General features: G+C 59.8%; 54 protein-coding genes (2 of these 54 cut by a window edge). 19 read left to right on the plus strand and 35 right to left on the minus strand.

What is annotated here, in order from left to right; genetic code table 11:
• Together ACOI8A_RS11250 and ACOI8A_RS11255 are read right to left on the minus strand one after the other, a co-directional pair.
• Positions 1-556, minus strand: partial view of an AmpG family muropeptide MFS transporter gene (locus ACOI8A_RS11250; RefSeq protein WP_420648242.1) — the start only. 1,004 nt of this gene lie to the left of the window's left edge; only the first 556 of its 1,560 coding nucleotides appear in the window; the start codon lies at positions 554-556; its stop codon lies off the left edge, out of view.
• Between the two features lie 43 nt (positions 557-599).
• Positions 600-953 carry an MGMT family protein gene (locus ACOI8A_RS11255; RefSeq protein ID WP_420648241.1) on the minus strand — a complete coding sequence of 118 codons (354 nt, stop codon included), beginning with the start codon at positions 951-953 and terminating at the stop codon, positions 600-602.
• 165 nt (positions 954-1,118) lie between these two features.
• Here ACOI8A_RS11255 and ACOI8A_RS11260 point away from each other — a divergent pair, with 165 nt between their 5' ends.
• On the plus strand, positions 1,119-2,126 hold the full coding sequence (locus ACOI8A_RS11260; protein ID WP_420648240.1) for a DUF481 domain-containing protein: 1,008 nt from the start codon (positions 1,119-1,121) through the stop codon (positions 2,124-2,126).
• A gap of 118 nt (positions 2,127-2,244) precedes the next feature.
• On the opposite strand, the gene ACOI8A_RS11265 is transcribed toward ACOI8A_RS11260, so the two are convergent.
• On the minus strand, positions 2,245-2,454 hold the full coding sequence (locus ACOI8A_RS11265) for a cold-shock protein (protein WP_002554837.1): 210 nt from the start codon (positions 2,452-2,454) through the stop codon (positions 2,245-2,247).
• Positions 2,455-2,809: 355 nt separating this feature from the next.
• Between ACOI8A_RS11265 and dcd the strand changes: the two genes are divergently transcribed.
• The gene (gene dcd / locus ACOI8A_RS11270) at positions 2,810-3,376 is read left to right on the plus strand and encodes a dCTP deaminase (protein WP_129390062.1); all 567 of its coding nucleotides are present in this window, start codon (positions 2,810-2,812) and stop codon (positions 3,374-3,376) included.
• A gap of 107 nt (positions 3,377-3,483) precedes the next feature.
• Positions 3,484-3,693: a hypothetical protein gene (locus ACOI8A_RS11275; RefSeq protein WP_212549564.1), complete on the plus strand. Its 210-nt coding sequence runs from the start codon at positions 3,484-3,486 to the stop codon at positions 3,691-3,693.
• 46 nt (positions 3,694-3,739) lie between these two features.
• Here ACOI8A_RS11275 and pdeM read toward each other — a convergent pair whose 3' ends face one another.
• The 10 genes from pdeM to ACOI8A_RS11325 form a co-directional block, all read right to left on the minus strand.
• Positions 3,740-4,396 carry a ligase-associated DNA damage response endonuclease PdeM gene (gene pdeM / locus ACOI8A_RS11280; protein WP_420648239.1) on the minus strand — a complete coding sequence of 219 codons (657 nt, stop codon included), beginning with the start codon at positions 4,394-4,396 and terminating at the stop codon, positions 3,740-3,742.
• Positions 4,396-6,882 carry a ligase-associated DNA damage response DEXH box helicase gene (locus ACOI8A_RS11285; RefSeq protein WP_420651350.1) on the minus strand — a complete coding sequence of 829 codons (2,487 nt, stop codon included), beginning with the start codon at positions 6,880-6,882 and terminating at the stop codon, positions 4,396-4,398. The genes pdeM and ACOI8A_RS11285 overlap by 1 nt, the downstream gene beginning before the upstream one ends.
• Before the next feature lie 59 nt (positions 6,883-6,941).
• Positions 6,942-7,706 carry an ABC transporter ATP-binding protein gene (locus ACOI8A_RS11290; RefSeq protein WP_420648237.1) on the minus strand — a complete coding sequence of 255 codons (765 nt, stop codon included), beginning with the start codon at positions 7,704-7,706 and terminating at the stop codon, positions 6,942-6,944.
• 13 nt (positions 7,707-7,719) lie between these two features.
• Positions 7,720-8,838 carry a succinylglutamate desuccinylase/aspartoacylase family protein gene (locus ACOI8A_RS11295; RefSeq protein WP_420651349.1) on the minus strand — a complete coding sequence of 373 codons (1,119 nt, stop codon included), beginning with the start codon at positions 8,836-8,838 and terminating at the stop codon, positions 7,720-7,722.
• A 26-nt stretch (positions 8,839-8,864) separates the two neighbouring features.
• Positions 8,865-9,575, minus strand: coding sequence for an ABC transporter permease (locus ACOI8A_RS11300; RefSeq protein WP_420648235.1), 711 nt, complete (start codon positions 9,573-9,575; stop codon positions 8,865-8,867).
• Entirely contained in the window at positions 9,572-10,300 is a 729-nt protein-coding gene (locus ACOI8A_RS11305) for an ABC transporter permease (RefSeq protein WP_420648234.1), read from the minus strand. Before ACOI8A_RS11305 ends, ACOI8A_RS11300 begins: the two co-directional genes overlap by 4 nt.
• 56 nt (positions 10,301-10,356) lie before the next feature.
• A complete protein-coding gene (locus tag ACOI8A_RS11310; RefSeq protein WP_420648233.1) occupies positions 10,357-11,139 on the minus strand; it encodes a transporter substrate-binding domain-containing protein in 783 nt (260 codons plus the stop codon).
• Between the two features lie 204 nt (positions 11,140-11,343).
• On the minus strand, positions 11,344-13,032 hold the full coding sequence (locus tag ACOI8A_RS11315) for an ATP-dependent DNA ligase (protein WP_420648232.1): 1,689 nt from the start codon (positions 13,030-13,032) through the stop codon (positions 11,344-11,346).
• Positions 13,029-14,063 (minus strand): ligase-associated DNA damage response exonuclease, encoded by a 1,035-nt coding sequence (locus ACOI8A_RS11320; protein WP_420648231.1) that lies wholly within the window; start codon positions 14,061-14,063, stop codon positions 13,029-13,031. Before ACOI8A_RS11320 ends, ACOI8A_RS11315 begins: the two co-directional genes overlap by 4 nt.
• A gap of 118 nt (positions 14,064-14,181) precedes the next feature.
• Positions 14,182-16,632: a penicillin acylase family protein gene (locus ACOI8A_RS11325; RefSeq protein WP_420648230.1), complete on the minus strand. Its 2,451-nt coding sequence runs from the start codon at positions 16,630-16,632 to the stop codon at positions 14,182-14,184.
• 223 nt (positions 16,633-16,855) lie between these two features.
• On the opposite strand from ACOI8A_RS11325, the gene ACOI8A_RS11330 reads away from it, so the two are divergent.
• Positions 16,856-17,413 (plus strand): cysteine hydrolase family protein, encoded by a 558-nt coding sequence (locus tag ACOI8A_RS11330; protein WP_420648381.1) that lies wholly within the window; start codon positions 16,856-16,858, stop codon positions 17,411-17,413.
• Between the two features lie 194 nt (positions 17,414-17,607).
• Here ACOI8A_RS11330 and ACOI8A_RS11335 read toward each other — a convergent pair whose 3' ends face one another.
• From ACOI8A_RS11335 to ACOI8A_RS11350, 4 genes are read right to left on the minus strand one after another with little or no spacing between them, the layout of a single operon-like run.
• On the minus strand, positions 17,608-17,832 hold the full coding sequence (locus tag ACOI8A_RS11335) for an SEC-C metal-binding domain-containing protein (protein ID WP_420648229.1): 225 nt from the start codon (positions 17,830-17,832) through the stop codon (positions 17,608-17,610).
• Positions 17,829-18,329, minus strand: coding sequence for an LEA type 2 family protein (locus ACOI8A_RS11340; RefSeq protein ID WP_420648228.1), 501 nt, complete (start codon positions 18,327-18,329; stop codon positions 17,829-17,831). Before ACOI8A_RS11340 ends, ACOI8A_RS11335 begins: the two co-directional genes overlap by 4 nt.
• Before the next feature lie 41 nt (positions 18,330-18,370).
• On the minus strand, positions 18,371-18,847 hold the full coding sequence (locus tag ACOI8A_RS11345) for a YchJ family protein (protein WP_420648227.1): 477 nt from the start codon (positions 18,845-18,847) through the stop codon (positions 18,371-18,373).
• Positions 18,848-18,851: 4 nt separating this feature from the next.
• Complete coding sequence (locus tag ACOI8A_RS11350) at positions 18,852-19,349, minus strand: DUF6231 family protein (RefSeq protein WP_420648226.1); 498 nt, start codon at positions 19,347-19,349, stop codon at positions 18,852-18,854.
• 199 nt (positions 19,350-19,548) lie between these two features.
• Here ACOI8A_RS11350 and ACOI8A_RS11355 point away from each other — a divergent pair, with 199 nt between their 5' ends.
• The 4 genes from ACOI8A_RS11355 (at position 19,549) to ACOI8A_RS11370 (ending at position 22,250) form a co-directional block, all read left to right on the plus strand.
• Positions 19,549-20,244 (plus strand): OmpA family protein, encoded by a 696-nt coding sequence (locus tag ACOI8A_RS11355; protein WP_420648225.1) that lies wholly within the window; start codon positions 19,549-19,551, stop codon positions 20,242-20,244.
• 92 nt (positions 20,245-20,336) lie between these two features.
• Positions 20,337-21,059, plus strand: coding sequence for an OmpA family protein (locus ACOI8A_RS11360; protein ID WP_420648224.1), 723 nt, complete (start codon positions 20,337-20,339; stop codon positions 21,057-21,059).
• Positions 21,060-21,220: 161 nt separating this feature from the next.
• Positions 21,221-21,499: a DUF1145 domain-containing protein gene (locus ACOI8A_RS11365; RefSeq protein ID WP_420648223.1), complete on the plus strand. Its 279-nt coding sequence runs from the start codon at positions 21,221-21,223 to the stop codon at positions 21,497-21,499.
• Positions 21,492-22,250 carry a collagen-like protein gene (locus ACOI8A_RS11370; protein ID WP_420648222.1) on the plus strand — a complete coding sequence of 253 codons (759 nt, stop codon included), beginning with the start codon at positions 21,492-21,494 and terminating at the stop codon, positions 22,248-22,250. Before ACOI8A_RS11365 ends, ACOI8A_RS11370 begins: the two co-directional genes overlap by 8 nt.
• A 222-nt stretch (positions 22,251-22,472) precedes the next feature.
• Here the strand turns inward: ACOI8A_RS11370 and ACOI8A_RS11375 are convergent, their stop codons facing one another.
• Complete coding sequence (locus tag ACOI8A_RS11375) at positions 22,473-22,937, minus strand: CopD family protein (protein WP_420648221.1); 465 nt, start codon at positions 22,935-22,937, stop codon at positions 22,473-22,475.
• A gap of 98 nt (positions 22,938-23,035) precedes the next feature.
• Here ACOI8A_RS11375 and dinG point away from each other — a divergent pair, with 98 nt between their 5' ends.
• The 6 genes from dinG (at position 23,036) to ACOI8A_RS11405 (ending at position 31,585) form a co-directional block, all read left to right on the plus strand.
• On the plus strand, positions 23,036-25,180 hold the full coding sequence (gene dinG, locus ACOI8A_RS11380; RefSeq protein WP_420648220.1) for an ATP-dependent DNA helicase DinG: 2,145 nt from the start codon (positions 23,036-23,038) through the stop codon (positions 25,178-25,180).
• Between the two features lie 95 nt (positions 25,181-25,275).
• On the plus strand, positions 25,276-27,762 hold the full coding sequence (locus ACOI8A_RS11385; RefSeq protein WP_420648219.1) for a beta-galactosidase: 2,487 nt from the start codon (positions 25,276-25,278) through the stop codon (positions 27,760-27,762).
• Between the two features lie 116 nt (positions 27,763-27,878).
• Positions 27,879-29,024 carry a serine hydrolase domain-containing protein gene (locus tag ACOI8A_RS11390; protein ID WP_420648218.1) on the plus strand — a complete coding sequence of 382 codons (1,146 nt, stop codon included), beginning with the start codon at positions 27,879-27,881 and terminating at the stop codon, positions 29,022-29,024.
• A 113-nt stretch (positions 29,025-29,137) separates the two neighbouring features.
• Positions 29,138-30,256, plus strand: a complete 1,119-nt coding sequence (locus tag ACOI8A_RS11395; RefSeq protein WP_420657753.1) for an OmpA family protein — start codon at positions 29,138-29,140, stop codon at positions 30,254-30,256.
• Between the two features lie 24 nt (positions 30,257-30,280).
• The gene (pdxH, locus tag ACOI8A_RS11400) at positions 30,281-30,928 is read left to right on the plus strand and encodes a pyridoxamine 5'-phosphate oxidase (RefSeq protein WP_420648216.1); all 648 of its coding nucleotides are present in this window, start codon (positions 30,281-30,283) and stop codon (positions 30,926-30,928) included.
• Positions 30,929-31,120: 192 nt separating this feature from the next.
• Positions 31,121-31,585: a glycine zipper 2TM domain-containing protein gene (locus tag ACOI8A_RS11405; RefSeq protein WP_420648215.1), complete on the plus strand. Its 465-nt coding sequence runs from the start codon at positions 31,121-31,123 to the stop codon at positions 31,583-31,585.
• Positions 31,586-31,896: 311 nt separating this feature from the next.
• Here the strand turns inward: ACOI8A_RS11405 and ACOI8A_RS11410 are convergent, their stop codons facing one another.
• Both ACOI8A_RS11410 and nhaA read right to left on the minus strand, forming a co-directional pair.
• The gene (locus tag ACOI8A_RS11410) at positions 31,897-33,084 is read right to left on the minus strand and encodes a colicin E3/pyocin S6 family cytotoxin (protein WP_420648214.1); all 1,188 of its coding nucleotides are present in this window, start codon (positions 33,082-33,084) and stop codon (positions 31,897-31,899) included.
• A 120-nt stretch (positions 33,085-33,204) separates the two neighbouring features.
• Positions 33,205-34,392 (minus strand): Na+/H+ antiporter NhaA, encoded by a 1,188-nt coding sequence (nhaA, locus tag ACOI8A_RS11415; RefSeq protein ID WP_420648213.1) that lies wholly within the window; start codon positions 34,390-34,392, stop codon positions 33,205-33,207.
• A gap of 249 nt (positions 34,393-34,641) precedes the next feature.
• Here nhaA and ACOI8A_RS11420 point away from each other — a divergent pair, with 249 nt between their 5' ends.
• Positions 34,642-35,736 carry a PLP-dependent cysteine synthase family protein gene (locus ACOI8A_RS11420; RefSeq protein WP_420648212.1) on the plus strand — a complete coding sequence of 365 codons (1,095 nt, stop codon included), beginning with the start codon at positions 34,642-34,644 and terminating at the stop codon, positions 35,734-35,736.
• Between the two features lie 81 nt (positions 35,737-35,817).
• On the opposite strand, the gene ACOI8A_RS11425 is transcribed toward ACOI8A_RS11420, so the two are convergent.
• The 3 genes from ACOI8A_RS11425 to ACOI8A_RS11435 all read right to left on the minus strand — a co-directional run bounded on the left by ACOI8A_RS11425 (position 35,818) and on the right by ACOI8A_RS11435 (position 38,839).
• On the minus strand, positions 35,818-37,431 hold the full coding sequence (locus ACOI8A_RS11425; RefSeq protein ID WP_420648211.1) for an NAD(P)/FAD-dependent oxidoreductase: 1,614 nt from the start codon (positions 37,429-37,431) through the stop codon (positions 35,818-35,820).
• Positions 37,432-37,526: 95 nt separating this feature from the next.
• Positions 37,527-38,180: a COG3650 family protein gene (locus tag ACOI8A_RS11430; protein WP_420648210.1), complete on the minus strand. Its 654-nt coding sequence runs from the start codon at positions 38,178-38,180 to the stop codon at positions 37,527-37,529.
• A 59-nt stretch (positions 38,181-38,239) separates the two neighbouring features.
• Positions 38,240-38,839: a short chain dehydrogenase gene (locus ACOI8A_RS11435; RefSeq protein WP_420648209.1), complete on the minus strand. Its 600-nt coding sequence runs from the start codon at positions 38,837-38,839 to the stop codon at positions 38,240-38,242.
• Between the two features lie 104 nt (positions 38,840-38,943).
• Between ACOI8A_RS11435 and ACOI8A_RS11440 the strand changes: the two genes are divergently transcribed.
• Entirely contained in the window at positions 38,944-39,852 is a 909-nt protein-coding gene (locus ACOI8A_RS11440; protein ID WP_420648208.1) for a LysR family transcriptional regulator, read from the plus strand.
• Here ACOI8A_RS11440 and ACOI8A_RS11445 read toward each other — a convergent pair.
• From ACOI8A_RS11445 to ACOI8A_RS11485, 9 genes are all read right to left on the minus strand, one after another.
• Entirely contained in the window at positions 39,801-40,316 is a 516-nt protein-coding gene (locus ACOI8A_RS11445; protein WP_420648207.1) for a DoxX family protein, read from the minus strand. The genes ACOI8A_RS11440 and ACOI8A_RS11445 overlap by 52 nt on opposite strands.
• Positions 40,313-41,071 (minus strand): DNA-binding domain-containing protein, encoded by a 759-nt coding sequence (locus tag ACOI8A_RS11450; protein WP_420648206.1) that lies wholly within the window; start codon positions 41,069-41,071, stop codon positions 40,313-40,315. Before ACOI8A_RS11450 ends, ACOI8A_RS11445 begins: the two co-directional genes overlap by 4 nt.
• Complete coding sequence (locus tag ACOI8A_RS11455; RefSeq protein WP_420648205.1) at positions 41,068-41,955, minus strand: DUF692 domain-containing protein; 888 nt, start codon at positions 41,953-41,955, stop codon at positions 41,068-41,070. Before ACOI8A_RS11455 ends, ACOI8A_RS11450 begins: the two co-directional genes overlap by 4 nt.
• Positions 41,956-41,981: 26 nt before the next feature.
• The gene (locus ACOI8A_RS11460; RefSeq protein WP_420648204.1) at positions 41,982-42,287 is read right to left on the minus strand and encodes a DUF2282 domain-containing protein; all 306 of its coding nucleotides are present in this window, start codon (positions 42,285-42,287) and stop codon (positions 41,982-41,984) included.
• A gap of 156 nt (positions 42,288-42,443) precedes the next feature.
• The gene (locus tag ACOI8A_RS11465; protein ID WP_420648203.1) at positions 42,444-43,145 is read right to left on the minus strand and encodes an ABC transporter ATP-binding protein; all 702 of its coding nucleotides are present in this window, start codon (positions 43,143-43,145) and stop codon (positions 42,444-42,446) included.
• Entirely contained in the window at positions 43,146-43,913 is a 768-nt protein-coding gene (livG, locus tag ACOI8A_RS11470) for a high-affinity branched-chain amino acid ABC transporter ATP-binding protein LivG (protein WP_420648202.1), read from the minus strand.
• Positions 43,910-45,166 (minus strand): high-affinity branched-chain amino acid ABC transporter permease LivM, encoded by a 1,257-nt coding sequence (locus ACOI8A_RS11475; protein ID WP_420648201.1) that lies wholly within the window; start codon positions 45,164-45,166, stop codon positions 43,910-43,912. The genes livG and ACOI8A_RS11475 overlap by 4 nt, the downstream gene beginning before the upstream one ends.
• Positions 45,163-46,086 (minus strand): high-affinity branched-chain amino acid ABC transporter permease LivH, encoded by a 924-nt coding sequence (gene livH, locus ACOI8A_RS11480; RefSeq protein WP_420648200.1) that lies wholly within the window; start codon positions 46,084-46,086, stop codon positions 45,163-45,165. The genes ACOI8A_RS11475 and livH overlap by 4 nt, the downstream gene beginning before the upstream one ends.
• Before the next feature lie 231 nt (positions 46,087-46,317).
• Positions 46,318-47,445: a branched-chain amino acid ABC transporter substrate-binding protein gene (locus ACOI8A_RS11485; protein ID WP_420648199.1), complete on the minus strand. Its 1,128-nt coding sequence runs from the start codon at positions 47,443-47,445 to the stop codon at positions 46,318-46,320.
• A 353-nt stretch (positions 47,446-47,798) separates the two neighbouring features.
• On the opposite strand from ACOI8A_RS11485, the gene ACOI8A_RS11490 reads away from it, so the two are divergent.
• Positions 47,799-48,104 carry a DUF2288 domain-containing protein gene (locus tag ACOI8A_RS11490; protein WP_420648198.1) on the plus strand — a complete coding sequence of 102 codons (306 nt, stop codon included), beginning with the start codon at positions 47,799-47,801 and terminating at the stop codon, positions 48,102-48,104.
• A 319-nt stretch (positions 48,105-48,423) separates the two neighbouring features.
• Here ACOI8A_RS11490 and ACOI8A_RS11495 read toward each other — a convergent pair whose 3' ends face one another.
• The gene (locus tag ACOI8A_RS11495; protein ID WP_420648197.1) at positions 48,424-50,625 is read right to left on the minus strand and encodes a hypothetical protein; all 2,202 of its coding nucleotides are present in this window, start codon (positions 50,623-50,625) and stop codon (positions 48,424-48,426) included.
• 197 nt (positions 50,626-50,822) lie between these two features.
• Between ACOI8A_RS11495 and ACOI8A_RS11500 the strand changes: the two genes are divergently transcribed.
• A complete protein-coding gene (locus ACOI8A_RS11500) occupies positions 50,823-51,719 on the plus strand; it encodes an NAD(P)-dependent oxidoreductase (protein ID WP_420648196.1) in 897 nt (298 codons plus the stop codon).
• On the opposite strand, the gene ACOI8A_RS11505 is transcribed toward ACOI8A_RS11500, so the two are convergent.
• Both ACOI8A_RS11505 and ACOI8A_RS11510 read right to left on the minus strand, forming a co-directional pair.
• The gene (locus ACOI8A_RS11505; protein ID WP_420648195.1) at positions 51,610-53,892 is read right to left on the minus strand and encodes a putative bifunctional diguanylate cyclase/phosphodiesterase; all 2,283 of its coding nucleotides are present in this window, start codon (positions 53,890-53,892) and stop codon (positions 51,610-51,612) included. The genes ACOI8A_RS11500 and ACOI8A_RS11505 overlap by 110 nt on opposite strands.
• A 147-nt stretch (positions 53,893-54,039) precedes the next feature.
• Complete coding sequence (locus ACOI8A_RS11510; RefSeq protein WP_420648194.1) at positions 54,040-54,408, minus strand: YkgJ family cysteine cluster protein; 369 nt, start codon at positions 54,406-54,408, stop codon at positions 54,040-54,042.
• 302 nt (positions 54,409-54,710) lie between these two features.
• Here ACOI8A_RS11510 and ACOI8A_RS11515 point away from each other — a divergent pair, with 302 nt between their 5' ends.
• Positions 54,711-56,006, plus strand: the 5' portion of a protein-coding gene (locus ACOI8A_RS11515; protein WP_420648193.1) for a spinster family MFS transporter. 54 nt of this gene lie beyond the right edge of the window; only the first 1,296 of its 1,350 coding nucleotides appear in the window; its start codon is at positions 54,711-54,713; the stop codon falls past the right edge of the window.

Here is a 56,006-nt window from a genome sequence, read left to right on the forward strand (position 1 = left end):
GCTGATAGTTGAAACCGGTCGAGCCGAAGCCTTCGGCGAAGAACAGTGCGCCGGCAGTCGCCAGCAGCGCAGCGATCCGGTAACCGGACATGTAGCTGGCAGCGAGCGCGGCCTGACGGCTGTCGTCGGCGATTTCCAGGCGATAGGCGTCGACCGCAATATCCTGAGTCGCGGAGGCGAAGGCGACGACCACAGCAATAGCGATCAGCCAGGACAAGTGTTTTTGCGGATCGCAGAAACCCATGCCGATCAGGCCGAGGATCACCAGGCCTTGCGAGAGCACCAGCCACGAACGGCGCCGGCCAAGTTTGCCCAGCAGCGGCAGGCGCCACTGGTCGAGCAGCGGCGACCAGACCCATTTGAACGCATAAGCGAGGCCGATCAGGCTGGCATAGCCGATCGTTTCACGGGCCACACCGGCTTCACGCAGCCAGACCGATAGCGTTGAGAACACCAGCATGTACGGCAGGCCGGCGGCGAAACCCAGCAGCAACAGCACGAGCGTCGAAGGACTGGCATAGGCGGCGAGCGCGGCGCGCCAGGTTTTACGGGGCATGGGCTGGAGTCTGCCTCAAGATTGCGAAAACAAAGCGCGCACTCTAACCGCTGTGCTCTACCGGGCGCCAGCCATGGCGCCGAATATCCACACGATTGTTCTGGACGGTAATCCCTTCCGTGCGCAAACGCGCGCGTTGTTCGTCCCCGGACGGGCTGCCAACCGGCAGGCTAATCTTGCCTCCGGCGCCGAGAACACGGTGCCAGGGCAGCTTGGTATCGCCGGGTAACTGGCTCAGGGTGCGGCCGACCCAGCGGGCGGCGCGCCCCAATCCGGCCAGTTCGGCCAACTGACCGTAGCTGACGACTTTGCCTTCGGGTACCTGGGCCAGCGTCGAGTAGAGCGCCGTGCGTCGGATTTGCGCTTCGTCTGGTGGGGCTTGGCGTGGCTCGGTCACGGGCGCGGTTCCTGAATTTGATCGCGTTTACAGGCTTTAGCGTAAACGGTGGCTGCGCAATTGAGAAATGAACTCAATAGAAATAGTTGGGTCAGTCCTTGTCAGGGTCTTATTCCTACGGATAATGCCGAACTTTTTCCGCAATCTTGAGCCTTCGATTCGCTTATGTTGTCCAGAACTTTGATGTGCCTTGCTGTCTTCAGTGCGTCCACGCCCCTGCTTGCCGATACTGTCTGGTTGAAGAACGGTGACAAGCTGAGCGGTAAAATTACCGTTTTCGACGGCGGCAAACTATTGGTCCAGACCAAGTACGCTGGCGCCGTCTCGATTGACTGGAAAGAGGTCAAGACCCTGGAAAGCGATCAGGAGTTATTGGTCAAGCAGGACGCCTACAGTGGCGAGAAAGCCAAATCGCTGAGCGCCGCCGAAGAAGGCAAGGTCACCCTGGCCAACGGCGAAGCGCCGAAGACTGTGGAGCTGGCGAGCATTCAGCAGATCCTCAAGCCTAAACCTGTCGTCGAAGATCTGGTGTGGAAGGGTAATGTGGATCTGGCGCTGGATTATCAGCGTGCCGAAAAAGACACCGACGACTATGACGTCGGCTTCAAGACTACCGCGCGTCACGGCCGCTGGCGTCACATCGCTGAAGGCGAGTACAGCCGCGAAGTACAGGATGACGTGACCACCACTGACAATTGGCGCGCCGAGTATTCCCTCGATCGCTTCCTGACGGATCAGTGGTTCTGGCAGGGTCGTGTGAATTACAAGCGCGATCACATCGAAGAACTGGCCCGTCAGCGTGTAGTGGGTACCGGTCCGGGCTACCAGTTCTGGGATGATGAGTTGGGCGCGTTCTCTCTTGGCTCGCTGTTCAACCGCACCGACTATCAGTATCGCGACGGCGCCAAAGACAACTTCTATTCGATCGCTATGAAATGGGATTACAACCGTTACCTGATCGGCAAGAAAGTCGAATTCTTCACCAATGGCGAAGTGGGCAAGCCGCTTTCAGGTGTAGCCGATTACGCACTGGATGCCGAGATGGGCCTGCGCTACAAGGTCACTGACTGGGCGTCGCTCAACCTCAAGGCCGAGCGTGACATCATCAGTGGTACCAACGATGCGGATTTGAACAAGACCCGTTACACCGCAGGGTTTGGCGTAGCCTGGTAACACCGCCTACGAAAAATCGCAGCCATTGCGGCTGCGATTTTTTTTGCGTGCGCAAAACACACGCCCACAAAAAAGCCCCGCTTTTGAGGGCGGGGCTTTTTACTAAAGAAGCTACAAGTTAGATAACTTGTACTTCCTCAGCTTGCATGCCTTTCTGACCGCGGGTAGCGATGAAAGAAACCTGTTGGCCTTCTTTCAGGCTTTTGAAGCCGTCGGATTGGATAGCTTTGAAGTGAACGAACAGGTCGTCACCGGATTGTGGAGTGATGAAGCCGAAGCCTTTTTCATCGTTGAACCACTTAACGGTACCGGTTTGGCGATTAGACATGGTGTAACTCCTTGAACAAAGATAACTGCGACGCAGGAAGTGCCCTGGCCGAGACTGAGTGCAAAGAGCAGGAAAAATTCTTGTAGATGGTTGGATCGAAATTCAACATATCGTGTAGAGATTCTCAGTGACACAAGCAACACAGTGACGCCACCTTAACCGGTTTTTCGTAACGTGCCAATGTTTCTTGCAAAGGTTTCTTGAATTTAAGGATCAGCGGTTCCGCGGATCGTCGCCACGCCCCGTATTTCCGGGGAGTTCGGCGAGAATTGCTCGACGGACTTTGAACGCGGCGGCGCGCCCGGTAAGATGCCGGACAGATTTTTTCTCCACCTCGTTATTCAGGACACCCGCCATGAGCATCAAATCGGACAAGTGGATTCGCCGCATGGCGCAGGAACACGGCATGATCGAACCGTTCGTTGAGCGCCAGGTGCGTGGCAACGACGACAACCGGGTGATTTCCTACGGTGTGTCGAGCTACGGCTACGATGTGCGTTGCACTAACCACTTCAAGGTGTTCACCAACATCAACTCGTCCATCGTCGACCCGAAAAATTTCGACCCGGGCAGCTTTGTCGACGTCCACAGTGACGTGTGCATCATCCCGCCGAACTCCTTCGCGCTGGCCAGCACCGTCGAATACTTCCGTATTCCACGCAACGTTCTGACCATCTGCCTGGGTAAAAGCACCTACGCGCGCTGCGGCATTATCGTCAACGTGACGCCGCTCGAGCCTGAGTGGGAAGGTCATGTGACGCTGGAGTTCTCCAACACCACCAACCTGCCGGCGAAGATCTACGCCAACGAAGGCGTGGCACAGATGCTTTTCCTCGAATCCGATGAGGAATGCGAAGTTTCCTACAAGGACCGTGGCGGCAAGTACCAGGGCCAGCGTGGCGTAACACTGCCGCGTACCTGAGTCGTCCATCCGGCGGATTTCGGGAATTCTTTGGCGGGCAGACACTCTATGGGGTGTACTGCCCGTTTTTGTTTCTGGCAAAACGGGCCTTCGCCGAGGAGTGCTTCATGAAGATCGATCCGCATATCACTGCCGAACTCGCAAGGCTTGAGCCCAATCAGATTGGCGTTTTGGCCTGGTCCCTGTTGGCGCACCCGCCCATCAGCATGGCCGGCGGTATTCCTGGTCAGCCTGATCCCGATACCCCAAACGAGCAGCCGACCGAACCTGGCGAACCGACGTTGCCGGACGAGCCGCCACCCGCGCCTGTCGCCTGATCCGCACATTCATGCATGGCCCGTGAGTTGAAGTCTGAACAACATTTCAACTCACGGGCCATATTTCGTTATCACCGATGACGAAAATCCTGCAGCTGTCATCCCGATCAACCTGATAGCCGCCAGTAAACGCACCGAACGCCGGCAGCAAGCTGATCCGTTCACCCAATCTGAAACACGCCAGCCGCAGACTTTGCCGACCCTTTCCATGCAGGCGATAAACCGGATGCACATGGCCCGCCAGCACATGCCGCTCAGGATGCGGATCAGGTTCGTGTTGCAAGGCGAACGGCCCGAGCAGCAGCGGCTCCGGCACCACCCGGATGTTCAGCGAAGCCGGTGGATCGCCCGCGCGTTTGTCGTGGTTGCCGCGAATCAGCGTCATCGGCAGATCCGCATGGCGAGCGCGCCACTGTGCCAGCGTCTGCAAGGTCCCGGCGGCATGCGAACCCGGGCCGTGCAGAAAATCGCCAAGGAAAATCAGCTGCCGACACGGTAGTTTCGCCAGCAACCGCTCGATCACCTCAACATTGCTCGCCGTGGTGCCATGCGGCACTGGCTGACCGAGGCTGCGATAGGCCGCGGCTTTGCCAAAATGCACATCGGCAATCAGCAGTGCCTGCTGTGCCGGCCAATACATGGCTTTCTCCGGCAGCAGCCACAGTTCCTCGCCCGCGAGGCGCACTGGATAGGGCGCATCCATCAGGATCTACCGCTGTCGGCAGTTTTTTCCAGATCGCCGACCATGCGCCTGATGCGGTCAGCAAGTTTTTCCGAACTCATGCTTTCGCGCATGCGCTCCACCAGCAACGGAAAGCCGAGCGGTGTAGGACGTTTGATCAGGTGCAGGTCGAGTTTCATCCGGTTGATGCGCTCCAATGTCTGTTCCAGTCGACGAATATCCAGTTCTTCGCGTAGGACTTCTTCCCCGGCCTGCGCAAGCAACAGGTTGTCGGCGTCGTATTGTTTGAATACTTCGAAAAACAGACCGCTGGAGGCCTGCACTTGTCGGGTGCTTTTCGGCGCACCGGGATAGCCGGCGAACACCAGCCCGGCGATCCGTGCGATTTCCCGAAAGCGCCGCAATGCGAGTTCACCAGCGTTGAGGCTGGCCAGCACGTCGCGCAATAAATCCTCAGGACTGAGCAGCGCGGCATCGAGTTGCTGCGACCAGTCGACCGGCGTGGCACTGAGTAATTCGAGTCCGTAATCGTTGACCGCAATCGAGAATGTCACGGGTTGACGTTGGCTGACCCTCCACGCCAACAGACTTGCCAGCCCCAAATGCACTTGGCGACCGGCAAACGGGTAGATAAAAAGATGCCAGCCTTCGCGGGATTTCAGCACCTCGGCCAGCAAGTTGTCACGGGTCGGCAGGCCGGACCAGCGCGCCTGGGTTTCCAGTAATGGGCGCAACGCCTGCATCTCCGGGCCAATAAACTGGCCCTGCTCAGCGGCACTGAAACGCTCGACCACCGCTTCGGCGAGTTCATTCGAGAGCGGCATGCGCCCGCCATTCCAGCGCGGCACCGCAGCTTTTTTCGCAGTGCTGCGTTTGACGTAGGCAGTCATGTTTTCTACCCGCACCAGTTCCAGCAAGCGCCCGGCGAACAGGAAGCCGTCGCCGGGCTTGAGCCGCGCGATAAAACCTTCCTCGACACTGCCCAACTGCTTACCACCGCCGCCCTTGCTCCAGAATTTCAGCTGAATGCTCGCATCGCTGACGATGGTGCCGATGCCCATCCGATGGCGCCGCGCCAAGCGTGCGTCGGGCACGCGCCAGACGCCATGCTCATCCGGCTCGACCCTTCGGTAATCCGGATACGCCGTCAGAGACATCCCGCCGTGACGTACGAAAGCCAGCGCCCACGCCCAATCGGCAAGGCTCAGTTCGCGATATGCCCAAGCGCCACGGACTTCTTCGTACAGCTCATCGGGAACAAACCCACCGCCAAGCGCCATGCTCACCAGATGTTGCACCAGCACATCCAGCGGTTTGTGCGGCGACAGGCGCGGTTCGATGCGCCGTTGCGCCACGGCATCCTTGGCTGCTGCGGCTTCGATCAATTCCAGGCTGTGCGTCGGCACCAATGTCACCCGCGACGTGCGTCCGGGAGCGTGGCCAGAACGGCCGGCACGCTGCATCAAACGGGCGACGCCTTTGGCCGAGCCGATTTGCAGCACGCGTTCGACCGGCAGGAAATCCACCCCCAGATCCAGGCTCGACGTGCACACCACTGCTTTCAGTTGGCCATTTTTCAACGCCTGCTCAACCCAGTCGCGGGTGTCGCGGGCCAGTGAGCTGTGATGCAAGGCAATCAATCCGGCCCAGTCCGGCCGCGCCTCCAGCAACGCCTGATACCAGATTTCCGACTGCGCCCGCGTGTTGGTGAACACCAGGCTGCTGGCGCAGGCGTCAAGTTCGGCGACCACTTGCGGCAACATCTTCAGGCCGATGTGTCCGGCCCAGGGAAAACGCTCGGTAGCGGGTGGGAGCAGGGTATCGACCGCGAGCGTCTTTTCGCTTTGGCCCTGAACACTCACGCCGCCACCCTGTGGGATCAGCACTTCTTCGGCGTGGGATTGATTTCCGAGGGTGGCGGATACGCCCCAGACGATCAGTTCGGGGTTCCAGCGCCGCAGCCGTGCGAGTGCGAGTTGCAGTTGCACGCCGCGTTTGTTGCCGAGCAGTTCATGCCATTCATCGACCACGACCATGCGCAGGGTCGCCAGCGCAGTTTGCGCGTCGGCGCGGGCGAGCATCAGGGTCAGGCTTTCCGGGGTGGTGATCAGCGTGGTCGGCGGCCGGCGGTTTTGCCGCGCGCGTTCGCTGCTGTCGGTGTCACCAGTGCGCAAGCCGACACTCCAGGGGATTTGCAGATCGTCCAGCGGCGCCTGCAACGCACGCGCGGTGTCGGCGGCGAGTGCGCGCATCGGCGTGATCCACAGCACCGTCAGCGGTTCGGCAACCGGTTTGCGCTTGCGCGTGGTCTCGACCGGTGCGCGCAGGCGGGCAAAGCGATTCAGCGCGGCGAACCACACCGCATAGGTTTTACCGGCGCCGGTGCTGGCGTGCAGTAATCCGGATTCGCCGCGTTTAACCGCCGCCCACACCTGTTTCTGAAAGGCGAATGGTTTCCAGCCGCGGGCGTTGAACCAGAGTCTGGCGAAGTCGGTGGAGGTTCCCATGCCGGCGGTATGCGCTCTGAACGTGTTCCTTCAGTGACCGCACGGGCATGGGTTTAGTTTTACTTGAGATTGCCGCTGAGAAATTGCTTGAGACGTTCGCTCTGCGGATTGCCCAGCACATCTTCCGGCGCGCCTTCTTCTTCCACCAGCCCTTGATGCAGAAACAGCACCTGACTGGACACCTTGCGCGCAAAACTCATCTCGTGGGTGACCATGATCATGGTTCGGCCTTCCTCGGCCAGACCCTGAATCACCTTCAGCACTTCGCCCACCAGTTCCGGGTCGAGCGCCGAAGTTGGTTCGTCGAACAGCATCACCTCAGGCTCCATCGCCAATGCTCGTGCGATGGCAACCCGTTGCTGCTGGCCACCAGACAGAAACGCCGGATATTGATCTGCCACGCGCGCCGGCAAACCGACCTTGTCCAGATACCGCCGCGCACGGTCATCAGCTTCCTGTTTGCTGCAACCCAGCACCCGGCGCGGGGCCATGGTGATGTTTTCCAGCACGGTCATGTGGCTCCACAGATTGAAATGCTGGAACACCATCGCCAGCCGCGTGCGCAGGCGTTGCAGTTCATCGGCGTCGGCGACGTGCATGCCGTGGCGGTCGTTGACCATGCGGATTGCCTTGCCATCGAGGCTCATGGCGCCGTCGTTGGGTTGTTCGAGAAAGTTGATGCAGCGTAAAAACGTGCTTTTGCCCGAGCCGCTGGCGCCGATCAGGCTGATCACGTCGCCGGTCCTGGCCTTGAGCGAGACGCCTTTAAGCACTTGATGGTCGCCATAGCTTTTGTGCAGGCCTTCAACGGTCAGTTTGTACATGGGACAGACATCCTCAAGGCGAAAGTAGGTAGCCGCTGCGATAGGCTTCAGCGCCCGCGACGTGGGCGATCACCATGCCGGCGGTGGCCATGCGCCGCAGTGAGCGGGCATAGAGCAGACCGGCAGTGGTGCAATGGATGGGCGTGATCCGATCACTGATCGGATCGATGACCTCGGCAATCTGCTGCCCGGCCTTCAGGTATTCGCCGGGGGTGACGCTGTACACCAGCAGCCCGCCGACCGGTGTAACCACCGGTTCGACCCCGGCCAGCGGCGTGGCGGGGAAGGGTAGCGGCGGCTGCGGTTTGGTTTCGCCGACGATCGCGTCGAACTGGATCAGGTAGTCGATCAGCGCCTGACAGTCGCGGCTGGCCAGCGGGTGGCTGACATCGCCCTGGCCACGCAACTCCACCGTGACCGAGAAACTGCCGAGCGGAATCTCGAACTGTTCGCCAAAGCGCTCCCTCAATTGCCACCAGAGCAGCGTGAAGCATTCATCGAACGACTGACCACCGGAATCAGTGGCCAACAGGCTCGCCTGCGATCCGATGTAACGCGCCAGCGGCTCGACCTGCGGCCATGCTTCGGGCGTGGTGTAGAGGTGAACGACGGATTCAAAATCGCAGTGCATATCCAGCACTATGTCCGCATCGCAGGCCAGCCGTTGCAAGGTCAGGCGCTGGGATTGCAACTGCGTGGCGGGCGATTGCCGGGCGAGGGCGTCGCGCAGGCTGGCGCGGATCAGTTCGAGGTTGTACTGCGGATCATCGCCGAGTTGCCCTTCGATCTGGTTGCCGATTTCTTCGCTGAGATCGACGAACCAGCGATTGAAATTCTGCCCGCTCTCCAGTTCATAGCGACCTAGCGGCACGTCCATCAGCACTTGTTCGAGGCCGACCGGATTGGCCACGGGCACCAGCACGATTTCGCTGCGCAGACGGCCGGCGGCTTCCAGCTCCGCCAGCCGCTGCTTGAGGTGCCAGGTCACAAGCATGCCCGGCAGTTCGTCGGCATGCAGCGAGGACTGGATGTAGATCTTGCCTTTGGCCTTGTCCGGGCCGAAGTGGAAGCTGTGGATCTGGCGTGCGGTCCCCGGCAGCGGGGCCAGCAGGTCGTGTATCTGGTGGCGCATTTGTTGTTTCCCGAAACGGAAAAGTCCTAGTGAGTCGGCCCGAGGAAGGCCAGCCAGCGGCGTTCGGCGAGGCGGAACAGGCCGACCAGCGCAAAGGTAATGGTCAGGTAGATCAACGCAGCGATACCGAACGACTGAAAGGTCAGGAAGGTCGCCGAGTTGGCGTCCCGCGCAACTTTCAGAATATCGGGAACGGTCGCGGTGAAGGCCACGGTGGTCGAATGCAGCATCAGAATCACTTCGTTGCTGTAGTACGGCAGCGAACGGCGCAGGGCCGAGGGCATGATTACGTAGGCATACAGCTTCCAGCCGGTCAGACCGTAGGCTTTGGCCGCTTCGACTTCGCCGTGGTTCATGCTGCGAATCGCCCCGGCGAAAATCTCCGTGGTGTAGGCGCAAGTGTTGAGGGCGAAGGCGAGGATCGTGCAGTTCATCGCATCGCGAAAGAAACTGTCGAGCAGCGGTTGCGCGCGTACGGCGGCGAGGCTGTAGATCCCGGTGTAGCAAATCAGCAGCTGGATATACAGCGGCGTGCCACGGAACAGGTAGGTGTAGAACTGCACTGGCCAGCGAATGTAGAAATGCGGCGAGACGCGAGCAATCGACAGCGGGATCGACACGAGGAAGCCGATGAAAATCGAGGCGCTGAGCAGCCACATCGTCATCGCCAGCCCGGTGATGTTCTGGCCGTCGGTATAAAGGAAGGCTTTCCAGTATTCCTGCAGAAGTTCGATCATCGTACGGCCTCCCGCGCGCCGGCAGCGTAGCGGCGTTCGAGCCAGCGCAGGATGAAGTTGGAAGCGCTGGTGATCAACAGGTAGATCAACGCGGCGATCACCAGAAAGTAGAACAGTTGATAGGTGCTTTTACCGGCGTCCTGCGCAGCTTTGACCAGATCAGCCAGGCCGATGATCGACACCAGCGCGGTGGCTTTGAGCATCACCATCCAGTTATTGCCGATGCCCGGCAGGGCGAAGCGCATCATTTGCGGGAACACCACATAGCGAAAACGCTGACCGCGCTTGAGGCCGTAAGCCGTGGCGGCTTCGACCTGACCGCGTGGCACCGCGAGGATCGCGCCGCGAAACGTCTCGGTGAAGTACGCACCATAGATGAAGCCCAGGGTCAGCACCCCGGCGCTGAACGGGTCAATCTCGATGTATTCCCATTCCATGTAGTCGGTGAGCGTCGTCAGCCAGGTTTGCAGGCTGTAGAAGATCAGCAGCATCAGCACCAGATCCGGCACGCCGCGAATCAGCGTGGTGTACAGCTGCGCCGGAAAACGCACGAGTTTGACTTTTGACAGCTTGGCACTGGCGCCGATCAGGCCGAGCAGCACGGCCACCAGCAGCGACAACGCCGACAATTTGATGGTCATCCAGGTGCCCTGCAACAGCAGCGGGCCGAAACCCTGAAGACTGAACGCAGAGAGCCCCAGATTTTGTAAGAGGTTTTCGAACATAAATCAGCAACCTGACTGAATGAAAAAGGCGCCCATCAAGGATGGGCGCCGGCGCATTATTTGCCGCTGTACAGATTCAGATCGCCAAAGTGTTTCTTTTGAATCTCGGCGTATTTGCCGTCGTCGTGTAACGCTTTGATACCTTTATCCAAAAGCGCTTTCAGCTCAGTGTTACCTTGCTTGATACCGACAGCCGTTTTGGCTGGCAGCAATTCGCTGTCGACCGGTTTGCTGACTTCGTAGCCTTCGCCTTTAGGCGACTTCAAAAAGCCCAGTTCAGCTTGCAGCATGTCCTGGATCGCGGCGTCGAGACGCCCGGAAGTCAGGTCGGAATACACCTGATCCTGGTTCTGATAGGCCTGGGTTTTCACACCGGCCTTGTCCAGTACGGCTTTGGCGTAGGCTTCCTGAATCGTGCCTTGCTCGTAACCGACGGTTTTGCCTTTGAGGGACGCAACGTCTTCGCTCAGACCGGAGCCTTTTTTAAACACGTAAGCGGTCGGGCCGGAGAACAGCTCAGCAGAGAAGTCGATGACTTTCTCGCGGGCCGGAGTCACGGTCATCGACGAGATCACGCCGTCGAATTTGTTGGCCTTGAGGCCCGGAATCATGCCGTCGAAGTCACTTTCGACCCACTTGCACTTGACCTTCAGCTCGGCGCAGATCGCGTTGCCCAGATCAATGTCGAAGCCCACCAGGCTGCCATCCGCCGCTTTCGATTCGAACGGTGCGTACGAAGGGTCAACGCCAAAACGCAATTCTTTGTACTCCTTGGCCAGCGCGGAACCCGCGGCCATGCACAACGCCAGTGCAGAAAGAGTCAGCAATGCTTTTTTCATTATTCAATCCCTAAGAACCAATATGAGCGCTTGTGGCGCAGAATTATTGTTACTGGAACGCTTACGACTTATAGAAAGTAGCAATTTCCGAACCATAGTCCCGAACAAGTGTTTTAAAAGGTGTAGGAAGGGAGGGTAGTGCAGGATTGGTGCACGAAAAGGCGCGCGCGGATTTTCGTGCACCTGAGCGGTGCGAGGGCTGAATCAGGCGAGGAGGTCTTGCAGGGTTGCCAGGCTGTCGGCCTCATCCACGGTCTTGTCCTGGCGCCAGCGCAACATGCGCGGGAAGCGCACCGCGATCCCGCTCTTGTGCCGGCGTGACAGCGCGATGCCCTCGAACCCCAGCTCAAACACCAGACTCGGTTTTACGCTGCTGACCGGACCGAATTTTTCCACCGTAGTCTTGCGCACGATGCTGTCGACCTGACGCATTTCCGCGTCAGTCAGCCCCGAATACGCTTTGGCAAACGGCACCAGCGCCCGTTGGCTGGAATCCGGCGGCCCATCCCACACCGCGAAGGTGTAATCGCTGTACAAACTGGCGCGCCGACCATGACCGCGCTGGGCGTAGATCAACACCGCATCAACGCTGAACGGGTCAACCTTCCATTTCCACCACACGCCCATGTCCTTGGTGCGGCCCACGCCGTACATGGCGTCGCGGGCCTTGAGCATCATGCCTTCAACGCCCAGACGCCGAGAGGCTTCACGTTGTTTGGCCAGATCGAGCCAATCGCTGCCGGTCAGGATCGGCGAGGGCATCAGCACCGGGCTGTTGCACTGCGCAATCACTTGTTCGAGTTGCGCGCGGCGTTTGACCTGCGGCTGATTGCGCCAGTCTTCGCCCTGCCATTCCAGCAAGTCGTAGGCGAGGACAACGACTGGCACTTCTTCGAGGATTTTCTTGTCGAGGGTTTTACGGCCGATGCGCTGTTGCAGCAGGGCGAACGGTTGCACCGCTGGCGGTTCTGTCGATTGCGGGTCGAAGGCATCTTCGGTGGTTGGATGAGTGCTTTTCCACACCACAATTTCGCCATCGATCACCGTGCCGTCGGGCAAGCCGTGCACCAGAGGTTCCAGTTCGGGAAAACGTTCGGTGACCAGTTCTTCGCCGCGCGACCAGATCCACAGCCGCCCCTCACGCTTGACCACTTGCGCGCGAATGCCGTCCCATTTCCATTCAATCTGCCAGTTGCCGGGAGGTCCGAGCAGCGCGTCGAACTGTTCAACAGGCTGCGACAATCCATGGGCGAGGAAGAAGGGGTAGGGCTGACCGCCGCGCTGGGCGTGTTCATCACTGGATTCGGGGGCGACCAGCTTCAGATAACTGCCGGCGTTCGGCCGGTTCGACAAGTCGGTATAACCCACAAGCCGCTGCGCCACGCGCTTGCTGTCGAGTCCGGCCATTGCCGCCAGTGCACGGGTCACCAGCAGTTTCGACACGCCAACACGGAAGCTGCCGGTTATCAATTTGATGCACAGCATCAGGCTCGGCCGATCGAGTTGCGCCCACAGCGCTGGCAACTGGCGAGCCAGGTACTCTGGGGTTTCACCGCGCAGTGGCAGGAGTTTGTGTTCGATCCATTCGGCGAGCCCGGCCTCGGAGCTGTGCGGATTTTCCGGTAGCACCAGCGAGATGGTTTCCGCCAGATCGCCGACGGCTTGATAACTCTCCTCGAACAGCCACGGCGTCAGCCCCGACACCTCAACCGCCAGCTCACGCAGAATGCGCACTGGCACCAGTTGTCGAGGTCGCCCACCGGACAAAAAGTACACCGCCCACGCGGCATCTTCCGGCGCAGCCTTGGCAAAAAAATCCTGCATGGCCGCCAGTTTGGCGTTGCTGGACGTGGTGGCGTCGAGTTCGGCGTACAGCCCGGCGAAATCTTTCATGGCTGCACCTCGGCGACGGCGGGTTCAGCGCTGATGTTGTCCTCTTCATCGTCGCCGTATTCGGTGTTGAAACCTTGCGCGTCCAGGCCTTGTTCGCGCAGATGGCGTACCAGCACGCCGATTGAACCGTGGGTGACCATCACCCGTTCAGCGCCAGTCTGTTCGATGGCCCACAGGAGTCCGGGCCAGTCGGCGTGATCGGACAGCACGAAACCGCGGTCCACCCCGCGCCGGCGTCGCGTGCCACGCAGGCGCATCCAGCCGCTGGCAAAACTGTCGCTGTACTCGCCGAAACGACGCATCCAGCTACTGCCACCGGCCGAGGGCGGGGCGATGACCAGGGCTTGGCGCAGCATTGGGTCGTTCTTCTGCACATCACCGGCATAAATAGTCGGCGGCAGATACACGCCGGCCTCTCTGTAGACGCGGTTCAGCGGTTCGACTGCGCCATGGCTGAGGATCGGTCCAAGGGTTTCGTCGATGCCGTGCAAAATTCGCTGGGCTTTGCCGAAGGAATAGCAGAACAGCACGCTGGCCTTGCCGGCCGCGATGTTCTCCGCCCACCACTGATTGATCTCGGCGAATATCTGCGCCTGCGGCTGCCAGCGATAGATCGGCAGGCCGAAGGTCGATTCGGTAATGAAGGTGTGGCAAGGCACTGGTTCGAACGGGGCGCAGGTGCCGTCGGGTTCGATCTTGTAATCGCCGGACGCAACCCAGACTTCGCCGCCATATTCCAGCCGCACCTGAGCCGAGCCGAGCACGTGCCCGGCGGGATGGAAACTCAGAGTGACGCCGTGGTGGGTCAGGCGCTGGCCGTAATCGAGGGTTTGCAGGCTGATGTCCTGGCCCAATCGCGCGCGCAGAATCCCTTCGCTGGGGCTGGCGGCCAGATAGTGCTCGTTACCGGTGCGGGCGTGATCGCCGTGGGCATGGGTAATCACCGAGCGTTCGACCGGTCGCCACGGATCAATGTAGAAATCCCCTGCGGGACAGTACAAACCTTCGGGGCGCGCGATAACAAGGTCCATGTCGTTACCAGGATGGAGGGGCTTGTTAGCTATGAGGTTGGCGCGGGTCCAGAAGTTCTATTGTTTTTTGACACGAACCAATGTGGGAGCCAGCAGGCTGGCTCCCACAGGGATTGCGTTATTTGCCTGGTGTCAGGGTGAGACGGTTTTTACCGTAAACCCGATCAAAGTTCTGCGGCTGCATCGGCAAGCCGATGTATTGCCCCTTGAGCCACGCATCAACGCCGTTCAGGTAATTCGGGCTGAGCGGATTACCCGACTGCCCGGTCCCGTTCTGCCCCATCAGCGGCTCACTCTGGCCGAAGTCGACAATAAAACGCATCGACGGCGCACGTGTGGTAGTGAAGTCCTGACCCCAGGCAAATGCGGCCGTGTTCAACGTGGTGTGATCGCCGCCTGCCGCAACGGGCCCGCGCACGGTCTGGCCGTTTGCATTTCTCCATGCGTAGCTGTGCAATTTGCCCCACTGCCAGGCCTTGTGATCGCCACCCAGTTGACTGTCGCCGGCGCTGATCGCGGCGGCCAGACTGCGGGCGAGGATCGCCGGTTTGTCTTCTTTCTGCGCAGTGCGCGCGTCGTCCCAGAACGGGCTGTCCTCACGCCCCTGCAAGTGATCGGCCTGCGCTGCGTAGGACAAATCGCCGTTGGCAATAAACGCTTTCCACGCCGCGCTGGTTTGCGGGCCGAGTTCGTCGAGGAAGATCTGCTTCATGCTTTCTTGCAGGAACAGCTCATAAATCGCCGCATCGGCCGAGGTCGGGCTGAGTTTGCCGTCGAACGCCATCAACCGCGTGAACGCCTCGCGAGCTTTGCCGCGATCAGCTTCGGGCAGCGCTTCGATGGCTTTCTTCAGCGGTTGGGACATGCCCGGTGCTTCAAACATTTTCTTCAGTTTTGCGGCGAAGGTGGTGGTCTGGTCGTATTGCATGGCGATCACGCTGCGACCGTCGTGCTTGCCGCTGCCGGCCAGTTCGGCCAGACGCTCGCCACGCTCTGGCGCCGCCCACGAGTTGGACAGTTGCATGCCGTAACCGTGAGGGATCACGCGCTGGTTGGCGGTGCCGAGCCAGCCTTGCGCCGGGTCTTGATCGTAAGGGTGCAGCATCGGGTCAGCGTAACCGTCCCAGTCGTAGCGACCTTCCCAGCCCGGCGATGGCAGCAGGCCTTCGCCCTCACGGCGGTTAGGGAAACGGCCGGTGACTTGCCAGCCGATGTTGCTCGCATCGGCGAATACCAGATTCAGCGCGATGGCGCGGATTTCGCGGCTGGCGTCCGAGGCGCGTTCAACGGTCTGCGCGCGGCTCAGATCGAAAAATGCGTCGAGGGATTTGTCATCGGTGAAGCTCGGCGTCTGCAACGCCAGACCAAAACCTGAGCCCTGCGCCGCAGCCTGAGCACTGTTGAGCAGCGCACCGTGACGGGTTTCATACACCGCTTCGCGAATCGGCCGCTGGCCTTTGACGAAGTAGGTTTCGTTGCGCACGGTCACTGGCTGCCATTTGCCGTTGACTTCGTAGGACAGCGATTTTCCCGAGCGACGGATTTTTTCCAGGAACAGATCCTGATTGTCGCCGAGCACACTGGTCAGGCTCCATGCGACTTTACCGTTGAATCCTCCGAGCACCATCGGCAAACCGGCGACAGTCACACCCGCCGCCTGATATTTCGGGGCGCGGATCTGCACAAAACTCCACAGCGAAGGAGCGGCCAGTGGGCCATGGCTGTCGCTGGCCAGCAGGCTTTTGCCGCTGCGGCTGCGTTGCGGGGCGATCGCCCAGTTGTTCGAAGTCGTGTTGCCGAGCAGGTTGAACGCGGCAAGTTGTTCGCTGGCGTTGCTCAACTCAGTCAGGCCCGGGATCTGCCCGGTAAGCTTGATGCCTTGCAGCTTGTCAGCCTCGCCCACCGGCAGTTTTTCGTCCGGCGCCGAGGGCGACAGCCAGGCGAGTTTGTCGCTGGTGACGGTTTGCGCCAGCACCAGCGATGCGATTTCTTCCGGCAGGTTGGCCGACTGGCTGAAGTTCAGCAGGCAGAAAATCAGCGCCGAATCTTCCGGTTTCCAGTATTCCGGCTTGTAACCGCTGGCGGCGAGGTCGGCCGGCAGCTTATCGGCGTAGCGGAACAGGTAAGCGTTGACGCCCCGCGCGTAAACTTCGAAGAAGCGCTTGAGGCGTGGCGACGAAGCTTTGTACAGCTCGCCGGCGCTCTTCTTCAGATTGACCGCGCGCATGTAGCGGTCGGCGTCGAGCATCGAGGCGCCGGACATTTCCGCCAAACGGCCCTGAGCCAACAGGCGCAAAGTCACCATCTGATTGATGCGGTCGCTGGCGTGGACATAGCCAAGGGCGAACAGCGCATCGTGGAAGCTGTTGCTTTCGATCAACGGCATGCCCATCGCATTGCGCCGTACCGAAACATTCTGCGCCAGACCCTTGAGCGGCTGCACGCCAGAGGTGGGCGGGAGGGTGTCCTGAGCGTTCCAGGTCTGACAACCGGTCAGGCTCAAAACACCGGCCACTGCTGCGGCAACGCCGAACCGGGGAAGAAAATGTGTAAGGGCTGGCGAGGCCATGGCAAAGCTCCTGCGGGGGTGTAAAGGCTGGGGGCGCAATAAAGGCGCTACGTTAGTGAGCAGGAGGTGGCCGCGCAAGCGGGGCGAGGGGTTTATTTCTCTCCACTGATCGTTCGCCTGGATGGCCGTCGCAGTCCCGCCGATGGAGTTGATCACTTGCCTGGAGGTCGCGACTGATGCTCAAGTGCGCAGAATTCAATTTTCGCGCACGAGAAAAATCGCCATGGAACTCAAGGCCAACGCCGCACTGATCATCATCGACCAGCAACAAGGCATCCTGCATCCGAAGCTCGGGCGGCGGAATAATCCGCTGGCCGAAGAACGGATTCTTGATTTGCTTGGGCTGTGGCGACGCAGCGCGCGGCCGGTAATCCATGTGCAGCACCTGTCGCATTCGCCGGATTCGGTGTTCTGGCCAGAGCAGTCGGGCGTGCAGTTTCAGCAGCGATTTCTGCCGCAGGGCAGTGAATGGCTGATCCAGAAGCGCGTGCCGGATGCGTTTTGTGCGACGGGGCTGGAAGCGCGATTGCGTGAGGCGGGGATCGATCAGTTGGTGATTGTCGGCGTAGCCACCAATAATTCCGTGGAATCGACCGCACGGACGGCGGGCAATCTGGGGTTTGAGGCGTGGGTGGCGGAGGATGGGTGTTTCACGTTCGACAAGGCCGATTACTTCGGCACCTTGCGTTCAGCCGAGGAAGTGCACGCGATGTCGCTGGGGAATTTGCATGGGGAGTATGCGACGGTGGTCAGCAGCGCTGACATTCTCAAGGCGCATTGAAAACCTTGTGGGAGCTGCGGTGCGACGATTCGACTTGCCAGCGATGGGGGCGACACATTCAGCATTGATGTTGCCTGACACTCAGCCATCGCTGGCAAGCCAGCTCCCACATAGTTTGATTGTGCGATCTACTGTGGGAGCCAGCCTGCTGGCGATAGCGATGTTTCAGGCGAAGAACATCTCCGCCAGAAGCATCAAGCGCCGTGGCACTTCTTGAATTTCTTGCCGTTGCCGCATGGGCAAGGATCATTGCGGCCGACATCTTTCAAGGCGTTGCGCACCGGTTCCTGGTGGGCGTGGCCGCAGTTCGGGCCGTGTACATGGCCGTGGTCATGCTGATGGTCATGGCCGTGATCATGGGGTTGATGGTCATGATCGTGGTTGCAGTCAGGGCCATGGACATGAGGTTGCTGGGTCATCGGGTTCGCTCCGGAATTAAATCGGCGGGGATTATCACGCCATTGCGCGCAAGGTGCACGTAGTGAGCGATGAATAAACCGGTTTCCATCTCGCCTTCCAGTCGATAGGGAATGCTTTGCCCGGGTTTTTTCAGCAGTTTCACCACCTCTTTGACTTTGGGCCAGAGGTTGGTGCGGATCGGTACCTTGAAGTACGCGCTGCGTTTCGGCCCCACGGTGAACCAATGTTCGTGCTCGCCCTCGGCCAGCAACATGTCGGCCAGATGAATCCGGTATTCCAGACCGCGCACGGTCAGGTCGCTGTCGTTGGGGTTGTCGATGCGAAAGTGCAGGATGAATTTCTGGTCCATGAGCCGGGCGCGCACCACCTCGACTTTGACCAGATGCACGGCCGGGTCTACGGGTTCATCAGTGAACCATGATGCGCAGCCTCCCAGCCCCACGGACAGAAGCAGAAGCAGCGAGAAGGCTTTGAATGTGCGCCATTGACCGAGCATCGTGTGACTCCCTTTGCTGCCCAGTCTAGTCGCCGCTCATCTCAAGCGCCGAAATACCCCGCGCAGCACTTCTTGAACTTCTGCCCGCTGGCACATGGACAGCTGTCATTACGCCCCAGCTTCAACTGCACGGTCGGGTCGATGAAGTACCAGTGGCCGCTGTTCTGCACGAACGAAGAACGTTCGCGGTGGCTGTGTTCACCCTGACCATCGTGCCAGCGTGCAGTGAAGGTGACGAAGGCGTGTTCCGGCTGGCCGCCGAACACTTCCGAGCTTTCAACCTCCAGCCCGAGCCAGGTGCTCTGCGCGCTCCAGTTGCTGATCGACTGGCGATCCAGCCCGGATTGCTGCGCGGGCAGGGTGGTCGCCACCAGATAATCGATCAGCCCCAGCACGTAGGCGCTGTAGCGCGAACGCATCAGCGCTTCGGCGCACGGGGCCGGCAGGCCGGCGTGATAATGGCCGCAGCAGGCATCCAGCAGATTGCCGCTGCCGCACGGGCAAATGGCTGTACTCATCGCATTACCACCAGTATTTCCCGAAGTTTTCCGGATTGGCCCAGAACCTTGAGTTGAGCCAGTCGGGGACTTGTTTGTAGTCAAGCAGATCGTAGGTGAACAGCGTCAGCACTTGTTCTTCGCGCTGAAAGCGTTCGCTGGCTTGCAGCGCCAGCGAGTAGAAATCGGTTTCCTGCCAGCCACTGGCCGACAGATCCGCCAGCACCGCAATGCGACTGGCGTTGAGGTTGCGGATCCCGCCCAACAGATTCAAGCCATCACGCTTGGGCAAATGCTCCAGACAATCGACCACCAACGCCAGATCGAAACGCTGCGCAGCCAGTTCGGCGGGCAGGGCACCGGGTGCGGCGTGGGCCACGCAAGTGTCCGGATGCGCTTGTTTAAAAGCTGCCAGCGCCGGAAATTCACTGGCGCCGATCAACAACAGGCGCGCCGGGGCGTAGCGATCAAGCAAAGCGGCCAGCGCTTGCTGTGGCGTGCGGGGAGAAATGGCAACAGTCATCGAGGTTCCTCAATCAGACCGCCAAGACTAGCCTGCCTGACCGCGTCGGCAAAGTGCGCTGTCACGCCGGTTTGCAACAAATGCGTCGAAGTCCTGTGAACACGCGCGCAAACAGCGGTGGCCTATTGCTGGCGGAGATTAAAACTCCGGTCTTTACTCCCTGAATCGGTTTTAAGCCGATCCCTCAGGAGAAAACTAGATGAGCATAGTTCGGACAGCATTACCCTTGGTTCTGCTAACCAGTGTGTTGACTGGTTGCGCAGGTTTGCAGAAAACCGACTGGCCGACCTGTGCGGCAGTCGGTGGTGTTGTCGGTGCGGGCCTCGGTGCAACCGAAAGCGCTGCATGGGCTGGTTATGGCGCATTGATTGTCGGCGGTACAGCGGCGGCTTACTGCTGGGTACACGGTGATGGCGACGAAGACGGTGATGGTGTGCCGGACAGCCGCGACAAGTGCCCGGGCACTCCGAAAGGCGTGCAGGTCGATGCCGATGGCTGCCCACCACCAGTGCCTGCGCCAGTGGTCGAAGAAGCTGTGGTGGTCAAGGAAGAAACCATCGTCATCCGCGATGTTCACTTCCAGTTCGACAAAGCCACGCTGACCGGCGCCGACAAGCAAGTGCTCGATAAAGTCGCCACGCGCCTGAAACAGGAATCCTCGACTGCGCAGTTGACCGTGACCGGTCACACCGACAGCGTCGGCAGCGATGCTTACAACCAGAAACTGTCGGATCGCCGCGCGCACTCGGTAGTGGAATACCTGATCCAGAGTGGCGTTCCGCGCAGCAGCTTCGTTTCGGTGGCCGGTGCCGGTGAGAGCCAGCCAGTCGCTGATAACAAAACTGCCGACGGTCGCGCACTCAACCGTCGCACGGAGATCAAAATCGACCGCTAAGCCTCCCTCGCATCCGCGCCTTGTGCAGTCGCGGATGCGGGTCTTTACTCCTGTGTAACCGGTATGGGCCGGTGACACAGGAGCTTTCCCAAATGAGTGTTCTCTCAAGGTCCGTCTTGCCGGTTGTGCTGCTGAGCAGCCTGTTGACCGGTTGCGCCACCCACAGCGATGGTTCTGCCCCCCTCAATCAACGTACCTGGCCGATCTGCAGCGTCATTGGCGGACTGGTCGGTGGCGGTCTCGGCGCGATCGAAAGTGCCGGATGGGCCGGCGGCGGCGCAGCGCTGGGGATCCTCACCGGCGGACTGATCTGCTACGCCCAGGATGGCGATGAAGATGACGATGGCGTATTTGACCGCCGCGATCGTTGCCCCGACACCCCGGAAAACACCCCGGTCGACCACCGTGGCTGTCCGCTGCCGCAGTATCCGGTCGTCGAGAAAAAGGTCGAACCGGTGCAGCAAACCGAAGTCATCACCTTGAGCGATGCAGGCAACGTGCTGTTCGATTTCGACAAGTCCGACCTCACACCTTCGGCCAAGGCGCAGCTGGATACGCTGATGGACAAACTGCGTAACGCCGATGTGGTGAGTATCAAGGTCGTCGGTCACACCGACAGCAAAGGCTCGGATGCTTATAACCAGGCATTGTCCGAACGTCGCGCGAGCAGCGTGGCTGAATATTTGCTGAGCCAGGGGCTGTCGCCGAGCAAGCTGACCAGTGAAGGGCGCGGTGAAAGCGAACCGGTTGCTGATAACGCCACTGACGAGGGGCGTTCGCAAAACCGTCGGGTAGAGTTGCACATCAATCGTTAGGATTTGTCTGTAGTACGCAGGCTAGAGCTGTCGGGCGCCGATCATCGGCGTGCCGGCAGCCTTCTGGCGATCGTAAGGGATTTTTATTTTTGCCTCTGGCTTATCGCCCGCAGAAGCGTTTACTGTGCGCCCAAAGAATAATTCGCAACACGGGGGCGCGTATGAAGGTTTTCTGGGGACTGGGGCGGTTGTTGACCCTGCTGTTCTGTTGTGTGGTGCTGGTCAATCAACTGGTGCCATTTGTCCATCCGCTGCACCTGCTGGTCAATCTGGCTGGCGGTCTGTTGTTGCTGATCCATGTATTCGAAGTGCTGCTGTGCAATCGCAGCCTCAAAGGTCGTCCGCATCCGTGGCGCGATCGTGGCCGAATTCTGCTGTTCGGCGTTTTCCACCTGCAAACCATCCCGGCCCCGGCCGCTCCGAAGGCTTCCCATGCGTAAACTTTGCCTGCTCGCTGCATTCATCAGCCCTTTGGCCTGTGCTCAAGTGGTCAGTGTTGAAACCAACTCGCTGATGCGTTTGCCCAACACCGCCAGCACCCTGCAGCTGGAAAAACTCGAAGTCGCCGATTACGGCACGCTGCTGGTTCCGTCGAATGTCACTGAACTGAACGTGGGTGAATTGCGTCTGGGCCATGAGGCGCGGATTGCCATTGTGCCGAGTGAACAGGCGCTGGATATGAAGGTCAGCCGCGCCGAACTGAGCGAGGGCAGCCAGATCACGGCACGCGGTGCGCCGGGGACTTATCTGAAGGCCGCGCGCTCGGGGCGCAATCTGAACCTGCAATTCAAGGCGTTGAAAGCGCCGCTGTTGTTGGTAGATGCCCGAGGCGGCACTGGGGCGCCGGGTTTTGTCGGACTCGACGGCGCGAATGGCCAGGAGCCGGGCTGCACTTGGGGCCAGGCAGGTCGCGGGTTCGATGGTAGCAACGGCAGCGATGGCCAGCCGGGTGCCGCGGGCGCGTTGGTGCGACTGGAAGTGCCGCGTGATTTCCCGGCGGAATTGATCAAGGTTGACGTCGCTGGCGGTGCCGGTGGCGCGGCCGGACCTGGTGGCAAGCCGGGGGCGGGGGGCAAGTCCAAGGGATGTGTGGTTTATCGGGCCGATGGTGGCAAGAGTGGCAAGCCTGGGGTGGATGGGCAGCCGGGGCCTGCTGGGGCGGCTGGCTCAGTAACAGTTCAACGTCTCTAAAAGCCGACCCTCACCCCAGCCCTCTCCCAGAGGGAGAGGGGGCCGACCGAAGTGTCTGGCGTCAAACATCGACCTGAAAAATCCGGTCGATTATAGATTCAGTAATGCACTCTCAGGTCGGCGTATCTCCCCAATATCCCCCAATCAGTCCCCTCTCCCTCCGGGCGGTCCGACGTTTCGGGAGGGCTAGGGTGAGGGGCTCTTGATCTTTGCCCCCGCCAATCAAAACATCGGCCGCGCACCAGCCATCGCCACCAACACCACCCCCACCAACAAATTAATCCCCACCACCCGCCGAATCCGCCCGAGCACCGCCGCACCCGCCGGCCAGTCCTTCGCCTCAACCGCCACGCGCAACTCCGGCAGCATCAAACCCTGAATCCGGATAAACAGCGCCGTCATGACGATGTACAGCCCGATCATCACCTGCACATATTTCGGCGCGGTCTCAAACCCGATGCCCTGCAAATGCAACATGCCCACGCCGCTGATCGGCAACACGATCACCGCGACCCACACCCAACGAAAAAAACCTTGAAACACTTGCACCCACAGCGTGAGTCGGGCGGGGCCGTCCAGAGCCTTTATCGCCGCGGGGCGCAAGACCATCCAGGCGAAAAACATGCCGCCGACCCACACCAGCGCCGCCAGTAAATGGATCGGATAAACGATGCTGAAAGGTGTCATTGGGGTACTCCGTCCTGCGCGAGATTAATTAGCGGGGTATGATAGCCGCCGATCCGAACCACTGAAAATTTATCCAGCGTTTTTGCGCCCGACGACACATGATCAGCACTGAACTCAAAACCACGATCCAGGGCGCCTACACGCGTTTTCTTGAAGCCAAGAGCCTCAAGCCGCGTTACGGCCAACGCCTGATGATCGCCGAAATCGCCAAAGTCCTCGGGGATATCGACACCGACGACGAAGGCCGGCGCAGTGGCGACCCCGCGATTGTCGCGGTGGAAGCCGGCACCGGTACCGGCAAGACCGTGGCCTACAGCATGGCGGCGATCCCCACGGCCAAGGCCGCCGGCAAGCGCCTGGTGATCGCCACTGCGACCGTCGCGCTGCAAGAGCAGATCGTTTACAAGGATCTGCCCGACCTGATGCGCAACAGCGGGCTGAGCTTCACCTTCGCCCTGGCCAAGGGCCGTGGCCGCTACATGTGCCTGTCCAAGCTCGACATGCTGTTGCAGGAAGGCCACGCACAAACCGCCACCGCGCAGCTGTTCGAAGAAGAAGGCTTCAAGATCGAAGTCGACGAGGCCAGTCAGAAGCTGTTCACCAGCATGATCGAGAAACTCGCCGGCAATAAGTGGGACGGCGACCGTGACAGTTGGTCGACCCCGCTGGAAGACGCCGACTGGGCGCGCCTGACCACCGATCACAGCCAGTGCACCAACCGCCATTGCCCGAACTTCGGCCAGTGCGCCTTCTACAAGGCACGCGAAGGCATGGGCAAGGTTGACGTGATCGTCACCAACCACGACATGGTGCTGGCCGACCTGGCCCTCGGCGGCGGGGCAGTGTTGCCCGATCCGCGCGACACTATTTACGTGTTTGACGAAGGCCACCATTTGCCGGACAAGGCGATCGGTCACTTCGCGCACTACACGCGCCTGCGCTCGACCGCCGACTGGCTGGAAACCACCGCCAAGAACCTCACCAAATTGCTCGCCCAGCATCCGCTGCCGGGTGATCTGGGCAAGTTGATCGAGCAAGTGCCGGAGCTGGCACGCGAGATCAAGACTCAGCAGCAATTCATGTTCAGCGCCTGCGAGCAGGTCGCCGATTTCAAGCCCGGTGAAGACGTTGAAGGTCGCGAGCGGCCGCGTCACCGTTTCGTTGGCGGGGTGATCCCCGACCACATGCGCGAAATGGGCATCGAGCTGAAAAAGGGCTTTTCCCGTCTAACCGATCTGTTTACGCGTCTGACCGACCTGCTCAAGGAAGGCATGGACGGCGAGGTCAACATCGGCATCGCCAGCAATCAGGCCGAGGAATGGTATCCGCTGTTCGGCAGCCTGTTGTCGCGCGCCTCCGGCAATTGGGAGTTGTGGACGGCGTTCACCGTCGAAGACCCGGAAGACAACCCGCCGATGGCCCGCTGGCTGACACTCGCCGAGAGCGGTTCGCTGTTCGACATCGAGGTCAATGCCAGCCCGATCCTTGCGGCGGAAATGCTCCGGCGCAATCTGTGGAACGTGGCGTATGGCTGTCTGGTGACCTCGGCGACTCTTACTGCCTTGGGCACCTTCGACCGCTTCCGCATGCGCGCCGGTCTGCCGAAAAAAGCAGTCACTGCTGTGGTGCCGAGCCCGTTCCATCACGCCGATGCCGGCGTGCTGCGGGTACCGGATCTGAAGGCCGACCCGCGTGATGCCGCCGCGCACACTGCGGCGATCATCCGGGATCTGCCGGATCTGGTCGAAGGTTCGCGCGGCACGTTGGTGCTGTTCTCTTCACGCAAACAGATGCAGGACGTGTTCGACGGCCTCGACCGCGACTGGCGCAAGCAAGTGTTCATTCAAGGCAACCTGTCGAAACAGGAAACCCTGAACAAGCACAAGGCGCGGGTCGATGGTGGTGACTCCAGCGTGCTGTTCGGTCTGGCGAGTTTCGCTGAAGGCGTGGATTTGCCCGGCGCTTATTGCGAGCACGTAGTGATCGCGAAGATCCCGTTCTCGGTGCCGGATGATCCGGTCGAAGCCGCACTTGCGGAGTGGATCGAAGCCCGTGGCGGTAATCCGTTCATGGAAATTTCGGTGCCGGATGCCTCGCTGAAACTGGTCCAGGCCTGTGGCCGACTGCTGCGCACCGAAGAAGATCGCGGCACCATCACCTTGCTTGATCGGCGGCTGGTCACCCAGCGCTATGGCAAGGCGATCCTCAATGCATTGCCTCCTTTCCGTCGTGAAATATCCTGAGACATCGGTGGGCAGTTTTGCCCGCCGCGTTGTCTATCTCTCTGCCATCGCTTTTCCATTGGCCATTGTTGGTCGTTAGGGAGAACTCCGTTCTTATGATCCGCCGTTCGCTGCCTGCCGTTTTTGCCTTGATCTTCGCCGCCCCTCTGCTGGCAGCGCCTGCCGCTCAGCAGACGCTGTTCAACTTTGTGCGCCCGGCCGATGTGGTCAAAGTGGTCACCGAAAATGCCGATCTGCCGCAGGCTAACGCCGAGCAGACCGCCGAGGGCGAAGTGCTGCGCCGGGTCACGTTCAATCCGGTCGAGCGGCCAACCTTGCGTCTGACGCCGCAGACTGGTGCGTGGGACTGGTCGCAGTCGGGGATGATGAGTCTGCGTGTGCAGAGTGCGATGAACTGGGCGGTGACGGTTTATGTGCAGATTCAGAGCAACGATGGCAAGACCTTGGTCAGCCGCGTCGATCTGCCGGCTGGCCCGGCGCAGACGTTGCTGGTGCCATTGGTTGCGAACTCGCCGCTCAGCCAAGGGATGAAGGCCGGGCCGCCGATGCCGATCACCCTCGATGGACAGCGGATTTTGCTGGCAAGCAGCAGCGGTGAACTGGACCGCAGCAATGTGGTGTCGGTGAGCCTGTCGATGGATCAGCCGAAAGCCGCGCAGAGTCTGCTGCTCGAGCGCTTCGGCGTGCAGGACGGCGATGCGGTGATCAAAGCTGCGTATGGCAATCTGGTCGACGCCTACGGTCAGTCGACCCGCAGCAAGTGGCCGGAAAAAGTCGCCAGTGACGAACAACTGAAATCCGCCGCCAGCAAAGAACGGCAACAGCTGAAAACCTGGCTGGCCGAGCGCGACAAATCCTCGCTGGACAAGTTTGGCGGCTGGAGCAAAGGCCCGGCGTTCAAGGCCAGCGGCTTCTTCCGTACAGAAAAACGTGACGGCCGCTGGTATCTGGTGACGCCGGAAGGTCACCCGTTCTATTCCCTAGGCGTCAACACCGTCAGCCCCGAGGTCAACCAGACTTACGTGGCCGGGCGCGAGTGGATGTTCGAATCCCTGCCCAAACCCGACGAGCCACTGGCCAGCCACTTTGGCGAAGGCGACAACCGTGGCGGCAACGGCGTCGATCAGGGGCGCAGCTACAACGCCGGGCGTTGGTACGATTTCTACGGCGCCAACCTGCAACGCCTGTATGGCGAACCCTGCAAGCCGGACAGCGATAGCAAGGCCGGGGTTGCCGAAGCGGCCAAGGCCAGCGTAGTCGAAGAGACTGCTGTCAATGCCTCCGAGCCGGTTGCAGCGTCAGATCAACCGAATGCCGGTGTCGCCGAATCGACCAAAACTGCAGCGACCGAGCAGCCTTCCGCCGCACCATGCAAAGCCACGTTCGACGAGCAGCGCTGGACCAACCACACCCTTGATCGCCTGCAAGCCTGGGGTTTCAACACTGTCGGTAACTGGAGCGCGGATCAACTCGGCGATGCCGATCGAGTGCCGTATACCTTGCCATTGTCGATCGTCGGCGATTACACCAGCATCAGCACCGGCAACGACTGGTGGGGAGCGATGCCTGATCCGTTCGACCCGCGTTTCGCCATGGCCACCGAACGCGCCGTGGCCATTGCCGCCCGCGATCACCGCGACGATCCGTGGCTGATCGGTTACTTCGCCGACAACGAGCTGGCCTGGGCCGGCGCGGGCGACGATCCGAAAGCCCGCTATGCGCTGGCTTATGGCACCTTGAAGATGACCACCGACGTGCCGGCCAAGCGTGCGTTCCTCAAGCAGTTGCGCGACAAGTACCGCAATCAGGCGGGATTGTCCAAGGCTTGGGGCATCGATCTGCCGGCGTGGGAATTGATGGAAGATCCGGGTTTTGTGCCGCCGCTGCCGAGCGCTGAACACCCGGAAATCGAAGCCGACTTCAAATACTTCCAGCAGGTATTTGCCGATACCTATTTCAAGACCATTTCCGACTCGCTGAAATGGCACGCACCGAATCAGTTGCTGCTCGGCGGCCGCTTCGCCAGCAGCACCCCGGAAGCCGTGAACGCCTGTGCGCAATATTGCGACGTGCTGAGTTTCAACATGTACACCCTGCAACCGCAGGACGGTTACGACTTCGCCGTGCTGCGCAATCTGGACAAACCGGTGCTGATTACCGAGTTCAACTTCGGCTCGACTGATCGTGGTCCGTTCTGGGGCGGCGTGACGCAACTGGCCAAAGAAGAAGATCGCGGCGCAGCCTATGCCAACTTCCTCAAGCAGGCCTTGAGTGAACCGTCGATTGTCGGCGTGCACTGGTTCCAGTATCTCGATCAACCAGTGACCGGGCGTTTGCTCGATGGCGAGAATGGCCACTTTGGCCTGGTGGGCGTGACCGATCTGCCGTTCCAGAGCTTTGTCGAAGCGGTGCGCAAGAGCAATCTGGCGACGGTCGATCAGTTGGCGAAAGAAGCTGAAAAAGCCGCGCAGACCGCCGACAAGGCCAGCCACGACGCCGAGGGCGGACGCAAAGCCGATGCCGGAAAGGGCCCGGGGCAGGGTGCCGGGCACGTCGGTGGGCATTCGGGCAAAGGCCAGTGATCACAAATGGCGCAGGCTCAGGCCTGCGACCGCCCGGCCCACAGCTGTTCCCAAAACCCTCAAGGGCTGGAACAATGCGGGCCACTTTGTAGAGCGTTTTCGAAGGGGAGTTGCGGGTGCAGATTCAGGGACATTACGAGCTTCAGTTCGAAGCAGTGCGCGAAGCTTTCGCCGCACTGTTCGAAGATCCCCAGGAACGCGGTGCAGCCTTGTGCATTCAGGTCGGCGGGGAAACCGTTATCGATCTCTGGGCCGGCACGTCCGACAAGGACGGCGCTGAAGCCTGGCACAGCGACACCATCGCCAATCTGTTCTCCTGCACCAAGACTTTCACCGCCGTCACCGCGCTGCAACTGGTCGCCGAAGGCAAGCTGCAACTCGACGCTCCGGTCGCTCGTTATTGGCCGGAATTCGCTGCTGCCGGCAAAGAATCTGTAACCCTGCGCCAATTGCTCTGCCACCAGGCCGGACTGCCAGCCCTGCGTGAACTGCTGGCGCCAGAAGCCTTGTACGAGTGGCAAACCATGGTCGATGCTCTCGCGGCCGAAGCGCCATGGTGGGCGCCGGGTACCGGTCATGGTTATGCCGCGATCACTTACGGTTGGCTGGTCGGCGAATTGTTGCGTCGCGCTGATGGCCGTGGGCCGGGCGAATCGATCGTCGCGCGAGTGGCCAAACCGCTGGGGCTGGATTTCCATGTCGGCCTGGCTGACGAAGAATTCCACCGCGTGGCTCACATCGCCCGCGGCAAAGGTAATAGCGGCGACGCCGCCGCCCAGCGCCTGTTGCAAGTGACCATGCGCGAACCGACTGCCATGACTACCCGTGCCTTCACCAATCCGCCTTCAGTGCTCACCAGCACCAACAAAGCGGAATGGCGGCGCATGCAGCAACCGGCGGCCAACGGCCACGGCAATGCGCGCAGTCTGGCCGGGTTCTACGCCGGTCTGCTCGACGGCAGCCTGCTGGAAAGCGAAATGCTCGACGAGCTGACCCGCGAACACAGCCTCGGCGATGACAAGACTCTGCTGACCCAGACCCGTTTCGGCCTGGGTTGCATGCTCGATCAACCTGACGTGCCAAACGCGACTTACGGCCTCGGCCCGCGCGCGTTCGGGCATCCGGGGGCGGGGGGGGCCATCGGTTTTGCTGATCCGGAGCATGATGTGGCCTTCGGTTTCGTGACAAATACCCTTGGGCCCTACGTTTTGATGGATCCGCGTGCGCAGAAGCTTGCGCGGGTACTTGCCACTTGTCTGTAAAGTTTCACCTGAGGCTCCAGGGCCGGAACCTCATGCAGTTTTTCGATTCAAAGCGTCTGTTTATCCGGGCGAAAGTGCTCTGATTTTCCTTTACTTCATTTTGTGGGTTTCCAATGTCGTCCAAACAAACTCTCGCCCTGGCCCTGTGTTTTGCGATTACCGGTTGTGCTCAGACCCCAGCGAATGACGCCGATGGCGGCAGCTGGTGGCCGTTCGGTTCTTCCGACAAGGTCGCGGCCAAAGAGCCAGCAGCGGCTCCTGCTCCGGCTCCTGCTCCGGCTCCGCTGAAGCCTGCCGCTACCGCGCCTTTGGCCAAGGCTGAAAGCAGCAATCCTTGGTACTGGCCGTTTGGTTCGGACGACACCGCAAAGGCCGATGCCAAGCCTGAAGTGAAACCCGAAGCCCAACCGGTCGCCGTCGCCAAGGCTGAAGCCGACGCCGGTGGCAAATGGTGGTGGCCGTTCGGCGGCAAGGATCAGCCAACCGCCAAAGTAGTGCCAATGCCGGACCCGAAAGTTACCCAAGCCTGGCTCGACGATTACGAACCACGTCTGCGTACCGCGATCAAGGACAGCAATCTGCAGCTCGAACGCCGGGACAACGTGCTGGTGGTGACTGCGCCGGTCGAAGGCTCGTTCAACCCGGACCGCCCGGCCATGCTGCTGCCGGTCACCCTTGGCCCGTTCACGCGCGTGGCAAAAATCCTTGAAGCCGATCCGAAAACCGCGGTACTGGTGCTCGGTCACAGCGACAGCTCTGGCGCGGCACCGGCCAACACCAAATTGAGCCAGGAGCGTGCCCAGGCCATCGCGGCGATTTTCCGTCTGAGCGGCTTGCAGCGTGATCGCCTGATGCTGCGTGGCATGGGTTCCGAAGCGCCGCGCGCGGCCAACGACAGCGTTGAAGGCCGTGCCCTGAATCGTCGTGTCGAATTGCTGGTAACCCCGCAGAACACCATGGTTGCGCTGCTCAGCAAGTACAACATGCCAGCCCCGAAACCAGTGACCATGGTCGCTGCGCAGGACGTCAAGCCAGTCGCCAAACCAGTGACCCCGGCACCGGCCGTCAAGAAAGCCGCTGTGCCAGCCACGAAAAAGGCTCCAGCGAAGAAGGCCGCAGCCAAGGCTCCAGCCAAGAAGGCTCCGGCCAAAGCTCCAGCGAAGAAGACTGCGCCAGCCAAAGCCGCCACGACTGACAAGAAAGTCGTCGCTGCCGATGCCGCGAAGAAGTAATCCGCTAACGAAAAGGAATGCGCCATGACCCAGGCCCTGGCAGATATGCGTCGTGATTACACCCGTGATGGCCTGACCGAGGCGCAAGCCCCGGCCGAGCCGTTCGCGCTGTTTCACCAGTGGTTCGCCGACGCGGTGAAAACCGAACAGGCACCGGTGGAGGCCAATGCCATGACCCTGGCCACGGTCGATGCGGACGGGCGTCCGCATTGCCGCATTCTGCTGCTCAAGGGCCTGGACGCGCAGGGCTTCACGTTCTTCACCAACTACGAAAGCGCCAAGGGTCAGCATCTGGCGGCCAATCCGTTTGCCGCCATGACGTTCTTCTGGCCGACTCTGGAACGTCAGGTGCGCATCGAGGGGCGGGTGGTCAAGGTCACGCCTGAAGAGTCCGATGCTTATTATCAGGTGCGACCGCTGGGCAGCCGTCTCGGCGCCTGGGCTTCACCGCAGAGCCGGGTGATCAATGGCCGTGGTGAACTGGAGGATCTGCTCAAGGCTACCGAGCAACGCTTCAGCGATACCCAGCCCGACTGCCCAAAACATTGGGGCGGATACCGTTTGCTGCCTGAGCGCATCGAGTTCTGGCAGGGCCGTTCGAGCCGCCTGCATGATCGCCTCAACTACCGCTCGCAGGGCACCGACTGGATTCTTGAACGACTGGCACCCTGAGCAGTCTACCGAGCGGGATAGCCTGAGCAGTAGCTCTCCACGGTGCAGCTTGTCGAATTTGGCGCTACTGTTGGGTGAGGTCATGCAAGGCCCTGTACCAGGCCTGAATGAAACCACTTTTATCCGCGCGGCGCCGTGACAGGCGTCCAGCTGCGGAGTTTAATGAATACCTGTCCTTTTGGAGTTGATGCTATGCGTAAGTCTGTTCTGCTGGTTGCTTCCTTTTCCACGATGGCGATGTTGCTCACTGGCTGCCAATCGAGCCTGACCGGTGACTCCTATTCCCGTGACGAAGCGCGTCGCGTGCAGTCGATTCGCATGGGCACCATCGAATCCCTGCGACCGGTGAAAATCGAAGGCACCAAGACTCCGATCGGCGGCGCAGCCGGTGCAGTGGTCGGCGGCGTTGGCGGCAGCGCCATCGGCGGTGGTCGCGGCAGTATCGTTGCAGCGGTGATCGGCGCAGTGGCCGGCGGTTTGCTGGGTTCGGCTACCGAAGAAGGCCTGACCCGCACGCAAGGCGTGGAAATCACCGTGCGCGAAGACGACGGCAGCATGCGCGCCTATGTGCAGCAGGTTCAGGAAAATGAAGTGTTCCGCGTTGGCGAGCGAGTACGGATTTCGACTGTTGACGGGACCAGCCGCGTTTCGCACTAAGCGGGAACAGCGGTAAAAGAAACCCCGTTCAGGTGACTGGTCGGGGTTTTTGTTTGTTCAAGCTTTCGATGTCAGTGAGTATCAGTCCGCTCAGAGTTGTGATGTTAGGTACAAGTCAAGATCTGGCGGAAGACTCAAGGAGCATGCTTGTTCAATATCAATAATCTGTTGTGACGTCAGTTTGTAGTCATGCAGAGAATCCTTTTCATTCCTCCAACCCATAATTCGCTTCAGGTCCAAAGTAGCGATGGAGAGGGTCTGCTCATAGAGAGGAAAATCCTCCCCTGTTTTAACTCCCATTATTCGATGTGTCATGGTTCTACCCACCTCGTCGGATCCGCTGGTTTCGTCTGTTCTCCTGTTTCGTGGTTGAACTCACCCAAATGTTTTCCACGCTTTGTGTATTTTTCAATTGCCCCATGTCGAAAGTCCCATTCATAAATTATGCCGCCTCTATCTTTCCAGCGGGGACGTAACCCACCACCACCTTTTATTGGCGTTTTTGGAGTGGCCCAGCGGGCATCGGGATATGCAGGCAAGTTGTTGGGTTTTTGGTGGTAGTCGCCATGTGACAAATTCACCACAATGTAAACCGGCCGAACTCCTGATCCCACCGGAAACACCAATATGAAATCCCGGTACTCCGGCGGATAAACCGGATTAACCAGAATCCCGTCCGCCGCCTTCGTCGGCGGATAAACCCAGATATGCGGCGCTTGCGGAGCCGCTTCGAGGGCGGGGATGCCGAGGACGTCGGCGCCGTCCACGGCGGGCGTCCAGATCAGTTCAATACCTTCGCCAAGGTCTGCAACAAAGCGGCTGTCGCGTGGCGTGAAATGCACCACATCGACCATTTCCCAGTCGCGATTCTTACCCGTGTAGAAACCATAGCCCTTGAGGGTGCCGTCAGCCTGTTGTTCGATCCTCAGGCGAACGCGTGTCCGCGCCTGTTTCAGACTGCGCAGTTGTTCTTCGGTATACAGGGCGCTGTCGCCAAGGGTTGGCGTCCAGAACAAAGCGACCAGACCGGCGAGTGCAGCGGCTCCGCCTGCGCCGAGCGCTGCGATGTTTGATGTCGCGAGCGCCGGGATCCGCAGGGCGAGCTTGCCGAGTTCCAATGGAACGGTGCTGCCACTGATCGCTTCCAGGTTCAGCAGGCCCGCTTCATCTACTTCGCGGGCGCCAAGCCAGGCGATGTCGCCGTAGTCCTTCAGGCTATCGGTCGGCACCATCCCCGAAGGACTCGCGTAATCAATGATCGCATCCGGCAGTTTGCAGGACTTGGCAAACACGCACCCGGCGCGCACCGGCGTAGGCTTTTTCGCCGCTATCTCGCGGCTGCGCTCGAAAGCTTCCTGCCGTGCCAGCATGGCGTCATAGGTTTTTTGACGTTGTTCGCGCTCGGCCAGTTCGCTGGCCGTCATATAGCGGTGGGTGACGAAATGTCCGTCGCCCTCACCGGGTTTGGGGATGCGGGGAATGTCCTTTTGACCAGCCACTGATTGTCCTTTCGTTCATGCATCGGCAACCCCTCGAAAGGGGCTGCACGACGTTAACGAAGCGGGAAATCTGTGGCTGTAGGACGCGTCTCTAAAGACGTGGGGATTGTTCGCTTTGAATCAGGAAGGCAGCGCCGGGTTCCTTTTGCTAGCCGCCAAGGTCACCGCATAACCAATCAACGCAGCGAATAGCGAGCCGGTCAAAATGCCCATCCGATCCATCCCGGCAAACTCGCTGACGCCGGGCACGAAGGCCAGGGAGCCGACAAACAGGCTCATGGTGAAGCCAATGCCGCAGAGGATCGCCACGCCCAGCACCTGGCCCCAGTTGGCGCCTTGGGGCAGGGAAGCGATGCCGATTTTGACCGCGAGCCAGGTCAGGCCGAACACGCCGACGGTCTTGCCCAGCAGCAGGCCGACGGCAATGCCCATCGGCACATGATGGGTGAAGCTTTCGACGGTCACACCGCTCAGCGACAGGCCGGCGTTGGCGAAGGCGAACAGCGGCAGAATGCCGTAAGCGACCCACGGATGCAGCGCGTGTTCGAGTGTCAGCAGTGGCGAAGGCTCGGCGTTTTTCGTACGTAGCGGGATGCAGAACGCCAGCGTCACACCGGCCAGCGTGGCGTGGACGCCGCTCTTCAATACGCAGACCCATAGAATCAAACCGATGATCATGTACGGCCCGAGCTTGACCACCCCGAGCCGGTTCATCGCCACTAGGGACGCGATGCACGCCGCCGCCAGGCCCAGCGACAGGGTCGATAGTTCACCGGAGTAGAAGATTGCGATGATCACGATGGCGCCGAGGTCATCGATGATCGCCAGGGTCATCAGGAACAACTTCAGCGACACCGGTACGCGCTTGCCGAGCAAAGCCAGCACGCCAAGGGCGAAGGCGATGTCTGTCGCGGTCGGGATCGCCCAGCCATCGAGGGCCGCCGGATTGTCGCGGTTGAGGAACCAGTAGATCAGCGCCGGCACCAGCATGCCGCCAATTGCCGCTGCGCCGGGCAGGACGATCTGCGACGGTTTCGACAGCTGTCCGTCAAGCACTTCGCGCTTCACTTCGAGGCCGATCAGCAGGAAAAACAGCGCCATCAGGCCGTCGTTGATCCACAGCAGCAGGGGTTTGGCGATCTTTAACGCACCGATCTGCGCCACCACCGGGGTGTCGAGCAGGCCGTTATACAACCACGACAACGGCGAGTTATTGATGATCAAAGCCAGAATGGCCGCGGCGATCAGTAATAGACCGCTGGCAGCTTCCAACTGAAAGAAACGCGTGAAAGTGCTACGCAGAGGCAAGGTCGCTCTCCATCGATAAAGTCAAAAGGTGGCACACCCTAACCCGTACCGTTAGTTGTTAAAACAAAAGTTATATTCTTTTTTGTTATATAGCGTTACAGAGCTTCAGGTCGATGTGCAGCAGAGCCTAGCAGTTACCTGGGCGATTGAAGCTCAGCTGTATCTGTCGTTGCTGCAGGTTTTTTCCTAAGCTTGTTGGCTGAGCCTGTGACGAGGCGCCTCCTGCCCGATTCAACGAGAACAACCGCCATGAGCGACAACCGACAGTGGGCCCGCGAAGCCATCCGCATCATCGAAGCCGACTTCCAGCGCAGTGCCGATACGCACTTGATTCCGTTGCCGCTGCCGGGTTTTCCCGGTATCGAGTTGTACTTCAAGGATGAATCGAGCCATCCCACCGGCAGCCTTAAACATCGGCTGGCCCGTTCACTGTTTCTCTACGCCTTGTGTAACGGCTGGCTCAAACCCGGAGCGCCGGTGATCGAGGCGTCCAGTGGTTCTACGGCGATATCCGAGGCTTATTTCGCGCGAATGTTGGGGTTGCCGTTTATCGCGGTGATGCCGGCGACCACCTCGAAAGAGAAGATCGCGCAGATCGCTTTCTACGGCGGCAAAAGCCATCTGGTGGATGATCCGACGCAAATCTACGCTGAATCCGAACGCCTGGCCCGCGAGCACGATGGCCACTTTATCGACCAGTTCACCTACGCCGAACGTGCAACCGACTGGCGGGCAAACAACAACATCGCCGAGTCGATCTTCCAGCAGATGCGCTATGAGCAACACCCGGAACCGAGCTGGCTGATTTCCAGCCCCGGCACCGGCGGCACCACCGCGACCCTCGGCCGCTATGTGCGTTACCGCCAGCATTGCACCCGCGTGCTGTGCGCTGATGCCGAGCGGTCGGTGTTCTTCGACTTTTATCAAACGGGCGACGCGAGTTTGCGTCTGGATCACGGTTCGCGGATTGAAGGCATTGGCCGGCCACGGGTGGAAGCCTCGTTCCTGCCCAAGGTGATCGATGCGATGGTCAAAGTGCCGGACGCGCTGTCGCTGGCGGCCATGCATTATCTGGCGCAGCGGCTGGGGCGGCATGTCGGCGGGTCGAGCGGGACCAATCTGATTGGCGCGTTGATGGCCGCGCAGCAGATGAAAGCGGCGGGGGAGTCGGGGTCGATCGTCGCGATCCTGTGCGATAGCGGCGAGCGTTATGCCGACACTTATTACGATCTGGATTGGCTCAAGGCGCAGGGATATGAGTTGAGCGGGTTGATTGCTGCGGTAGCGGCGAGCGCGGAGCGTGGGGAAGCGCTGCCGACTTCAGTGTTGCGCGCGAATATCTAAAAGCTCGCAGCCTGCGGCAGCTCCTACAAATTGCATTCTCTGTAGGAGCTGCCGCAGGCTGCGAGCTTTTGATTTCAGGGCTTACGCGTCCAGGCCCAAAATATCGCGAGCCACAGCTTCAGCAATGCGAATCCCGTCCACACCCGCCGACAGAATCCCGCCCGCATAACCGGCGCCTTCACCCGCCGGGAACAGCCCCTTGACGTTCATGCTCTGCAACGTCGCATCACGGGTAATGCGCAGCGGCGAGGAAGTGCGCGTCTCGATCCCGGTCAATACCGCGTCGTGCAGCGAATAACCGCGAATCTGCTTCTCGAACGCCGGCAGTGCTTCGCGAATCGCTTCGATAGCAAAGTCGGGCAGCGCCAAGGCCAGATCGCCCAGCGAAACCCCAGGTTTGTAGGATGGCTCGACTTCACCAATGACGGTCGATGGCTTGCCGGCAATGAAGTCGCCGACCAGTTGCGCCGGAGCCTTGTAATCACTGCCGCCGAGAATAAAGGCGTGGGATTCCAGGCGCTCCTGCAACTCGATCCCGGCCAGCGGGCCACCCGGATAATCGACTTCCGGGGTGATGCCGACAACGATCCCGGAGTTGGCGTTGCGCTCGTTGCGTGAGTACTGGCTCATGCCGTTGGTAACCACACGGTTCGGCTCGGAGGTCGCCGCCACTACGGTGCCGCCCGGGCACATGCAGAAGCTGTAGACCGAACGGCCGTTCTTCGCGTGATGCACCAGTTTGTAATCGGCGGCACCGAGTTTCGGGTGGCCGGCGTATTTGCCCAATCGTGCACGATCGATCAACGATTGCGGATGTTCGATGCGGAAACCTACCGAAAACGGTTTGGCTTCCATGAACACGCCACGGCTGTGCAGCATGCGGAAGGTATCGCGGGCGCTGTGACCGAGGGCCAACACCACGTGTTTCGAGTGCAGGGTTTCGCCGCTGGCCAGTTCGACTCCGACCAATTGGCCGTCCTCGATCAGCACGTCGGTGACGCGTTCCTGGAAACGTACTTCGCCGCCGAGTTCACGGATCTGCTCGCGCATGTTCTCGACCATACCGGTCAGGCGGAAGGTACCAATGTGCGGTTTGCTGACGTAGAGGATTTCTTCCGGCGCGCCGGCCTTGACGAATTCATGCAGGACTTTGCGACCGAGGAACTTCGGATCCTTGATCTGGCTGTACAGCTTGCCGTCGGAGAACGTACCCGCGCCGCCTTCGCCGAACTGCACATTGGACTCGGGGTTAAGCACGCTTTTGCGCCACAGGCCCCAGGTGTCTTTGGTGCGTTGGCGCACTTCGGTGCCGCGTTCGAGGACGATCGGCTTGAAGCCCATTTGCGCCAGCAGCAGGCCGGCAAAAATCCCGCACGGGCCAAAACCGACCACGATCGGGCGCTGGCTCAGATCGCTCGGCGCCTGGCCGACGAATTTGTAGCTGACATCCGGCGCCGCGTTGACATTGCGGTCGTCGGCGAACTTGGCCAACACCTTGGCCTCATCGCGCACTTCGAGGTCGATGGTGTAGATGAAGCACAGTTCGGAGGATTTTTTGCGCGCATCGTAGCTGCGCTTGAACAAGGTGAAATCGAGCAGGTCATCGCTGGCGATGCCCAGGCGCTGCACAATGGCAGGGCGCAGGTCTTCTTCGGGATGGTCGATCGGCAGCTTGAGTTCAGTGATTCGTAACATGACGGGATCCGGTTCGCGGGGCGCACAACTGCGCCAGGGCGTTTGAAGGCGGCGATTATAAGCCGCAACGGCCGGATCCCGTGAGGGTAAAACGATCAGTCGTTACGCGAACCGCCGAAATACCCGCAACCACGTTGCACCTGGCCGTCGATGCGCAGTTCGGCGCTCATGTGCTGCACGCTGCCGGTGCTGCTGTCGACACAGCGCTGCGGTGCAACCCACAATTCGATGCGCTGATTGTTGGCTTCGCTGCTCAGATTGAAGCGGCCATCGCCCAATTGTTCTTCAACGTAAGGCACCGCGAGTGGTGGCTGACCGTCACGCTCGATGACCATGCCTTTACCACTGACTTTGACGTTCCACTCGGGGCCGTGACCGGCGGCTTTCAAGATGAGTTGTTTGAAATTCTGATCGTCGCAAGCCGTGCCGGAGCGTTCAACGCGATACAGCTGCGCCAGGTCGAGACGGTCACCGCTGATTTTGCCGCGCACGTCGGCAAACAGCTTGCCCTGCTCATCGGCGAGGGTCGCGGCCTCTTGCAGGACGCTGGTGCCGCCGATGTCATTGACGATGAACTGGCGCTGCTCGTGGCAGGACTGGAACAGCAGTTTGCCGTCGGCAGCGGTCAGTTGACCCTGCATGCGGGTCTGGCCGACATGCGAGGCGCTTTCGCGCTGGCCATCGATCAACTGGCAGGCGGCAAACAACGGCAGCAGGGCAACAACGATCAGGCAACGGGCAACACGCATCTTCGGCTCTCCAGACAAGTGCCGCCACGTTACGCAGCCTGACCGTTCATCACAAGGGTTTAGCCCACGTGAAACGTCTGACCTGTCTGCAAGCCTTCGACACTTTTCGCGTAGGCCAACGCCACATCGGCTGCGGGAACCGGCTTATAGCCGCGGAAATACGGCGCGTAGCTGCCCATCGCTTCAAGCAGAACGGTCGGGCTGATCGAGTTCACGCGCAGGCCGCGCGGCAGTTCGATGGCCGCCGCACGCACAAAGCTGTCGAGCGCGCCGTTGACCAGTGCGGCGGAGGCACCACTGCGGATCGGGTCGTGGCTGAGTACGCCAGTAGTGAAGGTGAACGAGGCGCCGTCATTGGCAAATTCGCGGCCGATCAGCAGCAGGTTGACCTGGCCCATCAGTTTGTCCTTCAGCCCCAGTGCAAAGCTGTCTGCGTCCATCTCCGCCAGTGATGCGAAGGTCACGTTGCCGGCGGCACAGATCAGCGCGTCAAACTTGCCGGTCTGTTCGAACAGTTTGCGAATCGATGCGCTGTCGCTGATATCCACATGGAAATCGCCGCTGTTGCGGCCGATACGAATCACTTCGTGACGTTGCGACAGCTCTTTGTCCACGGCTGAACCAATGGTGCCGCCAGCGCCGATCAACAGGATTTTCATTGTGCTGTGCCTCAGGTGTTTGAATGAGGTTTCAGTCTAGAGTGGTTTTTTCTGTTGATAAGCGCACTAATGGGCAACCTTTGGTTTTCAAATGGAAACAATCCGTGAGCGAGATGGATGATCTGGCGGCGTTCGCCGTGTTGATTGAAGCGGGCAGTTTCACCTTGGCGGCACAGCAATTGGGTTGCAGCAAGGGCCAGTTGTCCAAGCGCATCAGCCTGCTTGAAACGCGTTTTTCCGTGGTCTTGCTGCAACGCACCACGCGGCGACTGAGTCTGACGGCGGCGGGCGCGGCATTGTTGCCGCAAGCCCAGGCGCTTGTAGTCCAGGTGGAACGTGCGCGTCAGGCATTGGCGCGATTGAAGGACGATATGGCCGGGCCGGTGCGTATGACGGTTCCGGTTTCGCTGGGGGAAACCTTCTTCGATGGTCTGCTGCTGGAGTTTTCGCAAAAGTATCCCGAGGTGCAGATCGAGCTGGAGCTGAATAACAGCTACCGCGATCTGTCCCGCGACGGTTTTGATCTGGCGATTCGCAGCGAAGTGGCGAATGACCAGCGTCTGGTGGCCAAGCCGCTGCTGGCGTGGCAGGAAATGACCTGCGCCAGCCCGGCGTACCTCGAGCGCTTTGGCGAGCCGCTGACCCCGCAGGCGTTGAGCGAACACCGGTGCCTGCTCAACAGCCATTACAGCGGTCGCGAGGAATGGCTGTATCACCAGCAGCACGAATTGTTGCGGGTGCGGGTTTCCGGGCCGTTCGCCAGTAATCATTACAGCCTGCTGAAGAAGGCTGCACTGGCGGGCGCCGGTATTGCGCGCCTGCCGTCTTATCTGCTGCAAGCGGAATTGGCTGACGGCCAATTGCGCTGGCTCCTGCGCGATTATCAGACCCGACGCATGCCGATGTATCTGGTGCATCCGTATCAGGGTGGATTGCCCAAGCGTACGCAAGTGCTCGCGGATTACTTGATCGGCTGGTTCAAGCGCAGCGGCGAGGCGCTGGATCGGTTGTAATGTCTGGCGATCAGATGATCGATCGACAGCTTTCCTGGACCTGTGGCCATCAAATACAGCAACACCGCCGCCCAGGTGCCGTGGGTTGGATACGCGTCTGGATACACGAACAGCTGAATGGTCAGGGTCATCCCCAGCAATGCCAGCGCCGAAAATCGTGTGGCGAAGCCAATCAGGATGAGGATCGGGAAGCAGTGCTCGGCGAATGCCGCCAGATGCGCAGCGACCTCTGGCGAGAGCAACGGCACATGGTATTCGCTCTGGAATAACGGAATGGTCGAGTCCGCCAGATGCGGCCAGCCGAGTTCGAAGGTGCCGTCGAACAGGTCAATGGCCAGCCCTTCGATTTTGGTTTGGCCGGATTTCCAGAACACCGCCGCAATCGAAAAACGCGCGATGAAAGCGATCAGGCTGTGGGGGATTTTTTCCAGCAGGGCGATGGCGCGAGCGATGAGGTTGTTCATGGCGAAACCTTGTGGTGGAAGTGGGTGATGGCGTTGTGGGTGATCAACAGCGCCAGGGTCTGGCTCAGATCGAAGGCCTCGACCGATTCCAGTGCCTGCATCAGGGGCTGGCCAAGGCTGAGGTTTTGGATGAAATGGCCGGCAGCGTGATCGAGGGCAAAGACTTCAACTTCCAGGCCGTTACGCAGCACCAGTGCAGTTTGCGGACAAGAAAGATCGATCCCGGCCAGCGTTGCTTCTTTCTGGTGTGCCGCCCAGACATCCACTACGGCGAATGCTGAATCGAGCAAGTGCAGCGAGGGATGCAGGCCGATGCACAGGTCGTTGAGCAACTGCGAGTCAGCGAATGTCGCCGCTATCTCTGACTGGCTCAAAGGTGCAGCGTCGGCAGCGTGATAAGCCACGGTGCGCAGGCGTTCGAGTCGGGCGACGTCGGTCAGATACGGCACGCTCGACGCAGGTTCAAATCCGCCGATAAACTCAGCGAAACCCTCACCGTAATTACTCATCAATGCACTACGGGGTGGGTTGCTCTGTACGAACACTCCGGCCATGGCGCGGAAGAATTCCTCGCCGATCAATTGCCCTACGACCGGATAGCTGTCAGCCAGTGCGTCAATCAGCGAACTCTGCACATTGTTGCGATACACCGCGAAACGGCTCGCCGGGTCAGCACCGTTGGCGCTGCATAAACCCTCGGGGCAGGGCAGACGGATGTCGATCAACGCAGCTGCGAAATCGGCCTGATTACTCATGAGCGATCTCCCGCCCTGATCAACAAAGCTTCGGCGAGTTGCGCTTCGGCCAGCAGCACGTTGAACGCGGGTACCTGATTGTCACGTTCGATCAACGTCGCCACCGGCCCGATGCGTTCGAGTACCTGCCGATACAAGGTCCATACAGCTTGATCAATCGGTGCACCGTGATCGTCAATCAGCAGTCGATCACCGAGGCTGTCGGAATCTTCGGCAAACCCCGCCAGATGAATCTCACCGACAGCGTGCAATGGCAGCGCGTTGAGGTAGGCCACCGGGTCACGCTGATGGTTGATGCACGACACGTAGACATTGTTCACGTCCAGCAGCAGGCCACATCCAGTGCGCTGAATCACTTCACGGATGAACTCGGGTTCATCAATCGTCGAGCGCTGGAACGCCAGATAAGTCGCCGGATTTTCCAGCAGCATCGGACGTTGCAACGTGTTCTGCACCTGGTCGATATGCTCGCAGACACGCGTCAACGTCGGCGTGTCGTACGCAAGTGGCAACAGGTCATTGAGGAACACCGGGCCGTGGCTCGACCAGGCCAGGTGTTCGGAAAAGGAGTGGGGTTGATAGCGCTCGATCAGCTCGGTGAGGCGTTGCAGATGCTGTGCATCCAGTGCGCCTTCGGCACCGATCGACAGCCCGACGCCATGCAGCGACAGCGGATACTGTTCACGGATCAAACCCAGAAAATGATGAAACGGGCCGCCGGCCACCATGTAGTTTTCGGCGTGGACCTCGAAGAAGCCAAGGTCCGGGCGGGAGTCGAGCACTTCGTTGAAGTGCCCGGTCTTGAGTCCCAGCCCCGCACGGGGCGGGAGCCCGGCGCGGGCTGCCTGAGTGCGGGGGAGGGCATGTTCGCAAGTCGGGATCATGATCGACACTCAGGCAGACGACGGGATCAGGACTTGGCTTTGAACGCTTCGAGCTGACCGGAACCGGTCGGCGAGGTTTTGCTTTCGGTGGTCGCGCAGGTGCCTTTCGGAACCAGTTTCCAGGCGTTGGCCTGGTAGTCCATTTTCGCCGTGCCGGCACAGGTGGTGCCAGCACCCGCAGCGCAGTCATTCTTGCCTTTCATGGCCACGCCGAAGCATTTTTCCATGTTTTCATCAGCGGCGTGCACGGTGGAAACGGCAGCCATGCTCAGCGCAGAGCCAAGGGCCAGAACCAGGGCGGTGGCGGACAGGGTGCGAGTGGTAGCAGTCATGATGTTTCTCCGATGTGTACTTGGATTGAACAAGCGAATGCGCTTGCTTGCTCCACTAGAGAAACGACATGCAGATGCGTTACAGGCCACAGTAAAAGTTTTTTGTTCAGGCGCAAAAAAACGGCCCGAAGGCCGTTTTTTGTTTGAAGCGATTCATCAACCGCCGAGGTACGCCTCGCGCACTTTCGGATCAGTCAACAGCGCTTCACCAGTGCCTTGCATCACCACCCGGCCGTTCTCCAGAACGTATGCACGGTCAGCAATCTTCAAAGCCTGGTTGGCGTTCTGCTCGACCAGGAACACCGTCACGCCGTCCTTGCGCAGTTGTTCGATGATGTCGAAGATCTGCTGGATGATGATCGGTGCCAGACCCAGCGACGGCTCGTCGAGCAGCAGCAGTTTCGGCTTGCTCATCAGCGCCCGGCCGATGGCGAGCATTTGCTGTTCGCCGCCGGACATGGTGCCGCCACGTTGCGCAAAGCGTTCTTTCAGGCGTGGGAAAAGTCCGAGAACCTTGTCCATCTGTTCCTGATAATCGCCCTTGTCGGTGAAGAATCCTCCCATGGCGAGGTTTTCTTCCACGGTCAGACGGGCAAATACCCGACGACCTTCCGGCACGACGGCGATGCTTTTACGCATGATCTGCGACGAGTCCTGGCCGATCAGTTCCTCACCCATGTAGCGGATGCTGCCGCTGTGCGCCTGCGGTGAACCGCAGAGCGTCATCAGCAGCGTGGACTTGCCGGCACCGTTGGCGCCGATCAGGGTGACGATTTCGCCCTGACGGATCTCGACGTTGACGCTGTGCAGTGCCTGGATCTTGCCGTAGAAGGTGGAAACGTTTTCGAATTGCAGCATTTACGCTTCCCCCAGATAGGCTTTGATCACTTCAGGATTGTCGCGGATCTGCTCCGGCGTACCGTCGGCCAGTGGCGTGCCCTGGTTGATCACGACGATGTGGTCGGAAATGCTCATGACCAGTTTCATGTCGTGCTCGATCAGCAGCACGGTGACGTTGTGCTCTTCACGCAGCATGCTGATCAGCGCTTTGAGGTCTTCGGTTTCCTTCGGGTTCAAACCGGCGGCCGGTTCGTCGAGCATGAGGATCCGCGGACGGGTCATCATGCAGCGAGCGATTTCCAGGCGCCGTTGCTGACCGTAAGCCAGGGTGCCGGCGGTACGGTTGGCAAACTCGGTAAGGTTGACCTTGTCCAGCCAGTACTCGGCAAATTCCATCGCCTCGCGCTCGCTTTTGCGGAACGCCGGGGTCTTGAACAGGCCCGAGAGGAAGTTGGTGTTCAGGTGCCGATGCTGGGCGATCAACAGGTTCTCGACCGCCGTCATGTCCTTGAACAACCGCACGTTCTGGAAGGTGCGCACCACGCCTTTGAGCGCGATCTTGTGGCCCGGCAGGCCCTGGATCGGCTCGCCGTCGAGCAGGATGCTGCCGCCCGATGGCTGATAGAAACCGGTCAGGCAGTTGAACACGGTGGTCTTGCCCGCGCCGTTCGGCCCGATCAGTGCCACCACTTGTTTCTCTTTGACGGTCAGGGCCACGCCGTTGACCGCCAGCAGGCCACCGAAGCGCATGCTCAGGTTTTCGACTTTAAGGATCTCGCGGCTCATTTTCGCAACTCCATGTGTGGGCGTTGCATCGGCAGCAGACCTTGTGGACGCCAGATCATCATCAGCACCATCAGCGCACCAAACATCAACATCCGGTATTCACTGAACTCACGCATCATTTCCGGCAACAGGATCATCACCACGGCCGCAAGAATCACGCCCAGTTGCGAGCCCATGCCACCCAGCACCACGATGGCGAGGATGATCGCCGACTCGATGAAGGTGAATGATTCCGGCGTGACCAGCCCCTGACGCGCAGCGAAGAAGCTACCGGCGAAACCGGCGAACGCAGCACCGAGGGTGAAGGCCGAAAGCTTGATCACCGTAGGATTGAGGCCCAAAGCGCGGCAGGCGATTTCGTCTTCACGCAGCGCTTCCCACGCACGGCCGATCGGCATGCGCAGCAGACGGTTGATCACGAACAGCGCTGCCAGCGCCAGCAACAACGCAACCAGGTAGAGGAAGATCACCTTGTTGATCGAGTTGTATTGCAGGCCGAAATACTCGTGGAAGGTTTGCATGCCTTCGGCGGCTTTACGTTCAAAGGTCAGGCCGAAGAACGTCGGTTTCTCGATGTTGCTGATGCCGTTCGGGCCACCCGTAATATCGGTGAGGTTACGCAGGAACAGACGGATGATCTCGCCGAAACCGAGGGTCACGATCGCCAGATAGTCACCGCGCAAACGCAACACCGGGAAGCCCAGCAGGAAGCCGAACGTCGCCGCCATCAGACCGGCAATCGGCAGGCAGATCCAGAAGCTCAGGCCGTAGTAGTGCGACAGCAGCGCGTAGCTGTAGGCGCCGACGGCGTAGAAGCCGACATAACCGAGGTCGAGCAGACCGGCCAGACCGACCACGATGTTCAGGCCGAGGCCGAGCATCACGTAGATCAGGATCAGCGTCGCGATATCCACCGCGCCACGCGAGCCGAAGAACGGCCACACCAGCGCAAGGAGGATCAGCGCAATGATGAAATAGCGCTGTGTGGTTGGCAGGGTCAGGAAGTTGCTGGCCTTGGCCGGAATCAGCGGCATGTCCGGCGACGAACGCCAGGCCTTGCTGATCTGCTGGTTGAACAGCACGCGCAGGAACATCAGCACCGAACAAATGGCGATGGTCGCCAGAATGGCCGGGCTGGTGTTGTGCACTTCCAGGTTGATGCCGACGATGGTCAGTTTCAGTCCGAGCACAGGATACGCAACTGCCCACACCAGCAAGGCACTGAACAGCGCCTGTTTAAGATTCTTAGTCATACCTTCTCAACCTCCGGACGGCCCAGAATGCCGGTCGGACGGAACAACAGCACCAGAACCAACAAGCCGAATGCCACGACGTCTTTGTACTGGTCGCCGAAGATATCAGCGCCAAAGGCTTCCGCTACACCGAGCACCAGCCCGCCGAGCATCGCGCCGGGGATGCTGCCGATGCCGCCAAGTACCGCAGCGGTAAAGGCCTTGAGGCCGACGAGGAAACCGGCGTTCGGGTTGATCACACCGTATTGCATGCTCAGCAGCACGGCCGCGACGGCCGCCAGCGCAGCACCGATAACGAAGGTCAGGGCGATGATGTTGTTGGTATTGATACCAAGCAGGTTGGCCATCTTGATGTCTTCGGCACAGGCGCGGCAGGCGCGACCCAGGCGTGAACGCGAGATGAACAGCGTGAGGCCGAGCATGGCGATCAGCGTCACCACGAACACCACGATCTGCATGTAGGAAATCAGCACTTCATGTGCGCCACCTGGACCGAAGGCAATGTTGCCCGGAATCAGGTTGGGGATGGCTTTGTCCTTGGAGTCTTGCGCCAACAGAACCGTGTTCTGCAGGAAGATCGACATACCGATGGCGGAAATCAGCGGGATCAGACGGTTGCTGCCGCGTAACGGGCGGTAGGCAATGCGTTCGATGCTGTAACCGAAGGAACTGGTGACAACGATGCTGGCGATGAACGCCGCCGTCATCAACAACGGGACACTGTCGAGTCCCATCATGGTCAGCCCGGCGATGGCGATGAACGCCACGTAAGAACCGATCATGTACACCTCGCCGTGGGCGAAGTTGATCATTCCAATGATGCCGTAAACCATCGTGTAGCCGATGGCGATCAGGGCATACATGCTGCCAACGTTGAGGCCGTTAACCAGCTGTTGGAAAAAGTGATAGATGTCAGGCATTACAGCGCTCCTAAAAACCTGATACGCATTTCACTGGTGGAGTCATTTTCCCGCCCGGCCCCGTGGATCTATATCCACTTCGAATCCGGGGTTTGCCAGCGAACCGCTGATGACGGTTTTGAGATTTTCAGGTGGGGAGACTGGCGGATCACGCCAGCGCGGCCCTATACATTCGTAAAACAAAGCCCACGGCACGCCGTGGGCTTTATTGGCAGTCAGTCAGGCAAGGCCTTACTGAGGCGCTACTTCAGTTTTAGGTTTGCCGTTGTGCCACTCGTAGACCACGAATTTGAAGTCTTTCAGGTCGCCCTTGGCATCGAAGCTCAGGTCGCCAGTCGGGGTCTTGAAGGTGCCAGCGTGGATGGCTTCAGCCACTTTGGTCGCGTCTTCGGATTTGGCCGCTTTGATGCCTTCGGCAATCACGGTCACAGCCGAGTAGGAAGGGAATACGAACGGACCGCTCGGATCTTCCTTCTTCGCCTTGAATGCATCAGCCAGGGCAACGTTGGCCGGATCCTGGTCGAAGGATTTCGGCAGGGTTACCAGCAGGCCTTCGGCCGCGTCTTTGGCGATCTGGGTGATCGAGTCGTTACCCACGCCTTCCGGACCCATGAACTTGGCTTTCAGGCCTTTTTCCTGGGCTTGACGCAGGATCAGACCCAGCTCCGGGTGGTAGCCGCCGTAGTAAACGAAGTCGACGTTGGCTTGCTTGAGTTTGGCGATGATCGCCGAGAAGTCTTTGTCGCCGGCATTGATGCCTTCGAACACGCCGACTTTGACGTTTTTACCTTCGAGGGTTTTCTTGACGGCGCTGGAGATGCCTTCACCGTATTGTTGCTTGTCGTGCAACACGGCAACGATTTTCGGTTTGACGTGATCGGCAATGTAGTTACCGGCGGCAGGGCCCTGGGCGCTGTCGAGACCGATAGTACGGAAGATCATTTTGTAACCACGGGCGGTGATGTCCGGGCTGGTGGCAGCCGGGGTGATCATGATCACGCCTTCGTCTTCGTAGATGTCCGAAGCGGGTTGAGTGGAGCTGGAGCACAGGTGACCGACCACGAACTTGACTCCGTCGTTGACGACTTTGTTCGCTACGGCTACCGCTTGTTTCGGATCGCAAGCGTCATCGTATTCAACGGCTTCGAGTTTCTTGCCGTCTACGCCGCCCTTGGCGTTGATCTGCTCGATGGCCATTTTCGCGCCACTGAACTGCATGTCGCCGTATTGGGCTACAGGGCCGGTTTTAGGGCCGGCGATGCCGATCTTGATGGTGTCAGCTGCGAACGAATGGCTGGCAACCCCGGCCAGAACCATAGCGGCAAACAGTTTGGAAATCTGCTTAGTAGCCTTAGTCATAGTGCTCCACTCTTGATGTTGTATTTTTTTAGAGTCCTGACGCCGTAGCAGCAGAACCGGGACAGATATCTTGGCGATACCCTCCGGAAAAGCCCCCGGCAACTGTACCGGTACAGTGTAGAGCGCCGGTTGTTGGCCTGGGAAGCTGGGGCCGAGGGGCAAAACCTGAGGGTGTCGCTTTTTTGAAAGAAAAAGACAGAATTGCGGCGGGACGTTCCCGGGGCTTATGCCCCAATCAGCAGCATTCCTTGGCGTTCCTGCTCTTTTCGTTCGGATCAAGCATTTGCAACCGGGTTTTGCTGCCGGACCACCAACGTTATTATTCGCGCTGATTTCTTTTCCGGACACTTCCCATGAATCAAGAACCTAGCACCCTCTATGCCAAGCTGCTTGGTGAGACTGCATCTATTACCTGGAAGGAGCTCGAACCGTTCTTCGCCAAGGGTGCCCTATTGTGGGTCGACTCCGGCCTGGATCTGATCGCGGTCGCCGAAGCCGTGGCGTCGGACGAAGGCGAGAAAGTCGCTGCCTGGCTGGCCGAAGACAAGGTCGCCAAGCTGTCTGAAACGCGGGCGCTGGATCTTTTCGAGCGTGATCCACTGATGTGGGCGGTGGTGGTCAGTCCGTGGATTCTGATCCAGGAAAGGGCGGCTGAATGATTGCTCGCACCTTGTTGGTGCGCGTCTTCGGCGGGAGAAAGTGTGTAGCCGAGTAGCGTGATGGCAGGTTGCCGTAGAGAAATGCCACAGGCCTAGGTGGCATAACGGTGACGTAAACGTAACGGGCACAGTTTAGTAAGCAGCCTAACGGCTGCTTAATTGTTTCTGGATGTTGGAAAGGCTGAAGTCTTCAGAGAATTTCAGGGCCTCATCGCCGGCAGGCCAGCTCCCACAGGTGCGGTGTCGTACACAGATTTTGTGTTCCACACCGACACTGTGGGAGCTGGCTTGCCAGCGATTGCGGCGACTCGGTCTCGGATCAGACCGAGAAGGTCTTGCCAGTATGGTTATTCAGCGAAATAACCTTGGTCTTGCCAATCCGGTGACGATAGATCTCGCGCAGGTACTTGATCGACTTTTTCACGCAATCGCGCGACAGGCGAATGTCGTTGATCGAGACGAACTTATCCTTATCGTTGATCAGCTCGCGATACTTCTTCTCGTACATCGGTTTGATCGCGTACCAGTTGGTATCGAGAATCTTCGCCGGGTTTTCGAATTCGTTGAGCAGTTCATCGATGCGGTCTTCGTCGAATTCTTCATTGATGATGAAGTCGAGGATCGAGTTGTCCAGCGTCTCGTCGAAACGGTACGGGTTCTTCGCAAAGCAGCGCTTGATGAACGCCACGATCAGGGTAAGGAAGTCGTCCGACAGGCACGGGCTCTTGGCGATCAAGGTGGTCAGCGACAAGTTGGCCGAGGCGCCGATCACCAGCGCATAGCGCTTGAGCGTGGTGTTCGGGAACAGGCTGTTGAGATGGGTCTTCAGCCGGTTCAGATCCATGTACGACAGCTTGTAGTCTTTCGGTAGCGAGACGATCGAAACCACCGACGAGCAGTTCTTGAAGAAGTGCAGGTCGTGCAGCGCGGCCGCGTCGTAGCCGGAATTCTTGTACTGCTCCAGCGACGCGCGATAGCGCTTGGATTCGATCGGCAGCAGGCTGATGCCTTCGATCGCCTGAGTGACTTTGTTGAAGTGCGGCAGGTCGATCGAGCGGAAGAACAGGTCGTCGATATTCAAGCGCTGCGGCTCTTTGTCGAACACCTTGAACTTGTCGCTGCTCGGCGGCGGCGTTTCCGGCACCACCGACTCGGCGTAGGCAATTGCCACCGGGCCGGCCAGACTCATGAACAAGTCGTTGGCGTCGAGGCGGATGGTTTCGCCGATGTCGATGCCGGCGCGGCGGAAATAGTTCTGGTCGTAATCGGTCGTGACCGCTTGCGCCGTCAGGATGTTGAAGATCTGCTGCGAGATGTACTGGTTGGCGTGCTTTTCCATCGCGTTGACGTCGATGTTCTGGATGTTGCCGTCATCGCTTTCTTCGGCGTAACGCATGATGTCGTTGGAGATGAGCATCATCGCGTTCCATGGGCGGATGCGCCCCATGACGCTCGCTTCGCTGCTGTCTTCGTTGGCGAAGTTGTAAGAGAAATCCCATTCTTCCGAGAGGTATTTGCACAGCAGGCGTCCGGCGTTGATATGCAGCGCCTCGGACATTTCGCTGCGGTGGTCGGAAATGTTCGGCAGCACGCAAATGCCGCTGGTGAAGATCGGCTCGAACACAAACGAATGACCGCTCTTGCCGTCGTGCTCGTCCATCGGCTTGGTGTCGAACGTCTTGTTCATGTACGAGTGCTGCTGGGCCAGGCCGAATTCCGAGGCCATGCCCGAGCCGGTACCGCCGCCGGCACTGAAAATCGAGAAATACAGGCGCGACTGGTTGGCCTTGATCCCGCAGCTGTCGATCAGGTACGAGTGGATCATTTTCCAGTCCGGGCTGGAGAAGCGCTGGGTGTCCTTGTTGAGGATGATCTTCGCCAGGTACTGACCGAGGATCGGCGCGTTACCGGCGCCACCGGCGTGGACTTCCGACAAGTCCATGATCTTCATCTTGCTGTAATCGCGCAGGAAACCGCTTTTCTCGCCCTTGCGCGAGAAACGGATGCGCCCGGCGATGTCCTTGTCGAGGTCGCCGAGCATCACCAGCGGCTCAACCAGAAACACCGGTTTGCTCGCCTTGTTGTTACCCAGGCGCAGGTTGTTCTTGATCCACTGCGCCGGGCTGTAGCCCTTGTCGGCCGAGCGTCGTTCGCTGGCCGGGCGATCTTCGTTGTTGAATTCGTTGAGGTAGAACTTGCGCGCGTTGTACACCAGCTCCGCCACATCGAGGGCGATGTTCGAGCCGCAGCGACCGAGGCCGATCAGGCACACCGAGGGGAACTCCTGCTCGCTGTGCTGTTCGTTGTCGCCTTCCAGGTGCGGTGGGCGCGGGAACACCATGTCACGCAGACCGTCGAGGTTGTCGAGGATGCGGTCGGTGTTGGTTTCGGTGAAGTACAGGTATTGCTGAGTGTTCAGCGGGCGCGCGGGCGGCGATGGCTTCAGCGGTGCCGGGCTGTTGGCGGCTGGGCTCAAAGTCAGATCGGATACCGCAGTGGCCGGATTATTTTTAGAAGTCATGGTGCGCCATATACCTGGACTGGTTGGCACGACGACCGTTGTCGTCGAGCCTCACGGAAATAGAGATCTCGCGTCTTTTACTGCGCGTGTTTTGCCCGTGCGCAAGGCAATGAGCCTGAATGTCGCGCGGGGGAATCCTTTCCTGATTGATGATGGATCGGCCATTATTCGGCGATCTTTAATCAAAAGAAGGCTAAATGATGTCAACGCTACCTTCGTTGGGGTTCGCCGGAATCGGCTTGATGGGCTTGCCAATGTGCCGACGTTTGTTGGCTGCGGGTTACCCGCTGACGGTGTGGAACCGCAATCCGGGCAAGTGCGCAGCGCTGGTCGAAGCGGGTGCGCGACAAGTAGCGACGTCTGCCGAACTGTGCGCACACGCGGATGTAGTGATGCTGTGCCTGGCCGACACGGCGGTGGTGCGCGAGGTGGTGTTTGGCGTAAACGGAATCATCGAAGGTGCCCGCAAAGGCCAGTTGCTGGTGGATTTCTCCAGCCTCGAACCGACCGCCACCCGTGAGATGGCCACAGAGCTGGCCGCGCGAACCGGCATGGCCTGGCTCGACTCGCCCGTGTCCGGCGGAGTCGTCGGCGCCGAGGCCGGCAGTCTGGCGATCATGGTCGGCGGGGCGGTGGCGGATCTCGAGCGCGTACGTCCGATCCTGCTTAATCTCGGTCAGCGCGTCACGCACATGGGCGGCGTCGGTGCCGGTCAGGTGACCAAGGCGTGCAATCAGATGATCGTCGCCTGCAATGCGTTGGTGATTGCCGAAGTGGTGGCGCTGGCCGAGCAGGCCGGAGTTGATGCGAGCCTGATCGCCGAAGCACTGGCCGGCGGGTTTGCCGATTCCAGACCTTTGCAGATTCTCGCGCCGCAAATGGCCGAGAGCCGTTTCGAACCGGTCAAGTGGCACGTGCGTACGTTGCTCAAGGATCTGGATACGGCGGTGAAGTTTTCCCGCGAAGTCGGGTCGGCCACGCCAATCAGCGGATTGGCCGCACAACTGATGCGCCTGCACGGGGCGCAAGGCTTTTTACAGCAGGATCCAGCGACACTGGTGCAAATGTATCGCGCGCCAGACTCAACGGATTGACCGCGTGCGAGTGCTTGCGCTGATTGATCTCCTCGAGCACCGCGCGTAATTCGTCCAATGGCACGGGGCGGCTGAGCAAATAGCCTTGAATGAAGTCGCAGCCGGAGCGCTCGAGAAATTCGTACTGTTCGAGGGTTTCCACGCCCTCGGTGACCACCTGCAAATGCAGGGTGTGCGCCATGACGATGATCGCCTGCACGATCTCCATGTCTGCAGTGGCTTTGGGGATGTCGAGAATGAAGGAACGATCGACTTTCAAGGTGTTCAGTGGCAGGCGCTTGAGGTAGGCCAGCGACGAGTAGCCGGTCCCGAAATCATCAATCGACAATGACACGCCCAAGGCGCGAATCTGCCGCAACAACACGAGGGTGTCGGCGATGTTGCCCATCAGCGCGTTTTCGGTGACTTCCAGTTCCAGCCGTTCGGGGGCCACACCGGCAGTGCGTAAGGCGCGTTCGATCTCGTCGGCCAGTTCTTCGCGGGCCAGATTCAGCGGCGAGCAGTTCCAGGCGATCTTCAGATCTGCGCAGCCGTGGCGCGACAGTTCGCCGAGGTCTTCGCAGGCTTTGCGCAGCACCCAGTTGTCCAGCTCGGCGATCAGCCCGTTGTTCTCGGCGATGGCGATGAAGCGATCAGGTGTCAGTAATCCATGCACCGGATGTTGCCAGCGTATCAGCGCTTCGAGCTTGGTCACACGGCCGGTTTTCAATTCGAAGATCGGCTGGTAATACAGCATCAAACCGTTTTCCTCGCGCAGGGCGTGGCGCAGTTCTTCTTCGATTTGCAATTCCTGGCTGGCGCGGTTTTTCAGGGTCGAATCAAAAAAATGCACGCCGTTGCGCCCGGCACCCTTGGATTGATACAACGCCAGATCCGCGTGCTTGAGCAGTTCATCGCAGGTGCTGCCGTCCTCGGGAAACAGGCTGATGCCGATGCTGGTGGTCATCACCATGCGTCGGCCGGCCAGTTCGATCGGTTCTTTCATCTTGAGCATGATGCGCTGCGCCAGATTGCGCGCTTCTTCGCGGTCGCGCAGGCCGATCAGGATGCAGAACTCATCGCCGCCGAAGCGCGCAACCACGTCTTCATGCCCGCGCACCGAGCCTTTGATCTGCTGCGCAATGACCTTGAGCAGCTCATCGCCGGCGTCATGCCCGAGGCTGTCATTGATGCGTTTGAAGTGGTCGATGTCGAGAAACATCACTGCGAGCATTCCGCCTTCGCTGGTTTTCTGGCTGAGCTTCTCGGCAAAGATCTGATTGAACCCACGGCGATTGATCAGGTTGGTCAACGCATCGTAGTTGGCTACGTGTTGCAGCGACATGCGCGCCTGATCGAGCTGGCTGAGCAGGGCGTTGACCCGGCGCAGATCGTCGTCCTTGTGTTGCAGTTTCTTGTCGGCCAACGCGGCGCTGACGGCGCTACCGAGGATCAGCAAGGTAATCAGTGCGACGGTCAGGCCCAGTTGCAGGCTGCCGGTGCCCGTGCCGAGTGTCGGGAAACTTTCCTCAGGCAGCACCAGATCGAGCGCGGCCATTGCGGTGAAATGCATGCTGATGATGCCGGCGCCGAGAATCAGCGCGGCGAGGTATTTGAGCATCTGGATATGCAGTCCGCTGCCCTCGCGTAAATAGCTGGCGACCCACAGCGCAGCGAAGCTGGCTGCGATGGCGATCACAATGGATAACACAAAAAGGGTCGGTTGATAGTAGGCCGTGGCGGCGGATTCCATGGCCGCCATGCCGACGTAATGCATGCCCGCGATACCGAGGCCGATCACCAGAGCGGTCTTGAGGTATTGCAGCAGGCTTGGCTGCGGTTTGCTCAAGGTGTGCATGGCCAGCGAGGAAGCGAGCAGGGCGATCAGCAGCGAGAAGAAGGTGATGGGCAGGTCGTACTGAATGTCGATCGGCGCCTGGAACGCCAGCATGCTGATGAAGTGCATGGCCCAGATGCCGCCAGCCAGGCAGGTTGCACCGATCCAGCGCCATAGCCGTTGAGAGCTCCGGTCTTCGGCATGGCCGACCCGTTCAGCCATGTCGAGGGTGGCGAAACTCGCGGCGCAGGCGACCAGATAGGCCACCAGCACCAATAATGGGTTATGTGTGCAATCGAGAATGAGCTGTCCGCTCTCCGGTAGCTCGGTAACAAACTGCAAACCCAGCCACTCCATAGCATGCTCCGTCTCAGAGACATCCTGCCCGCGTCATGTGCGCGGGCGAATTTCTGGAGTATAGAGGCGGATTTTGCCGAGCATGCGGTGATGGCATATTGGTGCTAACCATTTTGGAATTAGCGTCATAACGATTGGCGCTAAAGGTCAGGCACTCCGGTCGAATGGGATCAGATTCCAGTCCGATTCCAGCGGCAGCAGGCCGAAGCGCGCGCGGGCGGCATCACAGTCGGTGTTTTGCTCGCCGCTTTCCCACGAGGCTTCGAACTCGCGGCACGGGCTGGAGCGTTGCTCATAAATCGTGCATTTCACTTCACTGCCGACTTCGCCTTCCAGCGCGATGCAGCGCGGTGATTTGCAGTCGGTGCCGTTCATCGCCACGCGGCTCGGCGTGATCTGCGTCACCAGCTCATCGGGCACCGTCCCACCGGAGGACGCACACTCACCCCAGAAAAAAGACACGCGAAAATGGGAACAACAGGCACCGCAATTCAGACACGGACTGACTTCGGACATGGGGAGGGCATCAAAGGGATTGATCGGCTGGATCTGGACAGATCCGGCGGCCATTCTAGGCTTCGCCACGGACTTGGGAAGGGGGGCGCTGAAGTATTTTTTCGTTGCCGGGTTTTGCCGGAAAAGCCCCTGTTTTTGGGCTATTCGAGGCTTTTCAAGGGCTTACGTTTCTTTACAGTGCAATGGGTCTATATCAGTCAGACGAATGATCACAGACAGCCCCCGCGCGGCTGACTAAATTGCCAGTTCCGGGCTCGAATGCGTTGGCAGTGAAGCCCTAATAACAATAAAGAGACGGACCCATGCAGAACTCGACCCAAGCGGCGAATGCCTGGCGCATTCTGTTCCTGCTGTTCCTCGCCAACCTGTTCAATTTCTTCGACCGCACCATCCCGGCGATCATCATCGAGCCGATCCGCATGGAATGGCACCTCAGCGACTTTCAACTGGGGATCGTCGGTACCGCGTTCACCATCGTTTATGCGATCGCCGGCCTGCCCTTGGGACGTATGGCCGACACCGGCTCGCGCGCCAAACTGATGGGCTGGGGCCTGGCGACCTGGAGCGCGCTGACGGCGGTCAATGGTCTGGTCGGCAGTTTCTGGAGTTTCCTCATCGTGCGCATGGGTATCGGCATTGGTGAGGCCAGTTACGCGCCGGCTGCCAATTCGCTGATCGGCGACCTGTTCCCGGCGCATCGTCGGGCGCGGGCCATGGGGATTTTCATGCTCGGCTTGCCGTTGGGGTTATTGCTGGCGTTTTTCACCATTGGCTGGATGGTCAAAGCGTTCGATAGCTGGCGTGCGCCGTTCTTTATCGCTGCGGTACCGGGGTTGCTGCTGGCGGTGTTCATGTTTTTCATCAAGGAACCCAAGCGCGGTGCCGCGGAGGCCGTGCAGGTGTCCCAGGAGAAAGTCGACAAGCCGATGCGTCGGATCCTCGCGGTGCCGACCTTTCTGTGGCTGGTGATGGCCGGGTTGTGCTTCAACTTCGCGACCTATGCCTGCAACTCGTTTCTGGTACCGATGCTGCAGCGCTATTTTCTGATGCCGTTGCAGGAAGCGGCGGTGGCTACCGGGGTGATTGTGGGCGTGACCGGGCTGGTCGGCCTGACGCTGGGCGGCTGGATTGCTGACAAGATCCACCAGCGCGTGGCTAATGGGCGGCTGCTGTTCGCGGCGTTCAGTCTGATTGTTTCGACGGTGTGCACCGCTTGGGCGCTGCATGCGGGGCGGATTGAAATCGGTGTGTTTGTGGCGGTGTTCAGTCTGGGCTGGTTGTTCGCTTACAACTTCTACACCTGCGTTTACACGGCGATTCAGGACGTGGTCGAACCGCGGCTGCGAGCCACGGCGATGGCGTTGTTCTTTGCCGGGTTGTATTTGCTCGGTGGCGGTTTGGGGCCGGTGGTGGTTGGTGGTTTGTCAGATCACTTTGCCAAATCGGCGATGGTCGCGGCGGGGGCGGAGCAGATGACGGAGGCGTTCAAGGCTGTCGGCTTGCATGACGCGATGTACCTGATTCCGGTGGCGCTGTTTCTGACCATGGTGTTTCTGTTTCTGGCGGCGCGGTGTTTTGTGCGCGATGCGCAGCGGATG

It is taken from the genome of Pseudomonas sp. P4795, from assembly GCF_048822895.1.
Classification (GTDB): Bacteria; Pseudomonadota; Gammaproteobacteria; order Pseudomonadales; family Pseudomonadaceae; genus Aquipseudomonas.

Coding starts and splice junctions, on each gene's coding strand:
- ACOI8A_RS11260 (WP_420648240.1), top strand. CDS start 1,119: ATGTTGTCCAGAACTTTGATGTGCCTTGCTGTCTTCAGTGCGTCCACG.
- ACOI8A_RS11265 (WP_002554837.1), bottom strand. CDS start 2,454: ATGTCTAATCGCCAAACCGGTACCGTTAAGTGGTTCAACGATGAAAAA.
- dcd (WP_129390062.1), top strand. CDS start 2,810: ATGAGCATCAAATCGGACAAGTGGATTCGCCGCATGGCGCAGGAACAC.
- ACOI8A_RS11275 (WP_212549564.1), top strand. CDS start 3,484: ATGAAGATCGATCCGCATATCACTGCCGAACTCGCAAGGCTTGAGCCC.
- pdeM (WP_420648239.1), bottom strand. CDS start 4,396: ATGGATGCGCCCTATCCAGTGCGCCTCGCGGGCGAGGAACTGTGGCTG.
- ACOI8A_RS11285 (WP_420651350.1), bottom strand. CDS start 6,882: ATGGGAACCTCCACCGACTTCGCCAGACTCTGGTTCAACGCCCGCGGC.
- ACOI8A_RS11290 (WP_420648237.1), bottom strand. CDS start 7,706: ATGTACAAACTGACCGTTGAAGGCCTGCACAAAAGCTATGGCGACCAT.
- ACOI8A_RS11295 (WP_420651349.1), bottom strand. CDS start 8,838: ATGCGCCACCAGATACACGACCTGCTGGCCCCGCTGCCGGGGACCGCA.
- ACOI8A_RS11300 (WP_420648235.1), bottom strand. CDS start 9,575: ATGATCGAACTTCTGCAGGAATACTGGAAAGCCTTCCTTTATACCGAC.
- ACOI8A_RS11305 (WP_420648234.1), bottom strand. CDS start 10,300: ATGTTCGAAAACCTCTTACAAAATCTGGGGCTCTCTGCGTTCAGTCTT.
- ACOI8A_RS11310 (WP_420648233.1), bottom strand. CDS start 11,139: ATGAAAAAAGCATTGCTGACTCTTTCTGCACTGGCGTTGTGCATGGCC.
- ACOI8A_RS11315 (WP_420648232.1), bottom strand. CDS start 13,032: ATGAAAGATTTCGCCGGGCTGTACGCCGAACTCGACGCCACCACGTCC.
- ACOI8A_RS11320 (WP_420648231.1), bottom strand. CDS start 14,063: ATGGACCTTGTTATCGCGCGCCCCGAAGGTTTGTACTGTCCCGCAGGG.
- ACOI8A_RS11325 (WP_420648230.1), bottom strand. CDS start 16,632: ATGGCCTCGCCAGCCCTTACACATTTTCTTCCCCGGTTCGGCGTTGCC.
- ACOI8A_RS11330 (WP_420648381.1), top strand. CDS start 16,856: ATGGAACTCAAGGCCAACGCCGCACTGATCATCATCGACCAGCAACAA.
- ACOI8A_RS11335 (WP_420648229.1), bottom strand. CDS start 17,832: ATGACCCAGCAACCTCATGTCCATGGCCCTGACTGCAACCACGATCAT.
- ACOI8A_RS11340 (WP_420648228.1), bottom strand. CDS start 18,329: ATGCTCGGTCAATGGCGCACATTCAAAGCCTTCTCGCTGCTTCTGCTT.
- ACOI8A_RS11345 (WP_420648227.1), bottom strand. CDS start 18,847: ATGAGTACAGCCATTTGCCCGTGCGGCAGCGGCAATCTGCTGGATGCC.
- ACOI8A_RS11350 (WP_420648226.1), bottom strand. CDS start 19,349: ATGACTGTTGCCATTTCTCCCCGCACGCCACAGCAAGCGCTGGCCGCT.
- ACOI8A_RS11355 (WP_420648225.1), top strand. CDS start 19,549: ATGAGCATAGTTCGGACAGCATTACCCTTGGTTCTGCTAACCAGTGTG.
- ACOI8A_RS11360 (WP_420648224.1), top strand. CDS start 20,337: ATGAGTGTTCTCTCAAGGTCCGTCTTGCCGGTTGTGCTGCTGAGCAGC.
- ACOI8A_RS11365 (WP_420648223.1), top strand. CDS start 21,221: ATGAAGGTTTTCTGGGGACTGGGGCGGTTGTTGACCCTGCTGTTCTGT.
- ACOI8A_RS11370 (WP_420648222.1), top strand. CDS start 21,492: ATGCGTAAACTTTGCCTGCTCGCTGCATTCATCAGCCCTTTGGCCTGT.
- ACOI8A_RS11375 (WP_420648221.1), bottom strand. CDS start 22,937: ATGACACCTTTCAGCATCGTTTATCCGATCCATTTACTGGCGGCGCTG.
- dinG (WP_420648220.1), top strand. CDS start 23,036: ATGATCAGCACTGAACTCAAAACCACGATCCAGGGCGCCTACACGCGT.
- ACOI8A_RS11385 (WP_420648219.1), top strand. CDS start 25,276: ATGATCCGCCGTTCGCTGCCTGCCGTTTTTGCCTTGATCTTCGCCGCC.
- ACOI8A_RS11395 (WP_420657753.1), top strand. CDS start 29,138: ATGTCGTCCAAACAAACTCTCGCCCTGGCCCTGTGTTTTGCGATTACC.
- pdxH (WP_420648216.1), top strand. CDS start 30,281: ATGACCCAGGCCCTGGCAGATATGCGTCGTGATTACACCCGTGATGGC.
- ACOI8A_RS11405 (WP_420648215.1), top strand. CDS start 31,121: ATGCGTAAGTCTGTTCTGCTGGTTGCTTCCTTTTCCACGATGGCGATG.
- ACOI8A_RS11420 (WP_420648212.1), top strand. CDS start 34,642: ATGAGCGACAACCGACAGTGGGCCCGCGAAGCCATCCGCATCATCGAA.
- ACOI8A_RS11425 (WP_420648211.1), bottom strand. CDS start 37,431: ATGTTACGAATCACTGAACTCAAGCTGCCGATCGACCATCCCGAAGAA.
- ACOI8A_RS11430 (WP_420648210.1), bottom strand. CDS start 38,180: ATGCGTGTTGCCCGTTGCCTGATCGTTGTTGCCCTGCTGCCGTTGTTT.
- ACOI8A_RS11435 (WP_420648209.1), bottom strand. CDS start 38,839: ATGAAAATCCTGTTGATCGGCGCTGGCGGCACCATTGGTTCAGCCGTG.
- ACOI8A_RS11445 (WP_420648207.1), bottom strand. CDS start 40,316: ATGAACAACCTCATCGCTCGCGCCATCGCCCTGCTGGAAAAAATCCCC.
- ACOI8A_RS11450 (WP_420648206.1), bottom strand. CDS start 41,071: ATGAGTAATCAGGCCGATTTCGCAGCTGCGTTGATCGACATCCGTCTG.
- ACOI8A_RS11455 (WP_420648205.1), bottom strand. CDS start 41,955: ATGATCCCGACTTGCGAACATGCCCTCCCCCGCACTCAGGCAGCCCGC.
- ACOI8A_RS11460 (WP_420648204.1), bottom strand. CDS start 42,287: ATGACTGCTACCACTCGCACCCTGTCCGCCACCGCCCTGGTTCTGGCC.
- ACOI8A_RS11465 (WP_420648203.1), bottom strand. CDS start 43,145: ATGCTGCAATTCGAAAACGTTTCCACCTTCTACGGCAAGATCCAGGCA.
- livG (WP_420648202.1), bottom strand. CDS start 43,913: ATGAGCCGCGAGATCCTTAAAGTCGAAAACCTGAGCATGCGCTTCGGT.
- ACOI8A_RS11475 (WP_420648201.1), bottom strand. CDS start 45,166: ATGACTAAGAATCTTAAACAGGCGCTGTTCAGTGCCTTGCTGGTGTGG.
- livH (WP_420648200.1), bottom strand. CDS start 46,086: ATGCCTGACATCTATCACTTTTTCCAACAGCTGGTTAACGGCCTCAAC.
- ACOI8A_RS11485 (WP_420648199.1), bottom strand. CDS start 47,445: ATGACTAAGGCTACTAAGCAGATTTCCAAACTGTTTGCCGCTATGGTT.
- ACOI8A_RS11490 (WP_420648198.1), top strand. CDS start 47,799: ATGAATCAAGAACCTAGCACCCTCTATGCCAAGCTGCTTGGTGAGACT.
- ACOI8A_RS11495 (WP_420648197.1), bottom strand. CDS start 50,625: ATGACTTCTAAAAATAATCCGGCCACTGCGGTATCCGATCTGACTTTG.
- ACOI8A_RS11500 (WP_420648196.1), top strand. CDS start 50,823: ATGATGTCAACGCTACCTTCGTTGGGGTTCGCCGGAATCGGCTTGATG.
- ACOI8A_RS11505 (WP_420648195.1), bottom strand. CDS start 53,892: ATGGAGTGGCTGGGTTTGCAGTTTGTTACCGAGCTACCGGAGAGCGGA.
- ACOI8A_RS11510 (WP_420648194.1), bottom strand. CDS start 54,408: ATGTCCGAAGTCAGTCCGTGTCTGAATTGCGGTGCCTGTTGTTCCCAT.